Source organism: Enterobacter sp. HMSC16D10, from assembly GCF_001807145.1.
GTDB classification, from domain to species: Bacteria; Pseudomonadota; Gammaproteobacteria; order Enterobacterales; family Enterobacteriaceae; genus Enterobacter; species Enterobacter roggenkampii.
In genome coordinates, this window is record NZ_KV787879.1 from 3,955 (window position 1) to 61,625 (window position 57,671).

49 protein-coding genes and 2 tRNA genes (1 of these 51 running past the window's edge) are annotated in these 57,671 nt (G+C 56.6%); 32 read left to right on the top strand and 19 right to left on the bottom strand.

The window, feature by feature from the left end:
* Both HMPREF3143_RS12725 and HMPREF3143_RS12730 read left to right on the top strand, forming a co-directional pair.
* On the top strand, positions 1 to 1,154 hold a 1,154-nt coding region (locus HMPREF3143_RS12725; protein WP_254668433.1), incomplete at its 5' end, for a VENN motif pre-toxin domain-containing protein.
* Positions 1,154 to 1,606 (top strand): hypothetical protein, encoded by a 453-nt coding sequence (locus HMPREF3143_RS12730; RefSeq protein WP_045353466.1) that lies wholly within the window; start codon positions 1,154 to 1,156, stop codon positions 1,604 to 1,606. The genes HMPREF3143_RS12725 and HMPREF3143_RS12730, both read left to right, overlap by 1 nt.
* Positions 1,607 to 1,816: 210 nt before the next feature.
* Here the strand turns inward: HMPREF3143_RS12730 and HMPREF3143_RS12735 are convergent, their stop codons facing one another.
* The 5 genes from HMPREF3143_RS12735 to HMPREF3143_RS12755 form a co-directional block, all read right to left on the bottom strand.
* On the bottom strand, positions 1,817 to 2,887 hold the full coding sequence (locus HMPREF3143_RS12735) for an ABC transporter ATP-binding protein (protein WP_008499694.1): 1,071 nt from the start codon (positions 2,885 to 2,887) through the stop codon (positions 1,817 to 1,819).
* Entirely contained in the window at positions 2,880 to 4,649 is a 1,770-nt protein-coding gene (locus HMPREF3143_RS12740; RefSeq protein ID WP_023294491.1) for an ABC transporter permease, read from the bottom strand. Before HMPREF3143_RS12740 ends, HMPREF3143_RS12735 begins: the two co-directional genes overlap by 8 nt.
* An 80-nt stretch (positions 4,650 to 4,729) precedes the next feature.
* Positions 4,730 to 5,818 (bottom strand): ABC transporter substrate-binding protein, encoded by a 1,089-nt coding sequence (locus HMPREF3143_RS12745; protein WP_045415634.1) that lies wholly within the window; start codon positions 5,816 to 5,818, stop codon positions 4,730 to 4,732.
* A 168-nt stretch (positions 5,819 to 5,986) separates the two neighbouring features.
* Complete coding sequence (locus HMPREF3143_RS12750) at positions 5,987 to 6,682, bottom strand: response regulator (RefSeq protein WP_025912425.1); 696 nt, start codon at positions 6,680 to 6,682, stop codon at positions 5,987 to 5,989.
* Positions 6,666 to 8,306 (bottom strand): ATP-binding protein, encoded by a 1,641-nt coding sequence (locus tag HMPREF3143_RS12755; protein ID WP_070533273.1) that lies wholly within the window; start codon positions 8,304 to 8,306, stop codon positions 6,666 to 6,668. The genes HMPREF3143_RS12750 and HMPREF3143_RS12755 overlap by 17 nt, the downstream gene beginning before the upstream one ends.
* Positions 8,307 to 8,674: 368 nt before the next feature.
* Here HMPREF3143_RS12755 and yjdI point away from each other — a divergent pair, with 368 nt between their 5' ends.
* Positions 8,675 to 8,905 (top strand): 4Fe-4S mono-cluster protein YjdI, encoded by a 231-nt coding sequence (gene yjdI / locus HMPREF3143_RS12760; RefSeq protein ID WP_008499689.1) that lies wholly within the window; start codon positions 8,675 to 8,677, stop codon positions 8,903 to 8,905.
* 10 nt (positions 8,906 to 8,915) lie between these two features.
* Entirely contained in the window at positions 8,916 to 9,188 is a 273-nt protein-coding gene (locus tag HMPREF3143_RS12765; protein ID WP_008499687.1) for a GNAT family N-acetyltransferase, read from the top strand.
* Between the two features lie 169 nt (positions 9,189 to 9,357).
* Here HMPREF3143_RS12765 and HMPREF3143_RS12770 read toward each other — a convergent pair whose 3' ends face one another.
* Entirely contained in the window at positions 9,358 to 9,969 is a 612-nt protein-coding gene (locus HMPREF3143_RS12770) for a LysE family translocator (RefSeq protein WP_070533275.1), read from the bottom strand.
* A 116-nt stretch (positions 9,970 to 10,085) separates the two neighbouring features.
* Here HMPREF3143_RS12770 and HMPREF3143_RS12775 point away from each other — a divergent pair, with 116 nt between their 5' ends.
* Positions 10,086 to 10,538: an Lrp/AsnC family transcriptional regulator gene (locus tag HMPREF3143_RS12775; protein WP_021242030.1), complete on the top strand. Its 453-nt coding sequence runs from the start codon at positions 10,086 to 10,088 to the stop codon at positions 10,536 to 10,538.
* 55 nt (positions 10,539 to 10,593) lie between these two features.
* Here HMPREF3143_RS12775 and HMPREF3143_RS12780 read toward each other — a convergent pair whose 3' ends face one another.
* Both HMPREF3143_RS12780 and HMPREF3143_RS12785 read right to left on the bottom strand, forming a co-directional pair.
* Positions 10,594 to 11,823 (bottom strand): amino acid permease, encoded by a 1,230-nt coding sequence (locus tag HMPREF3143_RS12780; RefSeq protein ID WP_023294484.1) that lies wholly within the window; start codon positions 11,821 to 11,823, stop codon positions 10,594 to 10,596.
* Positions 11,824 to 11,942: 119 nt separating this feature from the next.
* Positions 11,943 to 12,404, bottom strand: a complete 462-nt coding sequence (locus HMPREF3143_RS12785) for a multidrug/biocide efflux PACE transporter (RefSeq protein ID WP_008499683.1) — start codon at positions 12,402 to 12,404, stop codon at positions 11,943 to 11,945.
* A gap of 105 nt (positions 12,405 to 12,509) precedes the next feature.
* On the opposite strand from HMPREF3143_RS12785, the gene HMPREF3143_RS12790 reads away from it, so the two are divergent.
* The 7 genes from HMPREF3143_RS12790 to HMPREF3143_RS12820 all read left to right on the top strand — a co-directional run bounded on the left by HMPREF3143_RS12790 (position 12,510) and on the right by HMPREF3143_RS12820 (position 20,393).
* Positions 12,510 to 13,376, top strand: a complete 867-nt coding sequence (locus HMPREF3143_RS12790; RefSeq protein WP_021242027.1) for a LysR family transcriptional regulator — start codon at positions 12,510 to 12,512, stop codon at positions 13,374 to 13,376.
* A 93-nt stretch (positions 13,377 to 13,469) separates the two neighbouring features.
* Entirely contained in the window at positions 13,470 to 14,648 is a 1,179-nt protein-coding gene (locus tag HMPREF3143_RS12795) for an acetyl-CoA C-acetyltransferase (protein WP_023344842.1), read from the top strand.
* Positions 14,649 to 14,888: 240 nt separating this feature from the next.
* Positions 14,889 to 15,725, top strand: coding sequence for a 5-dehydro-4-deoxy-D-glucuronate isomerase (gene kduI, locus HMPREF3143_RS12800; RefSeq protein ID WP_008499680.1), 837 nt, complete (start codon positions 14,889 to 14,891; stop codon positions 15,723 to 15,725).
* Positions 15,726 to 15,788: 63 nt separating this feature from the next.
* Positions 15,789 to 16,550, top strand: a complete 762-nt coding sequence (gene kduD / locus HMPREF3143_RS12805) for a 2-dehydro-3-deoxy-D-gluconate 5-dehydrogenase KduD (protein ID WP_008499679.1) — start codon at positions 15,789 to 15,791, stop codon at positions 16,548 to 16,550.
* Positions 16,551 to 16,843: 293 nt separating this feature from the next.
* Complete coding sequence (locus tag HMPREF3143_RS12810; protein ID WP_227879843.1) at positions 16,844 to 18,277, top strand: arabinose-proton symporter AraE; 1,434 nt, start codon at positions 16,844 to 16,846, stop codon at positions 18,275 to 18,277.
* 208 nt (positions 18,278 to 18,485) lie between these two features.
* A complete protein-coding gene (gene wzz(fepE), locus HMPREF3143_RS12815) occupies positions 18,486 to 19,610 on the top strand; it encodes an LPS O-antigen length regulator Wzz(fepE) (protein WP_063616418.1) in 1,125 nt (374 codons plus the stop codon).
* Between the two features lie 90 nt (positions 19,611 to 19,700).
* Positions 19,701 to 20,393 carry an aspartate/glutamate racemase gene (locus tag HMPREF3143_RS12820; protein ID WP_023344840.1) on the top strand — a complete coding sequence of 231 codons (693 nt, stop codon included), beginning with the start codon at positions 19,701 to 19,703 and terminating at the stop codon, positions 20,391 to 20,393.
* Here the strand turns inward: HMPREF3143_RS12820 and HMPREF3143_RS12825 are convergent.
* Positions 20,388 to 21,314 carry a LysR family transcriptional regulator gene (locus HMPREF3143_RS12825; protein ID WP_070533279.1) on the bottom strand — a complete coding sequence of 309 codons (927 nt, stop codon included), beginning with the start codon at positions 21,312 to 21,314 and terminating at the stop codon, positions 20,388 to 20,390. The genes HMPREF3143_RS12820 and HMPREF3143_RS12825 overlap by 6 nt on opposite strands.
* A 121-nt stretch (positions 21,315 to 21,435) precedes the next feature.
* Between HMPREF3143_RS12825 and lysA the strand changes: the two genes are divergently transcribed.
* On the top strand, positions 21,436 to 22,698 hold the full coding sequence (gene lysA / locus HMPREF3143_RS12830) for a diaminopimelate decarboxylase (protein WP_070533281.1): 1,263 nt from the start codon (positions 21,436 to 21,438) through the stop codon (positions 22,696 to 22,698).
* Here the strand turns inward: lysA and HMPREF3143_RS12835 are convergent.
* A complete protein-coding gene (locus HMPREF3143_RS12835) occupies positions 22,668 to 23,705 on the bottom strand; it encodes a LacI family DNA-binding transcriptional regulator (RefSeq protein WP_070533283.1) in 1,038 nt (345 codons plus the stop codon). The genes lysA and HMPREF3143_RS12835 overlap by 31 nt on opposite strands.
* A 220-nt stretch (positions 23,706 to 23,925) precedes the next feature.
* Between HMPREF3143_RS12835 and HMPREF3143_RS12840 the strand changes: the two genes are divergently transcribed.
* Positions 23,926 to 24,411, top strand: coding sequence for a GNAT family N-acetyltransferase (locus HMPREF3143_RS12840; RefSeq protein WP_070533285.1), 486 nt, complete (start codon positions 23,926 to 23,928; stop codon positions 24,409 to 24,411).
* Here HMPREF3143_RS12840 and galR read toward each other — a convergent pair.
* Positions 24,372 to 25,388 (bottom strand): HTH-type transcriptional regulator GalR, encoded by a 1,017-nt coding sequence (gene galR / locus HMPREF3143_RS12845; protein ID WP_021242019.1) that lies wholly within the window; start codon positions 25,386 to 25,388, stop codon positions 24,372 to 24,374. The two genes, HMPREF3143_RS12840 and galR, sit on opposite strands and share 40 nt — an antisense overlap.
* 425 nt (positions 25,389 to 25,813) lie before the next feature.
* Between galR and aas the strand changes: the two genes are divergently transcribed.
* Positions 25,814 to 27,973, top strand: a complete 2,160-nt coding sequence (aas, locus tag HMPREF3143_RS12850) for a bifunctional acyl-ACP--phospholipid O-acyltransferase/long-chain-fatty-acid--ACP ligase (protein WP_008499671.1) — start codon at positions 25,814 to 25,816, stop codon at positions 27,971 to 27,973.
* Entirely contained in the window at positions 27,966 to 29,159 is a 1,194-nt protein-coding gene (gene lplT / locus HMPREF3143_RS12855; RefSeq protein WP_070533287.1) for a lysophospholipid transporter LplT, read from the top strand. The genes aas and lplT overlap by 8 nt, the downstream gene beginning before the upstream one ends.
* Positions 29,160 to 29,251: 92 nt before the next feature.
* On the opposite strand, the gene HMPREF3143_RS12860 is transcribed toward lplT, so the two are convergent.
* From HMPREF3143_RS12860 to mutH, 3 genes are all read right to left on the bottom strand, one after another.
* The gene (locus HMPREF3143_RS12860; protein WP_070533288.1) at positions 29,252 to 30,292 is read right to left on the bottom strand and encodes an NADP(H)-dependent aldo-keto reductase; all 1,041 of its coding nucleotides are present in this window, start codon (positions 30,290 to 30,292) and stop codon (positions 29,252 to 29,254) included.
* Positions 30,293 to 30,423: 131 nt separating this feature from the next.
* The gene (locus HMPREF3143_RS12865; RefSeq protein WP_008499668.1) at positions 30,424 to 30,642 is read right to left on the bottom strand and encodes a YgdI/YgdR family lipoprotein; all 219 of its coding nucleotides are present in this window, start codon (positions 30,640 to 30,642) and stop codon (positions 30,424 to 30,426) included.
* Between the two features lie 128 nt (positions 30,643 to 30,770).
* The gene (gene mutH / locus HMPREF3143_RS12870; protein ID WP_070533291.1) at positions 30,771 to 31,463 is read right to left on the bottom strand and encodes a DNA mismatch repair endonuclease MutH; all 693 of its coding nucleotides are present in this window, start codon (positions 31,461 to 31,463) and stop codon (positions 30,771 to 30,773) included.
* A 683-nt stretch (positions 31,464 to 32,146) separates the two neighbouring features.
* On the opposite strand from mutH, the gene rppH reads away from it, so the two are divergent.
* From rppH to recD, 12 genes are all read left to right on the top strand, one after another.
* Positions 32,147 to 32,677 carry an RNA pyrophosphohydrolase gene (gene rppH / locus HMPREF3143_RS12875; protein ID WP_013098553.1) on the top strand — a complete coding sequence of 177 codons (531 nt, stop codon included), beginning with the start codon at positions 32,147 to 32,149 and terminating at the stop codon, positions 32,675 to 32,677.
* A gap of 12 nt (positions 32,678 to 32,689) precedes the next feature.
* On the top strand, positions 32,690 to 34,936 hold the full coding sequence (gene ptsP, locus HMPREF3143_RS12880) for a phosphoenolpyruvate--protein phosphotransferase (protein WP_008499665.1): 2,247 nt from the start codon (positions 32,690 to 32,692) through the stop codon (positions 34,934 to 34,936).
* Positions 34,937 to 35,128: 192 nt separating this feature from the next.
* Positions 35,129 to 36,004, top strand: a complete 876-nt coding sequence (lgt, locus tag HMPREF3143_RS12885) for a prolipoprotein diacylglyceryl transferase (protein WP_070533293.1) — start codon at positions 35,129 to 35,131, stop codon at positions 36,002 to 36,004.
* Positions 36,005 to 36,010: 6 nt separating this feature from the next.
* Positions 36,011 to 36,805 (top strand): thymidylate synthase, encoded by a 795-nt coding sequence (gene thyA / locus HMPREF3143_RS12890; RefSeq protein ID WP_070533295.1) that lies wholly within the window; start codon positions 36,011 to 36,013, stop codon positions 36,803 to 36,805.
* 184 nt (positions 36,806 to 36,989) lie between these two features.
* Positions 36,990 to 37,454 carry a prepilin peptidase-dependent protein gene (locus tag HMPREF3143_RS12895; RefSeq protein WP_025912413.1) on the top strand — a complete coding sequence of 155 codons (465 nt, stop codon included), beginning with the start codon at positions 36,990 to 36,992 and terminating at the stop codon, positions 37,452 to 37,454.
* On the top strand, positions 37,445 to 38,005 hold the full coding sequence (locus HMPREF3143_RS12900) for a prepilin peptidase-dependent protein (protein WP_070533296.1): 561 nt from the start codon (positions 37,445 to 37,447) through the stop codon (positions 38,003 to 38,005). Before HMPREF3143_RS12895 ends, HMPREF3143_RS12900 begins: the two co-directional genes overlap by 10 nt.
* Positions 38,002 to 38,403, top strand: coding sequence for a DUF2509 family protein (locus HMPREF3143_RS12905; RefSeq protein WP_070533298.1), 402 nt, complete (start codon positions 38,002 to 38,004; stop codon positions 38,401 to 38,403). The genes HMPREF3143_RS12900 and HMPREF3143_RS12905 overlap by 4 nt, the downstream gene beginning before the upstream one ends.
* Positions 38,388 to 38,711, top strand: coding sequence for a prepilin-type N-terminal cleavage/methylation domain-containing protein (locus tag HMPREF3143_RS12910; RefSeq protein WP_070533300.1), 324 nt, complete (start codon positions 38,388 to 38,390; stop codon positions 38,709 to 38,711). Before HMPREF3143_RS12905 ends, HMPREF3143_RS12910 begins: the two co-directional genes overlap by 16 nt.
* A 12-nt stretch (positions 38,712 to 38,723) precedes the next feature.
* The gene (gene recC / locus HMPREF3143_RS12915) at positions 38,724 to 42,098 is read left to right on the top strand and encodes an exodeoxyribonuclease V subunit gamma (RefSeq protein ID WP_070533303.1); all 3,375 of its coding nucleotides are present in this window, start codon (positions 38,724 to 38,726) and stop codon (positions 42,096 to 42,098) included.
* 139 nt (positions 42,099 to 42,237) lie between these two features.
* Positions 42,238 to 45,120, top strand: a complete 2,883-nt coding sequence (gene ptrA / locus HMPREF3143_RS12920) for a pitrilysin (RefSeq protein ID WP_070533305.1) — start codon at positions 42,238 to 42,240, stop codon at positions 45,118 to 45,120.
* The gene (gene recB / locus HMPREF3143_RS12925) at positions 45,117 to 48,659 is read left to right on the top strand and encodes an exodeoxyribonuclease V subunit beta (protein WP_070533308.1); all 3,543 of its coding nucleotides are present in this window, start codon (positions 45,117 to 45,119) and stop codon (positions 48,657 to 48,659) included. Before ptrA ends, recB begins: the two co-directional genes overlap by 4 nt.
* On the top strand, positions 48,656 to 50,476 hold the full coding sequence (gene recD, locus HMPREF3143_RS12930; protein ID WP_023325996.1) for an exodeoxyribonuclease V subunit alpha: 1,821 nt from the start codon (positions 48,656 to 48,658) through the stop codon (positions 50,474 to 50,476). The genes recB and recD overlap by 4 nt, the downstream gene beginning before the upstream one ends.
* A gap of 34 nt (positions 50,477 to 50,510) precedes the next feature.
* Here recD and argA read toward each other — a convergent pair whose 3' ends face one another.
* Positions 50,511 to 51,842, bottom strand: a complete 1,332-nt coding sequence (gene argA, locus HMPREF3143_RS12935; protein ID WP_008499655.1) for an amino-acid N-acetyltransferase — start codon at positions 51,840 to 51,842, stop codon at positions 50,511 to 50,513.
* A 227-nt stretch (positions 51,843 to 52,069) separates the two neighbouring features.
* On the opposite strand from argA, the gene amiC reads away from it, so the two are divergent.
* Positions 52,070 to 53,323 (top strand): N-acetylmuramoyl-L-alanine amidase AmiC, encoded by a 1,254-nt coding sequence (gene amiC / locus HMPREF3143_RS12940; RefSeq protein ID WP_021242006.1) that lies wholly within the window; start codon positions 52,070 to 52,072, stop codon positions 53,321 to 53,323.
* A gap of 87 nt (positions 53,324 to 53,410) precedes the next feature.
* Here the strand turns inward: amiC and HMPREF3143_RS12945 are convergent.
* Positions 53,411 to 53,487 (bottom strand) — tRNA-Met (locus HMPREF3143_RS12945).
* Positions 53,488 to 53,531: 44 nt separating this feature from the next.
* Positions 53,532 to 53,608 (bottom strand) — tRNA-Met (locus HMPREF3143_RS12950).
* 208 nt (positions 53,609 to 53,816) lie between these two features.
* Between HMPREF3143_RS12950 and mltA the strand changes: the two genes are divergently transcribed.
* Both mltA and tcdA read left to right on the top strand, forming a co-directional pair.
* Positions 53,817 to 54,914 carry a murein transglycosylase A gene (gene mltA, locus HMPREF3143_RS12955; protein WP_021241890.1) on the top strand — a complete coding sequence of 366 codons (1,098 nt, stop codon included), beginning with the start codon at positions 53,817 to 53,819 and terminating at the stop codon, positions 54,912 to 54,914.
* Between the two features lie 75 nt (positions 54,915 to 54,989).
* Positions 54,990 to 55,796, top strand: coding sequence for a tRNA cyclic N6-threonylcarbamoyladenosine(37) synthase TcdA (tcdA, locus tag HMPREF3143_RS12960; RefSeq protein WP_070533310.1), 807 nt, complete (start codon positions 54,990 to 54,992; stop codon positions 55,794 to 55,796).
* Here the strand turns inward: tcdA and csdE are convergent.
* Positions 55,787 to 56,233, bottom strand: coding sequence for a cysteine desulfurase sulfur acceptor subunit CsdE (gene csdE, locus HMPREF3143_RS12965; protein ID WP_008499650.1), 447 nt, complete (start codon positions 56,231 to 56,233; stop codon positions 55,787 to 55,789). The two genes, tcdA and csdE, sit on opposite strands and share 10 nt — an antisense overlap.
* On the bottom strand, positions 56,233 to 57,438 hold the full coding sequence (csdA, locus tag HMPREF3143_RS12970) for a cysteine desulfurase CsdA (protein WP_070533312.1): 1,206 nt from the start codon (positions 57,436 to 57,438) through the stop codon (positions 56,233 to 56,235). The genes csdE and csdA overlap by 1 nt, the downstream gene beginning before the upstream one ends.
* 192 nt (positions 57,439 to 57,630) lie before the next feature.
* Here csdA and HMPREF3143_RS12975 point away from each other — a divergent pair, with 192 nt between their 5' ends.
* A protein-coding gene (locus HMPREF3143_RS12975; RefSeq protein ID WP_008499648.1) for a YgdI/YgdR family lipoprotein crosses the window boundary here: on the top strand, positions 57,631 to 57,671 show its 5' end (the start). 187 nt of this gene lie beyond the right edge of the window; the window shows 41 of its 228 coding nt (coding positions 1–41); the start codon lies at positions 57,631 to 57,633; the stop codon falls past the right edge of the window.

Here is a 57,671-nt window from a genome sequence, read left to right on the forward strand (position 1 = left end):
CGGCGCTGACGCAGCTGAGTGGCGGGAGCAGTGCGGATGGCCTGAAGGCTGGTGCCATAGGAGCCATTACGGCCTCGGCGATGACCGACCATCTGGTCAGTGCGCTGTATGGAGATAAAAAATCCAGTGACCTGACAGCAGAGGAGAAACGGCTGGTCAGTAGCCTGGTGAGTATCGCGGGGGGTCTGGCAGGCGCTGCGGTGAAGGATGGCAGTGTCTCCATGGCGGCGATGGCGTCGGAAACGGCGAAGGTGGAGGTTGAGAATAACTCGCTGGGTGTCGTTATTCAGGGCGGTAAACTGGCTGCACAGGGATGTCTGAAAATGTCTGCTTGTCGTGATCGCCTGGTTGGCAGTGGTCTGGGTGCTTTACTGGGCATTGGTGCATCCACATCAGCAATGGATACATTGTCACAAGATGAGCAGTTGCATCTGATCTATGTGGCCTCGCTCAATGATCCTTCCCAGCTCAGTCAGTTAAATAATGCTCAGAAAGCGGCCTATGAGTCCCTGACAGGTAAGACGATCACCAGTACTGGTGGTACGCAGGTCATCAACCCGGGACCATCAAACACTGGTGGCGACCAGACTGTAACTGGAAATGTGCCCTCCAACACAGGGAAGAATAGTGTAGCAACCGGAGGGAAAAATCATACTGGTAATACCAACGGTGATGGAGCGTCAAACAATAATGGCTGGACGACAACTACGCCGGTTCCGGATTCTCCTTCACTGGATGATCTTTTCTATCAGAACGAGAAGATCCCCGGTCTTGAAAATGTACGCCCTGAAAATCCCGGTTATCCAGCCAATCAGAGTGTTATTGAAAAAATGAACGAACCTAAGTTTATTGCCTGGATAGGCAATACAGATTGTACGGATTACTCAGATATCGCACCTAAACTTCTCGATGCAGCTGGCGGGCACGGGAAAATTATTGAAGCAAGGCCGACGACTCCGTACAACTTAAATGTGTATGAAAATGGAAAAATTGTACATGAACAAGCATTCCATCAGGTTTATACCGATGGTCAGTATGTTTACGATCCAAAAGTGTCCTTAAAACCAATTCCTAAAGGAGATTGGGAAAAACATATCAAATCTATAAATCAGGGAAGTGTTACGATCTCTGATAAATTACAGGGGTTAAAATAATGTTTCCGATAGGTAAGAAAGAAACAATCTTGTTGGACTTCATTGGTTCTCTTGGAAAACTGGAGTGGTTACATTATCAGAGCCGTATTGAAGATGAATGGATAAATGACCATTTTGAAAAAATTGATCGCTCTAAGTATCCTCCTTATACCAGTTTTCGTTTTGAAAAAGAGGTTCCAGAAGTTATCGCCTTACTGGAAGATGCGATTCAATCATATAAAGGTAAAGTTGAGTGGTGTATGACCCATCATCCGAAAGAGTATGGTACTGGTGTTAATCATCGTATTTTGCCTACATTTGTTAAGAATCTCAGAGTCAGTGAAGGTATGGAAGATGTTAACGAGTATATTGAAAACCATTATCCTGATTTTGGCCCAATCGCCTATGAAGATCTTGTTGGACTGACGGAGCATGTTCAATTAATTTTCAAAAATGCTGGATATGATGCATAAATTTTCTTTATATGCTCTGTAATAACATTTTGATATGGAGTCTTAACCCGTTATGCGTAGGGATGGAAAGAAGGGTCAGGTAAATATTTAAGTCGGAATGCATTAACAATAATAACTAGCGCCACCAATCCTGGCATCTGCGCATTTCTTTATTTTGTAGACCCGGTAAGCGAATCGCTACCGGGCCATGGCAGATTAATTATTGACTCATCACCCTTTCGGAAACACCCACACATGCTTCTCCGGCAGCGAAAGATGGCAGTGCTGCGGATCCCGCACCTCATGCCCATACGCACGAATGACAAAATCATCCCCCACCGTGCGGAACAGGTACTCCCAGCGGTCGCCGAGGTACATGCTGGTGAGCAGCGGTAGCTCAAGCTGATTTTCCCCTGGCCCCTCAACCACCGCGACGCGCTCGACGCGGATCACCGCCGTGGCGTCATTACCGCTCTGTACCCCTTCGCCCGCCTGGCCCCACAGCACCCAGCCTTTTCCTTCGATGCGCGCTCTGCCGTCGCGCACGTCGGTGACCTTGCCGTGCAGGCGGTTGTTGCTGCCCATAAACTCGGCGGTAAACAGCGTCTTCGGCGAGCCGTACATCTCCTGCGGCGTACCCTGTTGCTCAATTTTGCCGTTGTTCAGCAGCAGGATGCGGTCGGAAATGGACATCGCTTCGTTCTGGTCGTGCGTCACCATCAGCGCCGATAGCCCGAGCTTGATAATCAGCTCGCGCAGGAACACGCGGGCCTCTTCGCGCAGCTTGGCGTCGAGGTTGGAAAGCGGCTCGTCCAGCAAAATCACCGGCGGGTTGTAGACCAGCGCGCGGCCAATCGCCACGCGCTGCTGCTGCCCACCGGAGAGCTGGTGCGGGTGACGTTTGCCAAGATGGCCCAGACCCAGCTGGTCCAGCACGTCCTGCACGCGCTGCTGGATCTCTTTGGCCGGGACTTTGCGCAGCTTGAGCGGATAGGCCACGTTCTCAAACACGGTTTTGTGCGGCCACAGGGCGTATGACTGGAATACCAGCCCCAGGTTACGCTCTTCCGCCGGGACCTCGCTGCGCGGCGTACCGTCGTAAACTTTATTGTTGCCAATCACAATCGACCCCTGGGTCGGTTTTTCCAGACCCGCGACGGCGCGGAGCAGGGTGGTTTTGCCGCTGCCGGAGGGGCCTAACAGGGAGACCACTTCGCCGCGCTTCAGGTTCATGGAGACACCTTTTAAAACAGGATTGTCGCCGTAGGTTAAGTGCAGATCGTCAACCGCTAATTCAATCATGTATTTTCACTCCGAAACGAAGGGCAATGCCCAGACCTACCACGACCAGCAGGATGTTAATGAAAGAGAGCGCCGCCACGATATCGATGGCACCCGCGGCCCAGAGGGAAACCAGCATCGAGCCGATGGTCTCCGTGCCGGGTGAAAGCAGGTACACACCCGTTGAATATTCGCGTTCAAAGATCAGGAACATCAGCAGCCACGAACCGATAAGGCCGTAGCGGGAGAGCGGGATGGTAACGTGGCGGGTGATCTGCCCGCGCGTCGCTCCGGTGCTGCGCGCGGCCTCTTCAAGCTCCGGCCCTACCTGCAGCAGCGTGGAAGAGATGAGCCTCAGCCCGTAAGCCATCCACACCACGGTATAGGCCAGCCAGACGCTGAAAATGGTGCTGCGCAGCGAACGCAGCCAGACGATGACGTTTTCGCGCATCCAGTCGGTCCAGGCGAATCCGGAAAGCCAGCCGGATTTCAGCGAGTTATCCAGCCACATCGGCAGGAACAGGAACACCCACAGGAAGGCCAGACCCGCCAGCAGGCCAGGCACGGCGCGCGGCACCAGCACGCTGTAGTCCAGGAAACGCGTGGTGTTGTCCGGCTTGCGGTGCATGGCAATGCCGACAAACAGGTAGCACACCACGGCCAGCGCGCCGCCAATGACGCCAATCGCCATGGAGTTGACGATGGCGCGCAGCAGGTTGGGCTGCGCCCAGATGGTGCGGAAGGTGTTCAGGGAAAGCTCGTCCCACAGCGAAACGCCCACGCCCCAGTTGGAGATAAACGCGCGCAGCACCACGCCGAGCAGCGGAACGCCAATGGTGACGGTGAGCCAGAAGGCAATCACCGCGCCAGCCACCCAGCGCCATTTACCCAGCGGTAGCGCGCGGGCCTGCGAGGCCTTGCCCTTCATGGTGACGAAGCGGTTGGCGGTGCGCATCAGGCGACGCTGGAGCATCACCAGCGGGATGGTGATGCAGATCAGCACCACGGCAACCGCCGCCATCAGGTTATAGGACGGGGTACCCATCTTGTTCGTCAGTTTATAAAGATAGGTCGCCAGCACCATATTGCCTTCCGGGTCGCCGAGGACCAGCATCAGGCCGAACACTTCCAGCCCGAGGAAGAACAGCAGCACGGTGGCGTACAGTATAGACGGGCGCACCATCGGCAGGCTGACGGAGGTCATCACCTGCCAGGGCGACGCGCCCGCGGTGCGTGCGGCTTCTTCCACGTCGGAGCCCACGCTGCGCAGCGCTGACGAGATATACAGATAGGCGTGCGGGACGTGCGTCAGGCCGGCAATGACCACAATGCTCGACATGTCGTAGATGTTCCACGGCACAAAGCCAATCAGCGCCTCAGCCCACTGGGAGAGAAAGCCCACCGGACCGGCGGCCACCACGTAGCCGAAGCCCAGCACCATCGGTGAAACGAAAATCGGGACCAGGATCAGCGGCTCAATCAGTCGGCGACCGGGCAGGTCGGTACGCACCATCAGAAACGCCAGCACGCCGCCCAGCGGGATAGAGATAAAGACCAGCCCGAAAGCCAGAATAAAGCCGCTTTTCAGGGCCTTATAAAAATCGGGGTCGGTGAAAATAAAATCAAATGATTCAAAGCTCCACTCTTTTGACGGCGAAAAGAACGGCGCGGACAGGAAGCTCTGGATCACGATAAACGACAGCGGCGTGTAGATAACCAGGGCGGTTATCAGCACGACGATGCCTCGCGGCAGGCTTTGCCACTTTCTGCGTAATGTATTCATGGGGTATCCCTGGTGTTGCAGCCCAGAAAAACGAACTCAGTCGATAAGGGAGCGCGGCGGCCAGCGCCGCGCTCAGACGCTTATTTACCGGCGGCGGTACGCCACTCTTTGATGTACTCCAGGCGTTTTTTCGGCTGCAGGTATTCCAGCAGCGTTTCATCAACCGGGATCGGCTTAAGCGCGTTGCCGAGGATTTTGGTCAGGCCGTCGATATCATTTTTCCCTTCGATATCGTTACGAATGGAGGGAATGTCCGCCTGGTTGGCCAGAATGCTTTGCCCTTGTTCAGAGAGCACGTAGTCCAGCCACAGCTTCGCGGCATTGCTGTTTTGCGATTGCTGGCTGATGAACGACACGCGCGACAGCACCAGGGTGTAATCCTTCGGATAGGCAATGCCGAGTGACGGATCGTTCTTCGCACGCGCTTCCGCGTAGGAACCGAGGATGTTGAAGCCGATCAGGTTTTCACCGGAGGAGACGCGCTCCATCATGGTGCCGGTAGACGACTGCACCGACAGGCCCCCTTTGGCGACGTCGGCCAGGGTCTTAAAGTAGTTCGGATCGGCGTTGTGATCCTGCACCGAGAGCATAAAGCCCAGACCCGATTTTTCGATATCGTAGGTGGTGACTTTGTTCTTGAATTTGTCCGTCTGGCTGGCAATCAGCTTCGCCAGCGCGGCGTGAGAATCCGGCACGTCACCGGCCGGAATCAGGCGCTTGTTGTAGATAAAGACCACCGGCTCATAGGTGGTGCCGTAGGCCTTATCTTTCCAGACCGCCCATTTCGGCAGCTGGCTTTGCTCCGGAGATTTGTACTCCATGGCGTAGTCGGTGGCGAGCTTCAGGCCCGTGTCCATCGAAGAGCTCCAGACCACGTCGCCGCTCACGCCGCCGGAAGCCTGTTCGCTGATGAAACGGTTGTACAGCTCGGTGCTGTTCATGTCGTTGTATTCGACTTTAATGCCCGGGTAGGTTTTTTCGAAGCCCTGGATCAGCGGGCCGGCAGCTTTGATGTCGGTGGTGGAATAGATGACAACCTTGCCCTCTTTCGTGGCGGCATCAACCACTTTTTGATACTCAGCAGGATAACCCTGCGGCAGGGCAGACAGTGCAGAAGCAGAGAACAGTACGGTAGCGGTAAGCAGAGAAATTCGGAACGTGTTCGACATTATAGTTAACCTTTTAGTTACATTTGAGGAACTAATTGTCAACATAGCGTAAAGCGCGCCTCCGACAATAGGGAGGCGAGGGCAATGATTCCGAAGTGTGATTGTCGCCGTCGTTTCAGCAATTAACACCATAAAATCCGCGAACGTTAGCCAACGAACGGTTTTGGATTACCGTTTATCGGGGGCTTTACGGTATAACCGGCGAGGATGACCAATATTGCCGTACAGCATTTCAATGCTGATCAACCCACTCTCCACGCAGTATTCGAGGTAGCGACGCCCCGTGGTTTTGCTGATCCCTACGTTTTCCACCACCTCTTCAACCGACATCGCGCTGTCGGGATGCTCGGCGAACAGGCGTTTTATCCGCTCCAGCGTTTGGGGTTCAATGCCCTTTGTGGACGGCGTTACGGAGGCTTCCGCGGCAGGCAGATGAAACAGGCGATCCAGCGCATGCTGGTCGACCACCTTCACCTGCTGCACGGTGTGGATGAAGCGCATAAAACGCTCCAGCGAGGCGTGCAGGCGCTGGAAAAAGACGGGCTTGATGAGGTAGTCAAACGCGCCGCTGCGCATGGCGTGGCTGCAGGTTTGCATATCGCTGGCGGCGGTGATGAAGATCACCGAACACTCATAGCTTTTCAGCAGCGGGTTATCGATGAGCTCCACGCCTTTACCGTCCGGGAGATAGTTGTCCAGCAGGATAAGCCGCGGCTGATGCTGACGAATCAGGCTGCATGCCTGCTCAATCGACGCGGCGATGCCCACCACGCGCAAATGAAAATTCTGCTCGATATACTCGCGATGCAGCTCCGCCAGGTGCGGCTCATCTTCAACGATCACAACATCAAGTGCTCGGGTCATGCTTTTGCCCATTCGGAATAAACACAGAAAAAATGGTCCCCTGTGGCGTGTTGTCGGCAATCTCAATGCTGCCGCCAGCCTTGTCGATATATCCTGCCACCAGATACAGGCCAATACCGTGCTCGGTGCCCACAATGTCGTTTTCACGTTCCGGCTTGCTGCTGAATCCCTGGCGGAAAATATGCGGCTTCATCGCATCCTCCACCCCGCAGCCCCGGTCGGCCACCTCGATCAGCAGCTCCTGGTTTCGGTCAGAAATGTAGAGTTCCACCGGCGCGGGGACCGGAGCCTTAAGGGTCGCGTCTACCGCGTTATCCAGCAGGTTACCAATAATGGACATCAGCTCCGTTTCGTTGAGCGTGGCGGGCATGCGGGTGAGCTGGCAGGCGGGATCAAACAGCAGTTCGATCCCTTTTTCGCGGGCGCTGACGTATTTTCCGAGCAGCAGCCCGCACAGCGCGGGAGAAGAAAAACGGGCGGAGACAAAGTCCAGCACGCGCTGCGCGCCTTCGGACTGCACCTGAATGTAGCGAATCGCCTCGTCATAGTGTTTCATCTGCAGCAAGCCCACCAGCGTGGCGGTCCAGTTCAGCTGCTCGTGGCGCATAATGCGCAGGTTATCCGCATAGCGCTTGATCTGACTGAGCTGGCTGCTGAGCGTGTTAATGTCATTTTTGTCGCGAAAGCTGTACACCCAGCCGCTTTCAACGCCCGGTTCGACCTCAATCGCGACGCGGTTGACGATTACCTCCCGCTGGTTCAGCACGGCAATCTGGTCGTGGCTGCCACTGCTCACCGAGGCGTAGCGCTGGGATAAAAAGCCCGGCGACGTCTGCAGAACGTCTTCCAGCGGTTTACCGATAAGTTCTTTCTCACTTTGCCGGATATCCAGCATTTCTCGTGCGGCGCGGTTAATTAAAATCAGCTGCTTCTCATCATTGACGGCAAATACCCCTTCATACATGGCTTCTAATAGCGCGCGCTGCTGCAAAACCAGCTGAGCGATATCTTTCGGCTCCAGTCGGAACATCTGTTTTTTGAGATTGCGGGTAAACAGCCAGGAGAACATAAACAGCAGCAGCAGAAGCCCCGCGCCGTACAGCCCGGACTGCCAGAGAATGCGGGCGTTAATATTGGCAATATAGGAGGTTAGATAGCCGACCGAGACAATACCAATCACCTGGTGCTGCGCGTTAAAGATCGGCGCTTTGCTGCGCAGTGAAACCCCAATCCCGCCCTGACGCACGGAAATAATGGTTTTGCCCTGTAATACCTCCGCATTATCCCCGCCGATCATCGGTAAATTTATGCGCTCCGGGGATTCCGAATGATAGAGGTGCTGTTCCTCGGTATCGCCAATCACAATGTAGCTGGCATCGCTTTGGGCGCGCAGCGGCTGAATTAACCGGGCTATCCCCGGAATATCTCTGGCCGCGACCAGGGCCGCCAGACCCGGCATCAGCGCGATCTGGCTGGCCTGCACCCGGGCGCGCTGGCCAAGATCGTGATGGAGCTGCCGGTCAATAAAATGAAACAGGATCGTTCCCAGCAGAACTAACAGCAGGCAGGAGAAGCACACCAGCGCTAAAAACAGCTTTACCTGAAAAGAGAGTCTGCGTTTCATTCAACCTGCGGATGTTATGTAAAAGTGACATTTGCCGAGCCTGACATGGGCAAATAGCGGACGCAATCTGGCACTAAAAGAGTTGTGACCTGGCTTTTCGTTTTCGGCGTTATACCCTAAATAACTCGAGTTGCAGGACAAAACGGCTTGCCGTTTTGAACAGCGCTTGCGCTGGCCCCGAAGGGGCGAGGCCACAGGCCGAGTAACGCGGCAAGGGAACGAATCCCCGGGAGCGTACATAAGTACGTGACTGGGGTGAGTGAGTGCAGCCAACGCACCTGCAGCTTGAAGTATGACGGGTATATAGCCATCAGGATCCCGTCAGGCTATTCTTCATTCAGCACGATAATAATTACAGAGGCAATGTCATGGATAAAGAGCTACTGGATGCGGGTTACCGGGCCTATACCGGCGAGAAAATTGACGTCTACTTCAACACCGGGATCTGCAAACACTCCGGTAACTGCGTGCGTGGGAGCGCAAAGCTGTTTAATCTGAAACGTAAACCGTGGATTATTCCCGATGAAGTGGACGTTGAAACGGTTGTCCGCGTGATTGATACCTGCCCGAGCGGTGCGCTGAAGTATCGCCAAAAATAAGCGAGGAACCATGGATATTCTGGAAGGCCATAACAAGTTTTACGTGAATGATGCGAACGGCAACCAGGTCGCGGAGATTGTCTTCGTGCCGACCGGCGAGCACCTGAGCATTATCGAGCACACCGATGTGGATGAGAGCCTGAAAGGGCAGGGCGTCGGTAAACAGCTGGTGGCGAAAGTGGTGGAGAAGATGCGCGGTGAGAACCGCAAAATTATCCCGCTGTGCCCGTTTGCGAAACATGAATTTGATAAAACGCGGGAATATGACGATATTCGGGCGTAACTCACACCGGCGATGGCCGGTGTTTTTTCAGACTGCTGACAACGTGCGATTTGTGAGTTTCGCCCGGCGGCGCTACGCTTGCACGGGCCTACAATGGAATGTGCAATTAATTGATATCGTTGTGAAATGTAGGCCGGGTAAGCGCAGCGCCACCCGGCAAAAAAAACAGTTATCTCACCTGCTCAAGCAGCAATACCATCGCGATCAGCACCATCAACCCTCCCGATGCCCTGCTCACCAGACGGGCCGCCTGTGGCCGGGTCGCCAGCACCGCTTTCGAACCATACCCCACCAGCAGATAGACCAGCGTACAGGTGATAAGGTGCATCATCCCAAGCGCAGACATCTGCATCGCTATCGACCAGCTTCCGGTTGGGTCTGTGAATTGCGGAAGCAGGGCCAGGAACAGCAAAAAAACCTTCGGGTTAAGGCCGCTAATGCAGAGTCCTTTCACCGCCCACTGCGTCCAGTTACCCGCATGCTGGGTGGCCTTCTCCGGTGCGGCCGGGTGACGCAATAACGTTATGCCAAGCCACAGGAGATACAGGGCTCCCGCCACGGTCAGCCCGGCTAACGCCAGCGGATGTTGAGCAATCAATACCCCCACGCCTGCCACCACAATCAATGTGGCTAGCAGATGCCCGGACATCAGCCCCATCACCGCCGGGACCACGCGGCGGCCGTTGATTCCGGCGCTAATAGCGTAGGCCCAGTCGGCCCCCGGGGTCATGATGAGCAGAAACGAAACCATCCAAAAGCCGGCCACAATACTCATTTCCATCGTCCTGAAATACTCCCGCAGTGCGTTATACGTTGCGAAAAAGAATATCGCTAACACTGCGAAATAGGCTTTCAATGTTATGCTCATAACACGGTGAAAATGAGAAAATCTTCCACATGGATAGCATCGATAGAAAAATTCTTGCTGAGCTGCAGTCTGACGGCCGCCTGTCGCTTACCGAGCTGGCTGAGCGGGTGAATCTGAGCCTTTCTCCGTGCCATCGTCGCGTGCGGGCGCTGGAGCAAAGCGGGGCCATAACGGGATACCGTGCCAGCCTCGACCCCGCCAAAATGGGGTTTAACTTCCTGGCAATCGTCTTTGCGACGCTGAAAGAGGGGGACCGCAAGGCGGTCAGCGCGTTTGAAGAGGCGGTGGAAGAGATCCCGCAGATCGTGCTGGCCCAGCGCCTGTTTGGCGATCCCGATTATCTGATGCACGTCGTGACCCGCGACCTTTCCGCTTTCCAGAAGCTTTACGACGAGAAGCTCTCCGCCATGCCCGGCGTGCAGCATCTTCGCTCAACGCTTGTCATGAAAACGGTGGTGCAGGACAGGCCTTTTCCGCTGTAAGCAGGAGGCCGGGAGTAAATGGCCTGCCCGGCAGCGCGCCGGGCAGGAAAGGGAATTAGCCGACAAACATCACCGACACGCACAGCACCCCGACGATCAGCGTCAGCAGGTTGCCAATGGAACGGTACTGTTTCAGGGAGGGGATCAAATACGTCGACAGCGTCGGCATGATAAACAGGATCATGGCGATAAGCGGGCCGCTGATGGCGTAAATCATCGAAATGGCGTTCGGGTTAATGCAGCAGACGGCAAAGGTGATTAACGACACCCCCATAATAGAAATCGCGCGGTTAAAGGCGCGGCTCTTTTTCACGCCCACCTGGTTCAGCGACGACTTCACGATCTCCGTCGCCCCTTCAATCACCCCAAAATAGGTGCCGAGAAACGATTTCGACATCGCAATAATCGCCACGACAATCCCGGAAATGCCGAGCCACGCCGGTGAAGAGGGCATCATCGACAGCGCAGACAGGATTGTCACCCCTTCCTCTTTGGCGGCCACAATATACGACGGCGGAATAGAGAGCAGGCAGCTGAAGACGAAGAACAGCACGCTCAGGCAGATAATCAGGTATGCCACCTTCATGATTTTCTTGCATTTAGCCATGGCCTCGTCCCCGAACTTCTCGCGGCGGTCAACGGCAAACGTCGAGATAATCGGCGTGTGGCTGAACGCAAACACCATCACCGGAATCGAAATCCAGACCTGGTGCAGCGTATGGCGATCGACGGCCATCTGGCTGGTCAGCAGCGAGGGTTGCCAGCTGCCGATCAGGTAGAGCGAGACAAACAGGAAATAGGCGATCAGCGGAAACACCAGGAAGCCCATCACTTTTATCGTGATATGCCGTCCCATCAGGAAGATCAGATTCAGGACCAGCACCACGCCCAGGCTAACCAGCACGCGAACGGTGGTGTCTACCGTCAGGTGTTTTGCCAGCTGCTCGGTTAACGAGTTGGTGATGGCCACCGCATAAATCTGCACCACCACAAAGAAGGCGATGAAATAGAGCGTGGTGATCAGGTTGCCGATCTTCCTGCCGTAATAGTGCGAAACGGCGCCGGTGATCCCTTCGTTGCCTTTCGTTTTCGACGACAGGATAAATTGCGCCAGCGCTTTGTGCGGCCAGTAGGTTAAGGGGTAGGCCACGAGGGCGGTAATAAACAGGACGATTGCGCCTGCGGAGCCCAGCTGAATGGGCAGGAAGAGCGTTCCTGCGCCCACGGCCGTGCCGTAGAGAGCGAAACTCCAGAGAGTCTCATCTTTTGACCAAATTTTCGACATTAGAGCAACGTATCAACTATCAAACCATCAGAATGGCGTGCAATTTACCATAGTTATGCCTTAAGAGCGCAGTTGCTTCGAAGACGTCGGGCCGGAACGGGCGTCCGGCCAGAGGCGGTTCAGCCTGCCAGGGCGCGTCGTTGCTGGCGGCGCTTAAGAAATTTCTCACGCAGATTATCGTACGCCCAGTTATAGAACATGGTGTACGGCAGGAAGAACAGGAAGAAACCTATTTCCAGTGTGAATGCCTGCAGCAGGGTGACGCCCAGCACGGCGGCGACAATCGACACGCCAATCACAATAAAGCCGCATTCGAACCCCAGCGCATGCAGCGCACGCACTTTTGCCGTACGTTTGACGCGCTGAACAGGCCAGAAACGGTCGAAGCCGACGTTATAAATAATGTTCCACAGCATGGCGGTGGTGGCCAGAATAATGGTCAACCCACCCATTTCCACCACGGAACGCTGCATCAACCACGCCGCGGTAGGGGCGAGGATCGCCGTCGCAATCCCTTCAAAACAGACAGCATGAAAGATCCGCTCCGGCAGTTTACGTTGGAGTGCATCCTGATGTTGCATAGCGATAGACCTCGTTAATTCGCCAGTATGGGCGTTGATGTGGCCTATTTTTATCGCTAAAGCTGATATATTAAAGATAGTATCCATCGTAAAAGTAGATAGGTTATGCGCTATTCACCCGAAGCCCTGACCGCGTTTGTCGAGACCGTTGCAGCAGGTTCTTTCTCTGCGGCCGCACGCCGGCTGCGTAAAAGCCAGTCGACGGTCAGCACGTCCATTGCCAACCTTGAAGCCGATCTGGGATTTGAGCTGTTTGACCGCTCGGCGCGCCAGCCGGTGTTAACGGCCCAGGGGGAACAGGTGCTGGGCTACGTGCAGGCTATTCTCGCCGCCAGCACGCGGCTGGATGAGCTGGCGGTGTCGCTCACGGCGCAAACGGAGGCGCGTCTGACGTTTGTCCTTTCCGATACCCTCAATCCGGACGTGCTGGAAGAGATGATGAAGCAGTTTGATGCGCGCTTTCCCCATACGGAATTCGAATGTCTGATTGGCGAGGAGGAGGACGTGATCGATCTGCTGCAAAAGGAGCGCGCGCAGATTGGCCTCACCGAAGCGCGAGACGGTTATCCTACGGATATCGGCGCCATCCGGCTGCCGATGCAGACCCGCATGGCGATCTATGTCGCGACCACGCATCCGCTTGCCGGGCAGGATGACGTTCAGCGTGACGAGCTGCACGGCTGGCGAGAGCTGCGGCTGAGCACCTATCTTGAGCGTGAGGCGGAGATCGCGCGCGGGCCCGTCTGGTCAGCCCCGAATTACCTGTTACTCTTGAGTATGGCGGTACAGGGATTTGGCTGGTGCGTCTTGCCGTGCGCGCTGGTGGAGGAATTTGCCGCCGCGAAATCCCTGGTACAGCTCAATGTTCCCGGCTGGCCGCGGGCGATCGGCATCGATCTGCTGTGGAATAAACGATCCCCTCCCGGCGTTGCCGGAAGCTGGCTGCGGCAGTATCTGCAGGATGCACGCTGATCCTTGTGATTAAACTCACTATTTTTAAACAATTAAGATAATTGCCAGTAACAATCCTCTACTATCGTCATGTCATTTAACACAGAGGTCGTGATGAAAGATGTCGTAATAGTGGGTGCGTTGCGTACAGCTATCGGCTGTTTTCAGGGAGCGCTCGCGCGTCACTCGGCGGTTGACCTGGGCAGCGTGGTGGTGAAAGCGCTGGTGGAACGTAGCGGGATCGCAGCACAGGAAGTTGATGAGGTGATTCTGGGACAGGTCCTCACGGCCGGTGCCGGGCAAAACCCTGCGCGACAGGCGGCGCTGAAGGGCGGACTGCCCAATACCGTGTCCGCTATCACTATCAACGACGTCTGTGGTTCAGGATTAAAAGCGCTGCATCTCGCGACGCAGGCCATTCAGTGTGGTGAGGCGGACGTGATCATTGCGGGCGGGCAGGAGAATATGAGCCGCGCGCCGCACGTCCTGACCGACAGCCGTACCGGCGCACAGCTGGGCAACAGCCAGCTGCTCGACAGCCTGGTGCATGACGGACTGTGGGATGCCTTCAACGATTATCATATGGGCGTAACGGCGGAAAACCTGGCGCGCGAGTACGGCATCAGCCGTGAGGTCCAGGATGCCTATGCGTTAAGCTCGCAGCAAAAAGCGCGTGCGGCGATTGATTCCGGCCGTTTTCGGGACGAAATTGTCCCGGTCAGCACGCAGCGTCAGGGGGGCGAGGTTATCGTTGTGGATACCGATGAACAGCCGCGCACCGACGCCAGCGCTGAAGGGCTGGCGAGGCTGAATCCTGCGTTTGAAATGCAGGGCTCGGTCACGGCGGGAAATGCCTCTTCCATTAACGACGGCGCCGCGGCCGTGATGATGATGAGCGAAAGCAAAGCCCTTGAACTCGATCTCCCCGTGCTGGCCCGCATTAAGGCATTCGCCAGCGTGGGGGTTGATCCTGCGTTAATGGGGATCGCGCCGGTCTATGCGACCCGTCGCTGTCTGGAGCGTGCGGGGTGGCAGCTTTCTGATGTGGATCTGATCGAAGTGAACGAAGCCTATGCCGCGCAGGCGATCTCCGTCGGAAAAATGCTGGAGTGGGATCCGCTGCGGGTCAACGTAAACGGTGGGGCGATCGCGCTGGGGCACCCGATCGGGGCGTCCGGCTGCCGGATCCTGGTTTCGCTGGTCCACGAAATGAAGAAGCGCAACGCCCGCAAAGGGATTGCCACGCTCTGTATAGGCGGCGGACAAGGGGTGGCGCTGGCCATTGAACGCTAATGTTTCCTCATTAAAAAAAGACCTCCTCCGGGAGGTTTTTTTTATCGTGATCTTTATCTCCCGACGGTTTTAGCGTGATCCGGGCATCAATTCCGCGATAAACAAAAATAAAAATGAAACGTTGTTTTAAATATAATTGAAAAGCCCACTTTATGCCGATAGTATGTGCTCATTATATAAAACGGAACGCTGTTTCGTTTTACTTCCCGCCTTCGGGCATGACCACATCTGGAGGTTACCGTGGACGTCAGAGAAAGCATCCACAGCGCGCACGCCAAAACGCTGGATACGCAGGGGCTGCGTAAGGCATTTTTAGTCGAGCAGATATTCGAGGCTGACAGGTACACCATGGTTTACAGCCATATCGACCGCATCGTTGTGGGCGGAATAATGCCCGTCACGAAAAGCGTCTCCGTGGGCGGCGAGGTCGGTAAACAGCTGGGCGTGAATTATTTCCTCGAGCGTCGCGAGCTGGGGGTGATTAACATCGGCGGGCCGGGCACCATCACCGTAGACGGACGGTGCTATGAAATTGGCCATCGCGAGGCGCTGTACGTGGGTAAAGGGGCGAAAGACGTGGTCTTTGCCAGCATCGACGCCAGCAGGCCTGCGAAATTCTACTATAACTGCGCGCCGGCTCACGCCACCTGTCCAACCAAAAAGGTGACCCCGGCAGACGTCGCGCCCGTGACGCTGGGCGACAACCTCACCAGCAACCGCCGCACCATCAATAAATACTTCGTGCCGGACGTGCTGGAGACCTGCCAGCTCAGCATGGGGTTGACCGAACTTGCGCCGGGCAACCTGTGGAATACCATGCCGTGCCATACCCACGAGCGCCGCATGGAAGTCTACTTCTACTTCAACATGGATGAGGACGCGTGCGTGTTCCACATGATGGGACAGCCGCAGGAAACGCGCCATATCGTGATGCATAACGAGCAGGCGGTGATTTCGCCGAGCTGGTCTATTCATTCCGGCGTAGGGACAAAAGCCTACACCTTTATCTGGGGAATGGTGGGTGAAAACCAGGTCTTTGATGATATGGACCATGTTGCGGTCAGCGATCTGCGCTAGTCGCGGGCAGTGACGCATAAACCTGCCTGTGAGTGACAGGCTCTGAAAGAGTAAGGAATAAACATGATTCTGGATGCATTCTCTCTGCAGGGGAAAGTGGCGGTGGTTTCCGGGTGTGACACCGGGCTGGGTCAGGGGATGGCGTTAGGCCTGGCGGAAGCGGGCTGCGATATCGTCGGAATTAATATCGTTGAACCGACGGAAACCCTCGAGCGCGTGACGGCCCTGGGCCGCCGCTTCCTGAGCCTGACCGCCGACCTGCGTAAAATCGATGCCATTCCTGAACTGCTGGATCGCGCGGTGGCGGAATTCGGTCACATCGACATTCTGGTCAACAACGCCGGGCTGATTCGCCGTGAAGATGCGATCAACTTCAGCGAGCGCGACTGGGACGACGTGATGGATCTGAACATCAAGAGCGTATTTTTCATGTCCCAGGCGGCGGCAAAGCACTTTATTGCGCAGGGGAACGGCGGCAAGATCGTGAATATTGCCTCAATGCTCTCGTTCCAGGGCGGTATCCGCGTGCCGTCTTACACCGCCTCCAAAAGCGCCGTGATGGGCGTGACCCGCCTGCTGGCAAACGAGTGGGCGAAACACAACATCAATGTGAATGCGATTGCGCCGGGTTACATGGCGACCAACAACACGCAGCAGCTGCGTGCGGACGAGCAGCGTAGCGCGGAAATCCTCGACCGCATTCCGGCGGGGCGCTGGGGGCTTCCGGGCGATCTGATGGGGCCGGTGGTCTTTCTGGCCTCGTCCGCATCGGACTATATCAACGGCTACACCGTGGCGGTCGATGGCGGCTGGCTGGCGCGATAGCCCGCATCGGGTCTGGACCTCTGCTTTTGGGCAGAGGTTTTTTTTGCTTAAAAATTGTCAAAATCCATATGGATAAACACGGAAAATCCATACTAAAAAGTCATGAACGACAGCCATCACACTTTTAATCTTTAAAAATTAGATGATTAGTAAAAGCATGTGATTATTCAGCGTTAGTTGAAATTGTAATGTCCATCACAGAACGCTATGTCGCAGCGAAATAATCCATATCTTCACCTTTTCCCGCCTGACACTTTTTCTCGCTATCTCGTAATTTCACTTAACGAATTTCACTGTTCAGGCAGGAAAATATGACATCTATAAATGACTCTACCCTAATGCCCGCTGCGCTGCGTGATACTCGCCGCATGAACCAGTTTGTCTCTATTGCCGCCGCCGTGGCGGGCCTGTTATTTGGACTGGATATTGGCGTCATTGCCGGTGCATTGCCCTTTATTACCGATCACTTTACCCTGAGCAGCCGCCTGCAGGAGTGGGTGGTCAGCAGCATGATGCTCGGCGCGGCCATTGGCGCGCTGTTCAACGGTTGGCTCTCGTTTCGCCTGGGGCGCAAATACAGCCTGATGGCCGGGGCGATTCTTTTTGTCGCCGGCTCCATTGGCTCCGCCTTTGCCGCAAACGTTGAGGTTCTGCTGCTTTCCCGCGTGCTGCTGGGCGTGGCGGTGGGGATTGCCTCCTACACGGCGCCGCTTTATCTCTCCGAAATGGCGAGCGAGAACGTGCGCGGAAAGATGATCAGCATGTATCAGCTGATGGTCACGCTGGGTATCGTGCTGGCGTTTCTGTCTGACACCTACTTCAGCTACAGCGGCAACTGGCGCGCAATGCTCGGCGTGCTGGCGCTGCCAGCGGTGGTGCTGATTGTCTTAGTGATTTTCCTGCCGAACAGCCCGCGCTGGCTGGCGCAAAAAGGGCGCCACGTGGAGGCGGAAGAGGTGCTGCGCATGCTGCGCGATACCTCTGAAAAAGCCCGCGAGGAGCTGAACGAGATCCGCGAAAGCCTGAAGCTCAAGCAGGGGGGCTGGGCGCTGTTTAAAATCAACCGCAACGTGCGCCGGGCGGTCTTCCTCGGCATGCTGCTGCAGGCGATGCAGCAGTTCACCGGCATGAACATCATCATGTACTACGCGCCGCGCATTTTCAAAATGGCCGGGTTCACCACCACCGAACAGCAGATGATCGCCACCCTGGTGGTCGGGCTGACCTTCATGTTTGCCACCTTTATTGCCGTATTCACCGTGGACAAGGCGGGCCGCAAACCGGCGCTGAAAATTGGCTTCAGCGTGATGGCGCTCGGCACGCTGATCCTCGGCTACTGCCTGATGCAGTTTGATAACGGCACGGCTTCCAGCGGACTCTCCTGGCTTTCTGTCGGGATGACCATGATGTGTATCGCAGGTTACGCGATGAGCGCCGCGCCGGTGGTGTGGATCCTGTGCTCCGAAATTCAGCCGCTCAAATGCCGCGACTTTGGCATCACCTGTTCCACGACCACCAACTGGGTATCGAACATGATCATCGGCGCGACCTTCCTGACGCTGCTGGACGCGATTGGTGCAGCGGGAACGTTCTGGCTCTATACAGTGCTGAACGTGGCATTTATTGGCGTCACGTTCTGGCTGATTCCAGAAACCAAAGGCGTGACGCTGGAACACATCGAGCGCAAGCTGATGGGCGGGGAGAAACTGCGGAATATTGGCGTGTGATCGGATTGCCTGTTTACATGTTTAACCTATGCCGGAGGTGGAAAGGGAGATTAATCACAATCATAACGTGATGAAACTCACTACTAACTCTGGCAGGGGTAGTCAGATAATGGTGTTTAGAATTAGGATTTTTCTTAATCTATTGTATTATTGAGCCACAGCGATCAATGAACAAAGATGCGTAGCATCAAGAGAAAGAAGAATTCCTATGTCAGAAATGGATTTCAAAAAAAGCACAGATATTGATTTCCCCCATTATTCCACCCGTAACGAACACGCTAAAGAAATAGATCTTTTAGGTTTATTAGCGGTTTTAGCGGTGGCTAAAAAGCGCATCGTTGCCATTACCCTTGCTTTTGCTCTCGTGGGGCTGGCCATTTCATTTTTGCTGCCGCAAAAATGGACCAGTAAAGCGGTGATTACCCCGGCAGAACAGTCGCAGTGGAACCCGCTGCGCCAGATGATGGTGGCGTTACAGGTGCTGGATGTGGACGTGAAGATTACCCGTCCGGAAGTCTTTGATCTTTTTATTAAAAAGTTTCAGTCGCAGTCATTGCTTGAAGAGTATCTGAAATCCTCTTCTTACGTGATGTCGCAGCTTAAAGACGCTGAGGTGGATCCGCTTGAGCTGCATCGGGCGATAGTCAATATCTCAGACAGAATGAAAGCGGTGAATAACGATCAGGGAAAAGACGCGGATAAAACCCCCTATATCTCCTGGACATTAAACTTCACTGCGCCGACAGCAGGCGATGCGCAATCCGTTCTGGAGGGATACATCAATTATATCGCGGCTATTGTTGAGAAAGAGACAGTGCAGAATATCCGCAACCAGATCGCGCTGAAAACGAAAGTCGTTGAGCAGCAGCTAGAGCTGGATCGCGTCCGTTTGACCAATATTCACAATACCAACCTGCAGCGGCTGAATTATTCCCTGGAAGTCGCGAATGCCGCCGGCATCAAGAAGCCGGTCTACAGCAACGGGCAGGCGGTAAAAGATGATCCGGATTACTCTGTTGCGCTCGGTGCTGACGGTATCGCGCAAAAGCTGCAGATTGAAAAAAATCTCAAGGACGTGACCGAGCTGAATGCGGATTTCCAGAACCGGGAATATTATCTGGCGCAGTTGAAAAAGCTCTCCTTTGCGGATGTTAAACTTGAGCCATTCCGGTACCAGCTCTCTCCCTCCATGCCGGTGAAAAAGGATGGTCCAGGCAAGGCCCTGATTGTCGTTCTGGCGGCGCTCCTGGGGGCACTGTTTGCCTGCAGTAGCGTTTTACTGCGCGAGGCGATGCTCACCCGTAATCCACTCCCCGAGCCGGTGACGGAATAAACCCTGCAGATTAAAAAGGCGCTCAAGAGAGCGCCTTTTTTTATTGGCACCGGTTGTGTTAAAAGAAGAAATCAACGAAAAGGAGGGATGATGAAAACGATCGGCCTGTTAGGTGGAATGAGCTGGGAATCGACAATCCCTTATTATCGCCTGATTAACGAAGGGGTAAAACAGCGTCTGGGTGGTCTGCACTCCGCAAGCCTGCTCCTGCACAGCGTTGATTTTCATGAAATCGAAGCCTGCCAGTCGAGCGGCGAGTGGGATAAAGCCGGGGCGATCCTGGCCCAGGCGGCGCTGGGGCTAGAGCGGGCTGGGGCCGAGGGGATATTGCTTTGTACCAATACCATGCACAAGGTGGCATCGCATATTGAGAACCGCTGCTCGCTGCCGTTCCTGCATATCGCTGACGCGACCGGGCGTGCAATTGCGGCATCAAGGATGCGCCGCGTAGCGCTGCTGGGCACGCGCTACACCATGGAGCAGGATTTCTATCGCGGGCGTTTGCGCAGCGCGTTTGGGATCGAAAGCCTGATCCCTGAAGAAGAAGACCGGGTGCGCATCAATCAGATTATCTTTGACGAGCTCTGTCTCGGCACCTTCAGCGAAACCTCCCGCGCCTTCTACGTCAGCGTCATCGAAAAACTCGCGCAGCAGGGGGCTGAAGGGGTGATCTTCGGCTGCACGGAGATCGGTTTGCTGGTACCCGTTGAGCGAAGCCCTCTTCCGGTCTTTGATACCACCGCCATTCATGCTGCGGATGCCGTGGCGTTTATGCTGTCATAGTGGGTCCTGCAGGTCAGGTAAGCGAAGCGCCACCTGACGCGCGTGCTCCATGACGTGTTCGGTGAAAGCGTCCACCAGCGCGGAAGCCGGACGGTGTAGCGGACGGATAAGGCTCACGGTGAACGGGACGGACACGCCAAAGCGGCGGATGACGATCCCGCTTCCCGCATAATCCAGCGCCGTGAGTGGATTGACCACCGCGACGCCGACGCCGGCACGCACCATCGCGCAAATCGAGGCCGCGCTGTGCGTTTCCACCGCCATTCGCCGTTTGACCTGATGCTCTGCAAACAGGGTATCCAGCAGCTGTCTGTAACTGTCGGTCTGCGACAGGCTGATGTAGTTTTCCCCGTGGAAATCCTCCGGCGTGAGCACCGCCTTACCGGCAAGCCGATGCCCGGCGGGCAGAACGCACACTTCATCTAACGAGAGCAGCTCCGTGCGCGCCGTGCCCGCTGGGGTGGTGAGGGTTTCGGTTAGCCCTAAATCATGGCGCTGTGCCGAAAGCCACTCTTCAAGCAGAGGTGATTCCTGCGGCACGATGGTGAGGCTGACCTCAGGATAGCGGGCCAGAAAGGGCTGGAGCAGCATCGGCAAAAAGGATTGCGAAAAGACGGGCAGGCAGACAATCGACAGCTCGCCCTGGCGAAACTCGCGCAGGCTTTCCGCGGCACTTACTATTCTGTCCAGCCCGTACCAGGAGCGCTGAACTTCCTCGAACAGGCGTAACCCCTGTACCGTCGGGTGAAGCCGGCCCCGGGTGCGTTCGAACAGCTTCAGCCCCAGCACTTTCTCGAAGCGCGCCAGCTCGCGGCTCACCGTCGGCTGCGAGGTGTGCAGCATCTGTGCGGCTTCGGTGAGATTGCCGGTGGTCATCACGGCGTGAAAAATCTCGATATGGCGTAAATTGACGGCGGGCATAGGGCACCTGAAAGCAGAGAAGTGACCATATCATTTTTGCATAGACTCGCGATAAAACGATATTTTTTATTCCCCTTGCGCTGTGGCGTAATCATCAAAACGCATTTATCCGGAGAAGACCATGCCACGCCCGCTGAACCAGACTGATACCGATTTGAACGCCGACAACCTGCTGCCCCTGCCTGCCGAGTTTGGCTGTCCGGTGTGGGTCTACGACGCGCAGATCGTCCGCGAGAAGATCGCCGCCCTGCATCAGTTCGACGTGGTGCGTTTTGCCCAGAAGGCCTGCTCCAATATTCATATTCTGCGCCTGATGCGCGAGCAGGGCGTGAAGGTTGACTCCGTTTCACTCGGCGAAATCGAGCGCGCGCTGGTAGCCGGATACGATCCGAAAGCCGACAGCGACGCGATCGTCTTTACTGCCGATGTGATCGACGATGCGACGCTGGCGCGTGTTCACGAACTGCAGATCCCGGTAAATGCCGGTTCTGTGGATATGCTCGAGCAGCTCGGTCAGGTTTCTCCCGGCCACCGCGTCTGGCTGCGCGTAAACCCGGGCTTTGGCCATGGCCACAGCCAAAAAACCAATACCGGCGGCGAAAACAGCAAGCACGGGATCTGGTATGCCGACATGCCTGCCGCGCTGGAGGTGTTACAGCGCTACAACCTGAAGCTGGTGGGCATTCATATGCACATTGGCTCTGGGGTGGATTACGGCCACCTGGAACAGGTGTGCGGCGCGATGGTGCGTCAGGTTGTCGACTTCGGTCAGGATCTGGAGGCGATCTCTGCGGGCGGTGGTCTCTCCATTCCTTATCGCGAAGGGGAAGAGGCGATCGATACCGATCACTATTACGGTCTGTGGAGCGCCGCGCGCGATCAAATTGCCGCGCATCTGGGCCACGCGGTGAAGCTGGAAATTGAGCCGGGTCGTTTCCTGGTGGCGGAAGCCGGCGTGCTGGTTTCTCAGGTCCGCAGCGTGAAAGAGATGGGGTCTCGCCACTTCGTCTTGATTGATGCAGGCTTTAACGACCTGATGCGTCCGTCCATGTACGGCAGCTATCACCACATTACCGCCCTGGCTGCCGACGGCCGCGATTTAACGCAGGCGCCGCGCGTTGAGACGGTCGTTGCGGGGCCGCTGTGCGAATCGGGTGACGTGTTTACCCAGCAGGAGGGCGGCAAAGTGGAGACCCGCGCGCTGCCAGAGGTCAAACCGGGTGATTATCTTGTGCTGCACGACACCGGTGCCTACGGGGCGTCTATGTCCTCTAACTACAATAGCCGCCCGCTGCTGCCGGAAGTGCTGTTTGATAATGGCAAGGCGCGGCTGATACGCCGTCGCCAGACCATTCAGGAACTGCTGGCTTTAGAACTCATCTGATGAAAGTACGGCCCCGTTGTGACCGAATCGCGTAACACCAGCGTGCCGGTAAACGGCGGGATGGCATCGACCGGCTGGTTTCTTGCCAGCCGGATCGCCTGATCGATGGCGGTGACAATCATATTGTCGATGGGCAGATAAACCGACGAGAGCGCAGGCTCCAGCCATTTCGCGCTTGGGGCATCGTCAAAGCCGAACAGGGAGATATCCTGCGGGATTTTCAGCCCCGCCTGGTGCAACGCTTTGGACGCCCCCAGCGCCATATCGTCGTTACAGGCAAACAGGGCGCTAAACGATACTCCGTCGGCAATCAATTCCTTGCAAAGCTCGTATCCCCGCGTCATTCCTGCATCGCCGTACTTTATCCGACGCTCGTCCAGACGGATACCATGCTTTTCCAGCGCCTTGCGATAGCCCATCAGCCGCGCTTTACCCGTGGGAGTGTGGATCGGGACGGTGATACAGGCGATCTCCCGATGACCCTGGCCGATCAGGTAATCCACGGCCTTAAACGCGGCATCCTGCTGTTCGAAGAACACGCAGCGATCCGGCGCCTGGCTCACTTCACGGTTAATGACCACCAGCGGCGTTTTCACGGTGTTCATCAGTTTGACGATCGCTTTTTCGCTCATGTAGCGCGTGTAAAGCACGATGGCGTCGCACTGGCGATCGGCCAGCATCTGCACCGCCTGCTCTTCCTGTTCCGGCGCGTCGTGACCGTCGGTGACGATCAGCTGTTTCCCGTGAGTTTCGGTCTGCCGCGACGCCTGCTGGAGAAGGCGGCCAAAATAAAAGCCGTCAAAGGTCGAGACGACCAGACCAATGCTGTTGCTGGTCTGGTTAGCCAGCGAGCGCGCGAGAAAGTTCGGGCGATAGCCCAGCTCTTCCATCGCAGCAAACACCTGCTGACGCGTACTCTCTTTTACCTGACCTGTGCCGTTCAGCACGCGCGATACCGTGGCCTTCGACACGCCCGCGCGCAGTGATACATCCAGCATTGTTGCCATTCTATATTCCTGCTTCCACGTAACGATCTGCAGTTTACCACAGAGCTTATGCCGTATAAGCGATGCGGGAAGCGCAAAAACTCTGCCACGATCACGCTTTTTGGTAACGATTCGTCCGGCCAGCCTGAAGTCAAACTCAATAGCCTGACTCTGGTAAGATAATCACCGAACCGGGCTGGAGCATCAGGCCAGTAAATACATGAGAAAATGCAGGTGAAACATGAATAAGGCTGTCATCCTCCCGCTTTACAAGGCACCACACTTCGCAGAGCAGGTTACCGACTGGATCTGGCAGGCCTTTGGCGAAGGGCTTCCTCGGGAATTTTTCCACAGCATTGTTGAGCACAGCCAGACGCCTGGGGCATTACCGTTGACGTTTATTGCCGTTGACGGCGAACAGCTTCTTGGCACGGTGGGACTCTGGCGCTGCGATTTGATCACCCGTCAGGATCTCTGTCCGTGGCTGGCGGCGCTCTACGTTGACGACGCGGCGCGAGGCAAGGGGCTTGCGGGAGAACTTCAGCGGCATGTTATCACTTACGCCGCGCAGTCCGGGTATGAGGAGCTCCATCTCTGGTCTGCCTGCCGCGACTTTTACGAACGTTACGGCTGGCAGTATATCGGTGATGGGCTGGAATACCCCAACACGCGAGTGCATCTCTACCGTTATTCGCTCTGTGCTTCTGCAGGCGACGCAACGGAGTGACGACGGACCAGCGTCGGGCTAAACAGATGGGTAATTTCCGGCGGCTGGCGCTGTTCAGCCAGCGCTAGCGCCAGCTCGGCGGCCTGCGTTGCCATGGTGATGATCGGGTAGCGCACGGTGGTCAGACGCGGGCGAACGTAGCGGGAGACCAGCACGTCGTCGAAGCCAATCAGCGAAATTTCTGCCGGTACCTCAATTCCGTTGTCATTCAACACCCCCATTGCCCCTGCGGCCATAGAGTCGTTATAGCTGGCAACCGCCGTGAAATTCCGTCCGCGGCCCAGCAGTTCGGTCATGGCCTGTTCACCGCCGCTCTCGTCCGGTTCACCGTAGGCCACCAGACGGTCATTACACGGCAGCCCGTTTTCACGCAGGGCATCGTAGTAGCCCTGCAGACGGTCTTCCGCATCAGAAATGGGGTGATTGGAACAGAGATAGCCAATCCGGGTATGGCCCTGCTGAATCAGGTGCCGCGTGGCAAGCCAGGCGCCGTAGCGGTCGTCGAGGGCCACACAGCGTTTCTCAAAGCCGGGAATGATACGGTTGATAATCACCATTCCGGGCATCTGCTTCATCAGGTGAATCAGTTCGGCATCCGGGATCATTTTGGCGTGAACCACCAGCGCCGCGCAGCGGTGGCGGATCAGCTGTTCAATGGCCTGGCGTTCCTTTTGTTCGTTATGATAGCCATTGCCGATCAGCAAAAAATTGCCTGTCTGATAGGAAACCTGTTCAACCGCTTTCACCATGGCGCCGAAAAAGGGATCAGAAACATCGCCCACCACCAGACCAATCGTTTCTGTGGACTGTTGGGCGAGCGCGCGAGCGTTGGCATTGGGATGATAATTCAGGGATTCCATGGCGCTTTGTACCGCCTGACGTGATGCGTCACTGGCCTTTGGTGAATCATTAATCACGCGCGAGACGGTTGCCACCGACACGCCAGCCAGACGGGCCACATCCTTTATTGTCGCCATTCATTACCTTCTTATTGGGGGTAAGCGTTTACACACCAAATAGTGTTGCGGAAAAGCGGCGTGCATTCAAGGGGAGCGGATTTCCGCTCTCCACAAACGTGACGCAGCACACCCCTGGCGGTGTAATCGTTACACGCCCAGTCATGTCTGAAAAATGTGAATCTGAACCTTTAGTTACACTTTGCCTCAGGCTGTTGCGATTGTCCGATAGCAAGTGCGTTAAAGAGGTTGATACAGTTGAGATCCCAGAGGTATTGATTGGTGAGAATTCCTAGTACGGTTTCGTACTCATCTCTTGCACCAACCTGCGCGGATGCGCAGGTTTTTTTTCGCCTCCACTTTTGCTGTCGCTCCCTTATCACTTCTCGTGTAATCTGCCACCATTTACTAATAACCCTCCACACTGGCTGGCAAAGGGAGTTGAGATGCTATTTGGGTTCTTCCGTACGCTTTTCCGTATTCTTTTTCGCATCCGCATCACTGGCGACACCCGGGCGCTTAGCGGCGAACGCGTTTTGATCACACCAAACCATGTTTCCTTTATAGACGGCATCCTGCTGGCGCTGTTTTTGCCCGTGCGTCCGGTGTTTGCGGTGTATACCTCCATCAGCCAGCAATGGTACATGCGCTGGCTCTCGCCGCTGATTGATTTTGTGCCGCTCGACCCGACAAAGCCGATGATGATTAAGCATCTGGTACGTCTGGTCGAGCAGGGGCGTCCGGTGGTCATTTTCCCTGAAGGACGGATCTCCGTGACCGGTTCGCTGATGAAAATCTACGACGGCGCGGGGTTTGTTGCGGCGAAGTCAAAAGCGACCGTTGTGCCGCTGCGTATTGAAGGCGCGGAACTGACCCATTTCAGCCGTCTCAAGGGGCTGGTGAAGCAGCGTCTGTTCCCCAAAATCACGCTGCATATTCTGCCGCCAACGTCGTTACCGATGCCCGACGCGCCGCGTGCCCGCGATCGCCGTAAAATCGCCGGGGAAATGCTGCATCAGATCATGATGGAAGCGCGTATGGCCGTGCGCCCGCGCGAAACGCTCTACGAATCCCTGCTTTCCGCGCAGTACCGCTATGGCGCGAAGAAAAACTGCATCGAAGACATTAACTTTACCCCGGATACCTATCGCAAGCTGCTGACCAAAACCCTGTTTGTGGGCCGTATTCTGGAGAAGTACAGCAAAAAGGGCGAAAAGATAGGCCTGATGCTGCCTAACGCGGGCATCAGCGCGGCGGTGATTTTCGGTGCGGTTTCCCGGGGCCGTATTCCGGCGATGATGAACTACACGGCGGGCGTGAAGGGGCTGACCAGCGCGATAACCGCTGCGCAAATCAATACCGTATTCACCTCCCGCCAGTTCCTGGACAAAGGCAAGCTCTGGCATCTTCCCGAGCAGCTCACTCAGGTGCGCTGGGTCTTCCTGGAAGATCTGAAAGCGGACGTGACCACCGGCGACAAGCTGTGGATTTTTGCGCATCTGCTGATGCCGCGTCTGGCCCAGGTCAAACAGCAGCCGGAAGATGACGCGATTATCCTCTTCACGTCGGGATCGGAGGGCAACCCGAAAGGCGTCGTCCACAGCCACAAGAGCATTCTGGCGAACGTCGAGCAGATTAAAAGCATCGCCGACTTTACCGCGAACGACCGCTTTATGTCGGCGCTGCCGCTGTTCCACTCCTTTGGCCTGACGGTGGGGCTGTTCACGCCGCTCCTGACCGGTGCAGAAGTGTTCCTTTACCCAAGCCCGCTGCATTACCGCATCGTGCCGGAGCTGGTGTATGACCGTAACTGCACCGTGCTGTTCGGGACCTCTACCTTCCTGGGGAACTATGCGCGTTTCGCCAATCCGTATGACTTCTATCGCGTGCGGTATGTGGTGGCTGGCGCGGAAAAACTGCAGGAGAGCACGCGGCAGATCTGGCAGGACAAGTTTGGCCTGCGCATCCTCGAAGGCTATGGCGTGACCGAGTGTGCGCCCGTGGTCTCGATTAACGTGCCGATGGCGGCGAAACCGGGAACGGTTGGCCGCATTCTGCCGGGGATGGACGCGCGTCTGCTGGCGGTGCCGGGCATAGAGGACGGCGGCCGTCTGCAGCTCAAAGGGCCAAACGTGATGAACGGGTATCTGCGCGTGGAAAATCCGGGCGTGCTGGAAGCGCCGACGGCGGAGAACGTCAACGGCGAGGTTGAAACCGGCTGGTACGACACCGGTGATATTGTCCGCTTTGATGAACAAGGCTTTGTACAGATCCAGGGACGCGCAAAACGCTTCGCCAAAATTGCCGGCGAAATGGTCTCTCTGGAAATGGTAGAGCAACTGGCGACGGCCGTGTCCGCCGAGAAGATGCACGCTACCGTCGTGAAGAGCGATGCCAGCAAAGGTGAGGCGCTGGTACTGTTTACGACCGACAGTGAGCTTAAGCGCGACAGATTACTGAGCTATGCACGCGAACACGGTATTCCTGAACTGGCCGTGCCGCGCGATATTCGCTACCTGAAACAGCTCCCGGTGCTGGGCAGCGGGAAGCCCGATTTCGTGACCCTGAAAGGCATGGTTGAAGAGGCGGAACAGCAAAATGCGTGAGTCAGTACACACTAACACATCCCTCAGGTCGAAAGGCATGATGGCCGTCATCGCCGCGCAGTTTCTCTCTGCGTTCGGTGATAACGCGCTGCTGTTTGCCACGCTGGCGCTGCTGAAAGCCGAGTTTTACCCCGACTGGAGTCAGCCGATCCTGCAGATGGTGTTTGTCGGCGCTTACATTATTTTTGCTCCATTTGTGGGGCAGGTGGCGGACAGCTTCCCGAAAGGCCGGGTAATGATGTTTGCCAACGGCCTCAAGCTGCTGGGGGCGGCCAGCATTTGCTTTGGCTTCAATCCGTTTATTGGCTATACGCTGGTGGGCATTGGGGCCGCCGCCTACTCGCCGGCGAAGTACGGCATCCTCGGCGAGCTGACCACGGGGGATAAGCTGGTGAAAGCCAACGGCCTGATGGAATCGTCAACCATTGCCGCTATTCTGCTCGGATCCGTCGCGGGCGGCGTGCTGGCCGACTGGCATGTGCTGGCTGCACTGGGCGCGTGTGCGGTGGTGTATGGCGGGGCGGTCGTGGCGAACCTGTTTATTCCGAAGCTGCCGGTGGCTCGCCCGGGCCAGTCCTGGCGCGTTAAACCAATGACCGGCAGCTTCTTTAATGCCTGCCGCGTGCTGTGGCGTAACGGTGAAACGCGTTTCTCCCTGCTGGGGACCAGTATGTTCTGGGGCGCGGGCGTTACGCTGCGCTTCCTGCTGGTCCTGTGGGTGCCGGTGGCGCTGGGCATTACGGACAACGCGACGCCGACCTATCTTAATGCGATGGTGGCCATCGGCATTGTTGTGGGGGCAGGCGCGGCGGCGAAGCTGGTGACGCTCGAGACGGTAGCACGCTGCATGCCAGCAGGGATCCTGATTGGCGTGGTGGTGCTGATTTTCTCGCTGCAGCATGCGTTATTGCCTGCTTATGCCCTCCTGATCCTGATTGGTATTCTGGGGGGCTTCTTCGTGGTGCCGCTGAACGCGTTACTGCAGGAACGGGGCAAGCAAACCGTCGGGGCGGGGAATGCCATCGCGGTACAAAATCTGGGTGAAAACCTGGCGATGCTGTTAATGCTGGGACTCTACTCGCTGGCGGTAAAAGTGGGTGTGCCGGTGGTGGGGATTGGCGTCGGGTTTGGCGGGCTGTTTGCGATTGCGATTGCTGCATTATGGCTCTGGCAACGTCGCCGTTGATATATAGCCGGGTGGCGGCTTCGCCTTACCCGGCCTGGGTTTGCGCACCTGCAGGCCCGGTAAGCGTAGCGCCACCGGGCAAAAGTATCAGGCTACGGTGCTGGATAAGTATAAACCTGATGCACCGCTTCAATCTCCGCTAGCACCTCTTCACTCAGGTTCAGATGGAAACTCTCAATATTGGTTTTCAGCTGTTCCATCGTGGTTGCGCCCAGCAGGGTACTGGCAACAAACGGCTGACGACGCACGAAGGCCAGCGCCATCTGCGCAGGGTCAAGACCGTGACGCTTCGCGATATCCACATAGGCGGCAACGGCTTTCTGCGTCTGCTCGCCGCTGTAGCGGGTAAAGCGGCTAAAGAGGGTATTACGCGCACCGGCCGGTTTCGCACCGTTCAGGTATTTCCCCGTCAGCGTGCCGAAGCCGAGACAGGAGTAGGCGAGCAGCTCCACCTCTTCATACTGCGTCACTTCGGCCAGACCCACTTCATAGCTGCGGTTAAGCAGGCTGTACGGGTTCTGAATAGTCACGATACGCGGCAGATCGTGCTTATCCGCCAGGTGCAGATAGCGCATGACCCCAAAAGCCGTTTCGTTAGAGACACCAATGTAGCGGATTTTTCCCGCACGCTGGCATTCGGTCAGCGCTTCCAGCGTTTCCAGCAGCGTCACGGTGGGGGCGCTCTCATTCCAGCTGTAGCCGAGCTTACCAAAGCAGTTGGTTGACCGCTGCGGCCAGTGCACCTGGTAGAGGTCGAGATAGTCGGTTTGCAGACGCTTGAGGCTGGCGTCCAGCGCGGCGCGGATATTTTTGCGATCGAGGATCTGGTTCGGGCGGATCCCGGTATCGTTGTTGCGCGCGGGGCCACTGACTTTGGAGGCAATTACCAGCTTTTCACGGTTGCCGCGTTTTGCCAGCCAGTTACCGACGTAGGTTTCGGTAAGTCCCTGCGTCTCAGGACGTGGCGGAACAGGGTACATCTCTGCGACATCAATCAGGTTAACGCCCTGGCTGACGGCGTAATCGAGTTGTGCATGGGCATCGGCTTCGCTGTTTTGTTCACCAAATGTCATCGTGCCCAACCCCAGTTGGCTAATTTCCAGAGCGCTGTGGGGGATACGGTGATAATGCATAGCCGGCTTCCTCAGTAGACTTATAGACCGCGTCAGGCCGTGCCCGACAAAGGAATATAAACATGGCAGAGGGGAAGCAAAAGGGGAAGAAAAAAATCAAAAAGGCCAGCAAGCGACTGACCTCTCTCTGTTTATCGCTCGATAATTTGCGAGACTTCGTCGCGATTGATCTGCATTTTATTGCCTTCCTGGTCGCGGTAGCTGACCAGACCGGTATCATCGTCGACTTCGGGTTTGCCGTCGGTCAGGATCATTCGACCATCTTTTGTCGCCATGACGTAATCGCTGCTACAGCCCGATACAGCAAACGCTAAACCGACTGCTGACACTAACACTGCCCATTTTTTCATCGTTATCGTCCTCATCTGGCTTGTATCAAATCATAATCTAGTATTAACCCGATATGGCGACTTGAGGAAGCGGTAAAATCTTAAAAAGCAGTCGATTATGTTCGAGAGCTCTCAAAATAAGTAAAAAACTATGTTTTCAACAGGAAATGACGTGCGAGTAGTGCACCGGTGAAATTCTTTTTGAGATAAAAACCGCGCGGCAACGTCAGGATAGGCTCGCCCTGCGCGCCGATTGCCTCGGTAAGTGCTTTACTGTTGGCCGCTTTCGGACGCAGCTGTAATACTTCTCCGTGTCGGGCGGTGATACGCTCTACCTGCCCAAGCACAATCATGTCCATCAGCTCCTCCCAGTCCAGACGCAGCTGATGCTCCTCATCCTCGTCAGGGCTCCAGAGCAGCGGCGCGCCAACGCGTCGGTCGGCCAGGGGGATCTGACGCTCACCCTCAACCGGTACCCACAATACGCGCTTCAGCTTATGGCGAACGTGGCTGGTTACCCAGGTTACGCCGGTATTGCCGGTTAATGGCGCAACGCAGACGAAGGTGGTCTCAAGCGGCTTGCCCTGGCGGTCTACAGGGATGGTTTTTAACTCCACGCCAAGGGCTGCAAAATCCTGCTCGGGTTTGCTCCCTGCGCTGGCACCCAGCCACAGCTCCAGCAGCATACCGATCCAGCCTTTATCCCGCTTCAGATCCTTTGGGATCGGAAGCCCGGCCATTGCCGCCAGCTCGCCAAGCGAAAAGCCAGCCAGACGCTGTGCCTGCAGTAGCAACTGGCTCTCGCTGGACGGCGGTGAGAGCAAGGGTGTAAGCGGGTGCATGACGGTAACCTTTTGATTAAAAAATAAACGAAGAAATTGTCCCCTGTGGATAGAGTTTAACTATTTCTGTACCAATATGACATCTCTATGATTTATAGGATTTTTTATTGGTCTGAAATCGTTCCGCCTGGGTGAGAAAACCGGTTGTTCAAATCTGGTCACTGACAATGAACAGGATCTTACACCATGTTATCCACAGAAAAATGGGATAACTGGGCATAACCCTGACTACTGTTTCCATTTACAGCCTTGACGTGCGATGAAAATCGAATTTTCAAACAAATTGTGACTAACTTATTGGCACAATCTGTGGATAAAACCGACGCTGTTCGATCTTTCATCAGTGCGACGATCCCTGATGTGACGATCGTCACGCTAATCAGTTTTTTGTTTATCTCAATGCGTATAACCATATGAAAATAATCATATTAATGGAGTGGGGTATAAAAAGACGTTTTGTGGTGCTTGAGGTTGTTCATCGGTAATCAGACACTTCTTCACAACTATATCCACAGAAAAGGTGAATAAAATTCCCTTTGCTGTCTCATATCTGTTTATAACTCCGCACATATTTGTGAGTTATTCAATTGTTATTAGGTTGCAGGCCTGTAAGAGAGTGGTTTACCGCCTCCCTGTAGTGTGAAACAATCATTCATATATAAGGTTTAGTTTGGGGTAGTCCGGTGATTGATGACGATGGCTACCGCCCAAACGTAGGAATAGTAATTTGTAATCGTCAGGGCCAGGTGATGTGGGCCCGTCGATATGGTCAGCACTCCTGGCAGTTCCCGCAAGGCGGGATCAATCCTGGAGAGTCCCCAGAACAAGCGATGTACCGGGAGCTTTTTGAAGAGGTCGGTTTGAGCCGAAAAGATGTTCGCATCCTGGCTTCGACCCGCAACTGGTTGCGTTACAAGTTACCGAAACGTTTGGTGCGTTGGGACACAAAGCCGGTTTGTATCGGCCAGAAACAGAAGTGGTTTCTGTTGCAGTTGGTGGGCAACGATTCAGACATCAATATGCAAACCAGCAGTACGCCGGAGTTCGATGGCTGGCGCTGGGTGAGCTATTGGTATCCTGTTCGTCAGGTCGTGTCATTTAAGCGCGATGTTTACCGTAGGGTGATGAAAGAGTTTGCAAGTGTGGTGATGCAGCTTCAGGAGATCCCGCCTAAGCCGCAGAGCGCACCTGCCTGGCGACGTAAAAGAGGTTAAGCTACGCAAATCATGCTCACCCGCTTGCGAGAAATAGTCGAGAAGGTGGCCAGCGCGCCGCGTCTGAACGAGGCGCTGAATATTCTGGTCACCGACATCTGTCTTGCGATGGAGACCGAGGTCTGTTCGGTGTATCTGGCCGACCACGATCGGCGCTGCTATTACCTGATGGCGACCCGTGGTTTGAAAAAACCGCGTGGACGCACCGTTACGCTCGCATTCGATGAAGGTATCGTGGGTCTGGTTGGGCGACTGGCTGAACCCATAAACCTTGCTGACGCGCAAAAACACCCCAGCTTTAAATACATTCCTTCCGTAAAAGAAGAGCGCTTCCGCGCTTTCCTTGGCGTGCCGATTATCCAGCGTCGCCAGCTTCTCGGCGTGCTGGTTGTCCAGCAGCGTGAGCTACGTCAGTACGACGAAAGCGAGGAGTCATTCCTCGTCACGCTGGCTACGCAGATGGCGGCGATCCTCTCCCAGTCTCAGCTTGCCGCGCTCTTTGGCCAGTATCGCCATACGCGCATTCGTGCCCTTCCGGCCTCGCCAGGCGTAGCGATTGCTGAAGGCTGGATGGATGCCACGCTGCCGCTCATGGAGCAGGTTTACGAAGCCTCAACGCTTGATGAAGCGCTGGAGCGCGAGCGTCTTACCGCCGCGCTGGAAGAGGCCGCGAATGAATTTCGTCGCTACAGCAAACGCTTTGCCGCAGGCGCGCAAAAAGAGACGGCGGCCATCTTTGACCTCTATTCGCACCTGCTTTCCGATGCGCGCCTGCGCCGTGAGCTTTTTGCGGAAGTGGATAAAGGCTCGGTCGCGGAGTGGGCGGTTAAGAAGGTCATCGAAAAATTTGCCGATCAATTTGCGGCACTGACCGACGGTTACCTGAAAGAGCGCGCAGGCGACCTGCGCGCCCTGGGGCAGCGCCTGCTGTTCCATCTTGATGACACCATTCAGGGGCCGAACGCCTGGCCAAAACGGTTTGTTCTGGTCGCCGATGAACTCTCAGCAACGACGCTGGCTGAACTGCCGCAGGACAGGCTGGCTGGTGTGGTGGTGCGCGATGGTGCCGCCAACTCGCACGCCGCCATTATGGTGCGCGCGCTGGGTATCCCTACCGTTATGGGGGCGGACATTCAGCCGTCGGTGCTTCATCGCCGTACGCTGGTGGTCGACGGCTATCGCGGTGAGCTACTGGTCGATCCTGAGCCGGTTCTGCTCCAGGAATACCAGCGTCTTATCAGCGAAGAGAATGAATTAAGCAAGCTGGCGGAAGATGACGTTAACCTGCCCGCCCAGCTTAAGAGCGGTGAGCGGATCAAAGTCATGCTCAACGCCGGTTTAAGCCCTGAGCATGAAGAGAAGCTGGGCAGCCGCATCGACGGCATTGGCCTGTACCGCACTGAAATCCCGTTCATGCTGCAAAGCGGTTTCCCCTCTGAAGAGGAGCAGGTGGCGCAGTATCAGGGCATGCTGCAAATGTTTAACGACAAACCTGTCACCCTGCGAACCCTGGACGTCGGGGCGGATAAACAGCTGCCCTATATGCCGATCAGCGAAGAGAACCCCTGCCTTGGCTGGCGTGGGATCCGCATTACGCTCGACCAGCCTGAGATCTTCCTGATCCAGGTGCGCGCGATGCTCCGCGCCAACGCGGCGACGGGCAATCTCAGCATCCTGCTGCCGATGGTCACCAGCATCGACGAGATCGACGAAGCGCGTCGGTTGATCGAACGTGCAGGCCGTGAAGTGGAAGAGATGATCGGTTATGCGATTCCGAAACCGCGGATCGGCGTCATGCTTGAAGTGCCGTCTATGGTCTTTATGCTGCCGCAGCTGGCGAACCGGGTTGATTTTATCTCTGTCGGCACGAACGACCTGACGCAATATATTCTGGCCGTCGACCGTAACAACACCCGCGTCGCCAGTATCTACGATAGCCTGCATCCGGCGATCATTCGCGCCTTAGCGATGATTGCCCGTGAAGCGGAGCAGTACGGCATTGATTTACGCCTGTGCGGTGAAATGGCCGGGGACTCCATGTGCGTTGCGATCCTGATTGGTCTGGGGTACCGCCATCTGTCGATGAACGGTCGCGCTGTTGCCCGCGTGAAGTATCTGTTGCGGCATATTGACATCAATGATGCCCGAGAACTGGCAGAGCGTAGCCTTGAGGCGCAGCTGGCAGCGGAGGTCCGTCATCAGGTCGCGGCGTTTATGGAACGACGCGGTATGGGCGGTCTGATCCGCGGCGGCCGCTAAAGCCTTTCTCCCTCTCCCTGTGGGAGAGGGCACCAGCGCGCATAAAACCCTATACACATCTTTTACATCTCGGGCGCATCCTCCGCGCCCGCCTTGTGCTATGATTCGCAACTTTGGAGCCTCTGCTTACGGCAGAATCGCATTTCTACCGCTGTCCACTTTCAGCGGAATAACAACATCTTGTGGTGACAGATGAACAGTGGTTATCTGCATTTTCCGGAATTTGATCCGGTCATTTTCTCAGTAGGACCTGTTTCGCTTCACTGGTACGGTCTGATGTACCTGGTGGGCTTCATTTTTGCCATGTGGCTCGCTGGCCGTCGCGCCAGCCGTCCTGGCAGCGGCTGGACTAAAAACGAAGTTGAAAACCTGCTCTATGCGGGCTTCCTCGGCGTATTCCTCGGTGGCCGTATTGGGTATGTGCTGTTCTATAACTTCCCGGTATTCCTGAATGACCCTCTCTATCTGTTCCGCGTCTGGGACGGCGGCATGTCCTTCCACGGCGGCCTGATTGGGGTGATTCTGGTGATGGTGATTTTTGCCAAACGCACCAAACGCAACTTCTTCCAGGTTTCCGATTTTATCGCACCGCTGATCCCGTTTGGTCTCGGGGCAGGCCGTCTGGGCAACTTCATCAACGGTGAGCTGTGGGGGCGTGTCGACCCGAGCGTTTCCTTTACCATGCTGTTCCCGGGGTCGCGCGCGGAAGACATGGCGCTGTTGCCGTTGCACCCTGAGTGGCAGTCCATTTTCGATACCTACGGCGTGCTGCCGCGCCATATGTCCCAGCTGTACGAGCTGGCGCTGGAAGGCGTGGTGCTGTTTATCATCCTCAACCTGTTTATCCGCAAGCCACGTCCGATGGGGGCTGTTTCCGGGCTGTTCCTGATTGGCTATGGCGCGTTCCGCATCATCGTCGAATTCTTCCGCCAGCCTGACGCCCAGTTTACCGGCGAGTGGGTACAGTACATCAGCATGGGGCAGATCCTCTCCATTCCGATGATCGTCGCGGGTGCCATTATGATGATTTGGGCGTATCGTCGTCGTCCACAGCAACAACTTTCCTGAGGAACCATGAAACAGTATCTTGAATTGATGAAAAAAGTGCTCGATGAGGGCACGCCGAAAAATGACCGCACCGGTACCGGTACGCTCTCCATTTTTGGCCACCAGATGCGCTTCAACCTGCAAGAAGGCTTCCCGCTGGTGACGACAAAGCGCTGCCACCTGCGCTCGATCATTCATGAACTGCTCTGGTTCCTGCAAGGCGATACTAACGTTGCGTATCTGCACGAAAATAACGTCTCCATCTGGGACGAATGGGCAGACGAGAACGGCAACCTGGGCCCCGTTTACGGCAAGCAGTGGCGCGCATGGCCCACGCCTGATGGCCGCCATATTGACCAGATCACCACCGTGATGAACCAGCTGAAAAACGATCCAGACTCGCGCCGCATCATCGTTTCCGCCTGGAACGTCGGCGAGCTGGATAAAATGGCGCTGGCGCCGTGCCACGCGTTCTTCCAGTTCTATGTCGCTGACGGCAAGCTCTCCTGCCAGCTCTACCAGCGCTCCTGTGACGTGTTCCTCGGCCTGCCGTTTAACATTGCCAGCTATGCGCTGTTAGTTCACATGATGGCGCAGCAGTGCTACCTGGAAGTGGGTGATTTCGTCTGGACCGGTGGGGATACCCATCTCTACAGCAACCATATGGAACAGACGCATCTCCAGCTAACCCGCGAACCGCGTGCGCTGCCGAAGCTGATTATCAAACGCAAACCGGCATCCATCTTCGATTACCGCTTTGAAGATTTCGAGATTGAGGGCTACGACCCCCATCCGGGCATCAAAGCGCCTGTCGCTATCTGATGCGGTAAAGCCTGACACAACCGGTGCTGTTTAGCGCCGGTTTTTTTTCGCCTTTCTCCCGTTTCCCGAAGCGCTATCCAGAAAGCGTGCAACGCGCTGCAACCCTCCCAATTCTGCGGATGACGCCTCGTAAAACGATAATCCGATGCTCGTCATGTTCACGGCGCTTCGCCACACTCCCGGTATGAAAAAAGAGAACGGTTTTACGCTTATCGAAACGCTGGTCGCTGTTTCGCTTGTCGTTATCCTCAGCGCTTCAGGTCTGTACGGCTGGGACAGCTGGCAACGGCATCAGCGGCTGTGGCAAACCGCCAGTCAGGTGCGAGATTACCTGCTGTTTCTGCGCAACCATGCCAACCGCCACAACCGCGACCATCAAATCACCCGTCAGCGGGTTGGCGACAGGGACTGTCTGGTGAGCTCTGCCGTGCAGGGCTGTGAGAAGGACAGTCCCTTTGTGCTGCTCCCCCTCTGGCCTGAGGTCGCGATCGGCGAGGTCACGCCGTCGCTGGGGTTCTATGGATTACGGGATACGGCATGGGCAGGGCGGATACGCGTTCAAAGTCGTGCCGGAGACTGGCTGATTATCGTTTCAGACGGAGGGCGCATCAGGATGTGTAAGGTCTCCGAGGGAGGACAATGTCGATGAGACAGGGCGGCTTTTCGCTTACCGAAGTGCTGATTGCTACGGCCATCAGCAGCCTGTTATTGATAAGCGCATCGCGCTTTTTGCCCGGATTGCAGCGGGCGGTATCACTGCAATCTGCCCAGCGAGAGCTGGAAGAAGAGGTCTGGCAACGCCTGTTCGCCCTCGGCAAACAGCTTCAGCGTGCAGGGTACTGCGCGGGAAATTGCCAGGGACAGGCGCTGACGATCGGCAGGCAGGGGCGCTGCATCATTGCGCGGTGGGATGCCAACAGTAACGGCGACTGGGATAGCAGCGCGTCAGAAAATGACAGCACCGGTTTTCGTCTGGAATCGGGGGCGCTGGAAACCCTGCGTGGCGCGACGTCGTGTGAAGGAAAAGGGTGGGAAAAGCTCACGGACCCGGACAGGCTTGCGATAGCACACTTTGTGGTGAGGAGAGTCGAACATGCCGGTTTTGCGCCAGAGCTGAATATCGAACTGGCCGCGAGGCGTAAAGATGAAAAAGGGGAACCCTGGCAGGCGTTGTATACGGTCACGGGGTATAACCTGTGAGCCGTCAACGCGGGATGTCTTCGCTGGCGCTGGTCCTGCTTTTACTGGTGCTCGGTACCCTGATCCTGACGGGCCTCAATCAGCAGCTCACAACGTTCACTATGCTCGTCGGCGGGGAGAGCCGCTCGCTTCAGCAACAGGCGACGGTGCAGTCCGCGCTTGAATGGGGACGCGTTCAGCGCTGGGCGTCAGCGCCACCAGTCCAGTGCAAAACGACATCGGCATGGCGGGTGTGTTTGCGGCAGCTGAGCGAGGCGCGGGTACTGCTGATAGCCGGTGACAGCGACCTGCTGCTCTGGCGCACGGGAGAGATCGTCGGCGGGAAAATTCGCTTTTCGCCTCACGGCTGGAGCGATTTTTGTCCCCTTAAGGAGCGCGCGTTATGTCAGCTGCCGTGAGCAGAGAAAAAGGGTTTAGCATGGTTGAGGTCCTGCTGGCGATGGTGCTGCTGGTGGTGGTCGTGACGGCACTGTCCGGGTACCACCGGGCGCTGGCGGCGCGGTTTATCGTGTTTAATCAGTATCGCCAGCTCTGGCACCATGCCTGGAACCAGTCTCAGCTCTCAACAAATGTTCTCCCGGCAGGCTGGCAGGCCAGTCGGGGGCAGACAACGCTCGCAGGATGTGTCAGCATCACGGTTACACTTATTTCTCCTCTGGGTCGGCGCGGTGAGTTAACGCGTCTGCATTGCCCGGTTAGCCAGTAGTCGGGAGCGTCTATGTTAAGGGTCTACCACTCAAATCGTCTGGATGTGCTGGAAGCACTGATGGAGTTTATCGTTGAGCGCGAGCGGCTTGACGATCCTTTTGAGCCTGAAATGGTGCTGGTGCAGAGCACCGGTATGGCGCAGTGGCTGCAAATGTCGCTTTCTCGCAAATTTGGTATTGCCGCGAATATTGATTTCCCGCTGCCTGCGAGCTTCATCTGGGAGATGTTTGTCCGCGTTTTGCCGGATATCCCGGAGCAGAGCGCCTTCAACAAGCAGGCCATGAGCTGGAAGCTGATGGCGCTGCTGCCGGAAATGCTGCAGCACGATGAATTTGCCATGCTGCGCCACTACCTCAATGACGATACCGACAAGCGCAAGCTGTTCCAGCTGGCGTCGCGCACTGCCGATCTCTACGACCAATACCTTGTTTACCGTTCTGACTGGTTAATTCGTTGGGAAGCGGGCGAGTTGGTTGAAGGCCTGCCGGAGGCGCAAATATGGCAGGCCCCGCTGTGGAAAGCGCTGGTGGAGCATACCGAGAGGCTGGGCCAGCCTAAGTGGCACCGTGCCAATCTCTACGATCGGTTTATCTCGATACTTGAAAATGGGTCGGAACGCCCGGCCCGACTGCCGTCACGCGTTTTTATCTGCGGGATATCTGCATTACCCCCTGTCTATCTGAAGGCGCTGAATGCGCTGGGTAAACATATCGATATTCATATTTTGTTTACCAACCCCTGCCGACAGTATTGGGGGGATATTCTCGACGAACGCTGGCTTGCACGGCTGGTAACTCGCCAAAGAAAGCGCCTTTTTGAAGAACGATCCATCCCGCTGTTTAAAGACGGCTCGACGGCCGGGCAGCTTTTCGATGAAGACGGTATCCAGAACCTGCCCAATCCGCTGCTTGCCTCGTGGGGGAAGCTGGGGCGTGACTACATTCACATGCTTTCAGACATCACTTCCTCAGGTGAAGGTGATGTGGATGCCTTTGTTGAGATCGCCCCGGACTGCCTGCTGCATAATATTCAGTTAGATATTCTGGATCTGGAAAACCGCGCCGTCATGGGCGTGACGGCGAACGAGTTCGAACGCAGCGACAATAAGCGAAAACTGGATCCTGACGATCGCAGCGTCACGATCCACGTTTGCCACAGCCCGCAGCGTGAGGTCGAAGTGCTTCACGACCAGCTGCTGGCGATGCTGCAGGAGGATCCCGATCTGACGCCACGCGATATCGTGGTGATGGTGGCGGATATTGACACCTACAGTCCCTTTATTCAGGCCGTCTTTGGCAGCGCGACGGGGGAACGGTACCTGCCTTACGCGATATCTGACCGTCGTGCCCGCCAGTCGCATCCGGTATTGCAGGCGTTTATCACTCTGCTTTCACTGCCGGATAGCCGATTTATCTCCGAAGATGTCCTGGCGTTGCTGGATGTTCCCGTGCTGGCCGCACGCTTCAACATTAATGAAGAGGGTCTGCGCTACCTTCGTCAGTGGGTTAACGAGTCTGGCGTGCGCTGGGGGATCGATGACGATAACGTTCAGGAGTTCGAGCTTCCCGCAACCGGACAGCACACCTGGCGATTTGGCCTGACGCGTATGCTGTTGGGCTACGCCATGGAAAGCAGCCAGGGCGAGTGGAATGAGGTGCTGCCTTACGATGAGTCCAGCGGGTTAATTGCTGAACTGGTGGGGCATTTAGCATCGCTATTAATGCAGCTTAATCGCTGGCGATATGCGCTGTTGCAGCCGCGTCCACTTGAAGAATGGCTCCCGGTCTGCAGGGCGTTACTCAATGATTTCTTCCTGCCGGACAATGACACCGAAGCGGCGATGGCGCTCATTGAAACCCAGTGGCAGGCCATCATCGACGAAGGCGTGAATTCCCACTACCACGAGGCCATCCCGCTGTCGCTGTTGCGTGATGAGCTGACGCAGCGGCTTGACCAGGAGCGAATCAGCCAGCGTTTCCTGGCGGGGCCTGTCAATATCTGCACCCTGATGCCCATGCGTTCTATCCCGTTCAGGGTGGTCTGCCTGCTTGGCATGAACGACGGTGTGTATCCGCGCGCGCTGCCGCCGCTGGGGTTCGACTTGATGAGCGCAAACCCAAAACGGGGCGATCGTAGCCGCCGGGATGATGACCGCTACCTTTTCCTGGAAGCGCTCATTTCCGCGCAGAGCAAGCTCTATATCAGCTATATCGGCCGTTCCATTCAGGACAACAGCGAGCGTTTCCCCTCCGTACTGGTGCAGGAGCTGGTGGACTATATCGGCCAGAGCCACTACCTGCCGGGAGATGAAGAGCGCAACTGTGATGAAAGCGAGCAGAGGGTGAAAGCCCATATCACCTGTTTCCACAGCCGCATGCCGTTTGACCCGGTGAACTATATTGCCGGCGAGCGCCAGAGCTATGCCCATGAGTGGTTACCGGCGGCGAAAAAAGAGGGGAATGCGCATACTGATTTCATTCAGGAACTTGACCCGCGCCCCATCGACACCCTGACCTTCGAGCAGCTTCAGCGGTTTTGGGCACATCCGGTGCGCGCCTTCTTCCAGCAGCGACTGCAGGTCAACTTCCGCTCTGAAGAGAGTGAAATTCCTGATGCAGAACCGTTTACGCTGGAAGGTCTGGAGCGCTACCAGTTAAACCTGCAGCTGCTGAATGCGCTGGTTGAAGAGGAAGATGCGGACAAACTTTACCGTCGCTACCGTGCTGCGGGTCAGCTGCCCTACGGAGCGTTCGGGGAGATCGTCTGGGAGGCGCAGTGCCAGGAGATGACCGCTCTGGCAGAGCGCGTAAGAGCGTGCCGACAGCCCGGGAAAAGTATTGAAATTGATCTCAACTGTAACGGGGTACAGCTCACGGGCTGGTTAACCCAGGTACAGCCGGATGGGCTGCTGCGCTGGCGGCCCTCAATGCTAAGCGTTTCGCAAGGATTGCAACTCTGGCTGGAACATCTTGTCTACAGTGCGGGTGGGCATAAAGGCGAAAGCCGCATTTTCGTGCGCAAAGAGGGCGAATGGCGCTTCCCGCCGATGGAAGCCGAGCAGGCGTTAGGTTATCTGTCTTTGTACATTGAAGGCTACCGTCAGGGAATGAACAAACCGCTCCTGTTACTACCGGAAAGTGGCGGCGCCTGGATAAAAGCCTGTTATGACGCGCAGAATGATGCGATGTTAACGGATGAGGCTTCGCTCCCGAAAGCGCGCAGTAAGTTTATGCAGGCCTATGAAGGAAACATGATGGTGCGGGGTGAAGGTGAGGATGTCTGGTATCAGCGTTTGTGGCGAGCGCTTGAGCCAGAGTACTTTGAGGCTATCACGGAAGAGGCGCAGCGCTACCTGTTGCCGTTGTTTAGATTTAATCAGTCCTGAGCGCTGTATAAAAATTGCGCAGATAAAGGTGTTCATTTATGATGCACTTCTTATCACGGACTGATGTACCCAAAGAAAGAGATGTTGGCGTGTCCAGCACGCAGTTTGTTAATGATGTAGCCGTGATAAAGAGGTCGTAATGCCAGGCAGCACCTTGTTTAAAGCGTTTGTTTTGTTTATTGCCCTTTGGGCGCCCGTCACTCACGCAGACTCCGGTTGGCAACCCGTTCAGGAAACTATCCGTAAGAGCGAAAAAGATACCCGTCAATATCAGGCTATTCGCCTTGATAACGGGATGACCGTGCTGCTGGTTTCCGACCCGCAGGCGGTGAAATCCCTGTCGGCATTAGTGGTGCCGGTTGGGTCGCTGGAAGATCCTGACGCTCATCCTGGGCTTGCACACTATCTGGAACATATGACGCTGATGGGGTCAAAAAAATACCCGCAGCCAGATAGCCTGTCCGAATTTCTGAAGATGCATGGCGGCAGCCACAATGCCAGTACGGCACCGTACCGCACGGCCTTTTATCTCGAAGTCGAAAATGATGCGCTGGAAGGGGCTGTCGATCGCCTTGCCGATTCCATCGCCGCGCCGTTGCTGGATAAAAAATACGCCGATCGTGAACGCAATGCGGTGAATGCCGAGCTGACCATGGCCCGCACGCGAGACGGTATGCGCATGGCGCAGGTCAGCGCCGAAACCATCAACCCTGCGCACCCGGGTTCGCGCTTCTCCGGCGGTAATCTGGAAACCTTGAGCGACAAACCGAACAGCCCGGTGCTGGATGCCCTGCACGCGTTTCGCGATAAATACTACTCCGCCAACCTGATGAAAGCGGTCATCTACAGCAATAAACCGTTGCCGGAGCTGGCAGCCGTGGCGGCCAAAACCTTTGGCCGGGTGCCGAATAAAAATATCGACCTGCCGCAAATAACCGTTCCGGTGGTCACGGACGCGCAAAAAGGCATCGTGATCCACTACGTTCCTGCCATGCCGCGCAAAGTGCTGCGCGTGGAATTCCGCATTGATAACAACACGGCACAGTTTCGCAGTAAAACCGATGAGCTGGTCACCTATCTGATTGGTAATCGTAGCCCGGGTACGCTGTCTGACTGGCTGCAAAAGCAGGGGCTGGCGGAAGGCATTCGCGCCGACTCCGATCCGGTTGTGAACGGCAATAGCGGCGTGCTGGCGATCTCCGCCACCCTGACTGACAAAGGACAGGCCAACCGTGATGAAGTCGTAGCGGCTATCTTTAGCTACCTCTCCTTACTGCGTGAGAAAGGCGTCGATAAGCGCTATTTTGATGAACTCGCGCACGTGCTGGATCTCGATTTCCGCTACCCGTCCATCACCCGCGACATGGATTATGTGGAGTGGCTGGCGGACACCATGATCCGCGTGCCGGTGGAACATACCCTCGACGCGGTGAATATTGCCGACCGGTATGATGCCGGGGCGTTAAAAGACCGCCTGGCGATGATGACGCCGGAGAATGCCCGCATCTGGTACATCAGCCCGAACGAACCGCATAACAAGACGGCGTACTTTGTCGATGCCCCTTATCAGGTGGATAAAATCAGCGCCCAGACCTTCGCCGACTGGCAGAAGAAGGCCGGTGAGATTGCGTTGAAGCTGCCGGAGCTGAACCCCTATATTCCGGATGACTTCTCGCTGATCAAAACGACGAAAGATTACCCGCATCCGGAACTCATCATTGATGAGCCCACGCTGCGCGTCGTGTACACCCCAAGCCGCTATTTCGCCAGCGAGCCAAAGGCCGATGTCAGCGTGGTGCTGCGTAACCCGAAAGCCATGAACAGCGCCAAAAATCAGGTGATGTTCGCGCTCAATGACTATCTCGCCGGTATCGCGCTCGATCAGCTCAGCAACCAGGCCGCCGTGGGCGGGATCAGCTTCTCCACCAACGCCAATAACGGTTTGATGCTTAATGCAAACGGCTATACCCAGCGCTTGCCTCAGCTGTTCCAGGCCCTGCTGGAGGGCTACTTCAGCTACACGCCGACGGAAGAGCAGCTTGAGCAGGCTAAATCCTGGTATGCCCAGATGATGGATTCTGCCGAGAAGGGCAAGGCTTACGATCTGGCGCTTATGCCGGCGCAAATGCTGTCGCAGGTTCCTTATTTCCAGCGTGAGGATCGCCGCGCGCTGCTGCCTTCCATCTCCTTAAAAGACGTGCTCGCGTACCGCGACGCGCTGAAAACCAACACGCGTCCGGAGTTCCTGATCGTTGGCAACATGAGTGAGGAGCAGGCCAAAACCCTGGCGCAGAATGTTCGCACTCAGCTCGGCTCTAAAGGCGACGAGTGGTGCCGCAACCAGGACGTGCTGGTTGAGAAAAAACAGAATGTGATTTTTGAAAAGGCGGGCAACAGCACGGATTCCGCGCTGGCCGCGGTCTTTGTGCCAACGGGCTACGATGAATTCGCCAGTTCAGCGCAGAGCGCCGTGCTGGGACAGATTATTCAGCCGTGGTTCTATAACCAGTTACGCACAGAGGAGCAGCTTGGCTACGCGGTGTTTGCCTTCTCCATGAACGTCGGTCGTCAGTGGGGGCTGGGTTTCCTGCTGCAAAGCAGCGATAAACAACCGGCGTATCTCTGGCAGCGTTACCAGGCCTTCTTCCCGCAGGTGGAAGCAAAACTGCGTGCCATGAAGCCGGAAGAGTTTGCCCAGATCCAGCAGGCCGTCATCGCGCAGGTGATGCAGCCGCCGCAGACGCTGGGTGAAGAAGCCTCGCAGCTGAGCAAAGATTTCGATCGCGGTAATCTGAAATTTGATTCGCGTGATAAAGTAGTGGCCGAGATAAAACAGCTGACGCCGCAGAAGGTTGCCGACTTCTTCCATCAGGCGGTCATTAAGCCGCAGGGAATCACCATCCTGTCTCAGGTTTCCGGTAGCCAGAACGGGAAAACGGAGTACGTGAACCCGAAAGGCTGGAAAGTCTGGAAGAGCGTCAGCGCGCTGCAGCAATCTATGCCCTGGAGTAAGAAAGAATGACCGATACCGCTGAGTCCCTTGATCCCTTACGTTTACCTCTGCAGGGTGAACGATTGATTGAAGCCTCAGCGGGAACGGGAAAAACCTTCACCATTGCCGCCCTCTATCTCCGCCTGCTGTTAGGCCTTGGCGGCAACGCCGCTTTTCCACGTCCTTTGAGCGTGGAAGAGCTGCTGGTGGTCACCTTCACCGAGGCCGCTACCGCAGAGCTGCGGGGCCGTATTCGTACCAATATCCACGAGCTGCGCATCGCCTGTCTGCGTCAGAGCACGGATAACCCCCTCTACGCCAGCCTTCTGGAAGAGATTGCCGATAAGCAGCAGGCAGCCCAGTGGCTGCTGCTCGCTGAACGGCAGATGGACGAAGCGTCCGTCTTTACCATTCACGGTTTTTGCCAGCGCATGCTGAGCCTGAACGCGTTCGAGTCCGGTATGCTGTTCGAACAGCAGCTCATTGAAGATGAGTCCGTGCTTCGCTATCAGGCCTGCGCGGATTTCTGGCGTCGCCACTGCTACCCCTTACAGCGCGATATTGCCGAAGCGGTACACGCGCTCTGGAAAGGCCCGGAGGCGCTGCTGCGCGCGATCGATCGTTATCTACAGGGGGAAGCGCCGGTCATCAAATCCCCGCCGCCGGCAGATGAAACCCTGGCCTCGCGGCATGAAAAAATCATCGCGAAAATTGCAGACATCAAGCAAAAGTGGATGGAGTCAGTCGGCGAGATTGACGCCATTATCGAAAATTCCGGGATTGACCGTCGCAAGTTCAACCGTGGCAATCAGGGAAAATGGATCGACAAGGTCAGCGCCTGGGCGCAGGAAGAGACGCGGGGCTACCAGCTCCCGGACGCGCTGGAGAAATTCTCCCAACGTTTTCTGGCTGAGCGGACAAAAGCCGACGGCATTGTGCCTGAGCATCCCCTGTTTGTGGCGATTGAAACCCTGCTGGCGGAGCCCCTTACGCTCAACGATCTGATGATCGCTCGCGCCATGACGGAAATTCGTGAAGCCGTGGCGCGCGAAAAGCGCCGCCGTGGCGAGCTGGGGTTCGACGATATGCTGAGCCGCCTGGATGCGGCGCTGTGCAGTGAAAATGGCGAAGCGCTTGCCGCCGCGATTCGCACCCGCTTCCCGGTGGCGATGATAGACGAATTCCAGGACACCGACCCTCAGCAGTACCGCATTTTCCGCCGTATCTGGCGCCAGCAGCCCGACACCGCGCTGCTGTTAATCGGCGATCCGAAACAGGCCATCTACGCCTTCCGCGGTGCGGATATTTTCACCTATATGAAGGCCCGCAGCGAGGTTGCCGCGCACTACACGCTCGATACCAACTGGCGCTCCTCCCCCGGCATGGTGGAAAGCGTCAACGCGCTGTTTAGCCGCATGGATACGGCGTTTATGTTCCGTGAGATCCCGTTTCAGCCGGTAAAATTTGCCCCGAAAAATGCCTCGTTGCGCTTCGAGTTTAACGGCGTGACGCAGCCTGCCATGAACTTCTGGCTGCTGGATGGGGAAGGCTGCGGCGTTGCCGACTATCAAAATGCCATGGCCCAGCACTGTGCTGCGCAAATCCGTGACTGGCTCAGTGCGGGAGCGCGAGGCGAGGCGCTGCTGTGGAAGGGGGATAACCCCACCCCGGTAAAGGCATCGGATATTACGGTGCTGGTGCGCAGCCGTCAGGAGGCCGCATTCATCCGCGACGCCCTGACGTTACTGAATATCCCCTCCGTCTACCTCTCGAACCGTGACAGCGTCTTTGAAACGCTGGAGGCGCAGGAGATGTTATGGCTGCTGCAGGCCGTGCTGGCCCCGGAGCGGGAAAGTACATTGCGCAGCGCATTAGCCAGCGCGATGCTCGGACTGAACGCGCGCGATATTGATGCGCTCAACAATGACGAAGCCGCGTGGGATGCGGTGGTGGAAGAGTTTGTCCACTACCGGGAAAGATGGCAGAAGCGCGGGGTGATGGCGATGGTGCGCGAGCTCATGGCTCAGCGCCACATTGCCGAGAATATGCTGGCTACCGCAGGTGGCGAGCGGCGTTTGACCGATATTTTACACATCAGCGAACTCTTGCAGGAAGCGGGTACGCAGCTGGAGAGCGAGCACGCCCTGGTGCGCTGGCTGGCGCAGCAGATTGCCGATCCGAACACCAATTCATCCAGCCAGCAGATGCGCCTCGAGAGTGATAAACATCTGGTGCAGATCGTCACCATCCACAAGTCGAAAGGCCTGGAATATCCGCTGGTCTGGCTGCCGTTTATCGCCAATTACCGCGTGCAGGATCAGGCTTTTTACCACGATCGCGAGTCTTTTGAGGCGGTGCTCGATCTCAGCAACGCGGAGTCCAGCGTTGAGCTGGCAGAGGCCGAACGTCTGGCGGAAGATTTGCGCCTGCTCTACGTGGCGCTGACCCGCTCGGTATGGCACTGCAGCCTGGGCGTTGCGCCGCTGTTGCGTCGCCGTGGCGAAAAGAGCGGAGAGAGCGATTTTCATCTGAGCGCGCTGGGGCGGCTTATTCAGCAGGGTGAACCCAAAGACGCGGCGGGCCTGCGCCAGTGCATCGAATCCCTTTGCTCTGAGCATGTTGCCCTGCATATTCCATCGCTGCCCGACAACAGCCGCTGGCACATGCCGGAGCCGCACGAGTCAGATCTCCATGCCCGTCGGGTGATACGCACTATTGCGGACGACTGGCGCGTGACCAGCTACTCCGGCTTACAGCAGCACGGGCAGAGTATTGCGCAGGATCTGATGCCAAAACTGGACGTGGATGCCGCAGGCGCCGGTAGCGTACCCGCTGAGCCGGTGCTGACGCCGCACCAGTTCCCGCGCGGCGCCTCGCCGGGCACGTTTTTACACAGCCTGTTTGAAGAGCTGGATTTTACCCAGCCGGTTTCCGAAGCGTGGGTGCTGAAGATGCTACAGAGCGGTGGTTACGACGCGCAATGGCAGCCGGTTCTTACTGAATGGATCCGCGCGGTTCTGCACGCCCCGCTCACCGCACAGGGGATCTCGCTTAGCCAGTTGACCACCAAAGATAAGCAGGTGGAGATGGAGTTTTACCTCCCCATCGCCAGCCCGCTCAGGGCCGAGGCGCTTGATGCGCTGATCCGCGAGTACGATCCGCTGTCCGCCGGGTGCCCGCCGCTGAACTTCCGCCAGGTGCAGGGAATGCTAAAAGGCTTTATCGACCTTGTTTTCCGCCACGACGGGCGCTACTACCTACTGGATTACAAATCGAACTGGCTGGGCGAAGACAGCACAGCCTATACCCAACAGGCGATGGCGTCGGCTATGCAACTGCATCGCTACGATCTGCAGTACCAGCTTTATACCCTGGCGCTGCACCGTTACCTGCGCCATCGTATTGCCGATTACCGTTACGACGCGCATTTTGGCGGCGTGATTTACCTGTTCCTGCGCGGCGTGGATGCCAACGACCCGCACTCCGGCGTCTTTAGCACGCGTCCGGCTGTGGAACTGATTGAAAAAATGGATAACCTGTTTGCCGCAGGCACGGAGGAGATGGCATGACGATGCAGGCGCTACTGCTGGACGCGGTTGAACAACGATTACTGCGCCACCTGGACGTGCAGTTTGCCATGATGGTGGCAGGCGAGGAGCCAGCCGTCATGCTTGCCGCCGCGATTCTGAGCAAAGATGCGGGGGAAGGGCACGTATGCCTGCCGCTGTCGCGTCTGGCGGTGGATGAGAAAATGCCGCCGGCTTTACAGGCGTGTTTCGCGCTGCTGGGTGACGCACTGGACTGGCAGGCGATACTACGCGGTTCGCCTGCCGTGAGCGGAGCCGATACCGGGACGCCAATGATTCTGGTCGGCGAGCGTTTGTATCTTAACCGGCTGTGGCGTAACGAACTGACGGTGGCGCGCTTCTTCAGCGAGACCAACGCCCCGCTTCCCTGCGATGAAACGCAGCTCCGGCAAACGCTGGATGCGCTGTTTTCCTCTGACGAGGCGACAGACTGGCAGAAAGTGGCGGCAGCCGTGGCCTTAACGCGTCGGATCTCGGTGATTTCAGGCGGACCGGGCACCGGGAAAACGACCACCGTGGCAAAACTGCTTGCCGCGCTGATTCAGCTCTCGGGTGAGCAAAAGTGCCGTATTCGCCTGGCGGCCCCCACCGGTAAAGCGGCGGCGCGTCTGACGGAATCGTTAGGCGGCGCGCTGCAAAAGCTGCCGCTTACCGGGGAGCAGCTGGCGCTTTTCCCCAACGAAGCCAGCACGCTACACCGTTTGCTTGGCGCTCAGCCCGGCAGCCAGCGTTTGCGCTACCATGCCGGTAATCCCCTGCACCTGGATGTGCTGGTGGTGGATGAGGCGTCGATGATTGACCTGACGATGATGTCGCGTTTGATTGATGCCCTACCGCCGCACGCGCGCGTTATTTTCCTGGGCGATCGCGACCAGCTTGCCTCCGTGGAGGCAGGGGCCGTACTGGGCGATATCTGCACCTATGCCAGCCTGGGATATACCGCAGAACGCGCTCAGGAGCTAGCCCGTCTCACCGGATGCTCGCTCACCTCTGAAAACCATTCGCTTGCAGGAGCGCTGCGCGACAGCCTGTGTCTGCTGCAGAAAAGCTACCGCTTCGGCAGCGATTCCGGTATCGGCCAGCTTGCGGCGGCCGTGAACCGGGGCGACCGGCGCACAACCACTGCGGTGTTTGACGGCACCTTTACGGATATTGAGAAAAAATCGCTGCAGACCGGGGAAGAGTATCAGGCGATGCTGGATGATGCCCTGCAGGGGTATCAGCACTTTCTGACGGGCGTACAACAGCAGCGTTCGCCGGAGCAGGTCATTGCCGCATTTGGTGAATATCAGCTGCTTTGTGCGCTGAGGGAAGGCCCCTTTGGTGTCCGGGGCCTGAACGACAGGCTGGAACAGCTGCTGGTGCAAAAGCGTAAAATTAACCGTACCCCGCACTCGCGCTGGTATGAAGGGCGGCCGGTGATGATTTCCCGCAACGACAGCGCGCTGGGGTTGTTTAACGGGGATATCGGGATTGCGCTCGACTGCGGCCAGGGGCTGCGCGTCTGGTTCCAGATGCCGGACGGGAGCGTGAAGTCTTTCCAGCCCAGCCGTTTGCCCGAGCATGAAACCGCCTGGGCGATGACGGTGCATAAGTCCCAGGGCTCCGAGTTTAACCACGCGGCGCTGATCCTGCCCACGCAGCTTTCCCCCGTCATTACCCGCGAGCTGATCTATACCGCCATTACGCGCGCGCGTCAGCGCCTGTCGCTGTATACCGATGAACGCGTGCTGGTGCAGGCGATTGCCACCCGCACGGAACGCCGGAGCGGGCTGGGCGCGATATTTGAGTCCCTCTGAACGAACGCCCTCGCCGCACGGTGAGGGCGTCGTATCATCCCAGGTCCGCCATCAGCACTTTTGAACGGCGCTGATAGTTGTACATCTCTTTCTTCGTTTCCGGCAGAGAATCGATATCCACCGGCGTGAACCCGCGCTCCTGGAACCAGTGAATGCTGCGCGTCGTCAGGACGAACAGCTTGCTCAGCCCCATCTGGCGCGCCTGTGCCGCCACGCGCTCAAGCAGCATTTCACCGCGTGAAGAGCTGCGGTAATCAGGATGCACCGCCACGCAGGCCATTTCACCGATCTTCTCTTCCGGGAACGGATAGAGCGCGGCGCAGGCAATCGTCAGGTTATCGCGCTGAATAATGGTGAATTTGTCGATCTCCATCTCCAGCTGCTCGCGTGAACGACGCACCAGAATGCCCTGCTGTTCCAGCGGGCGGATCAGCTCCAGAATGCCGCCGATGTCGTTAATGGTGGCGCGGCGGATCTGCTCCGCACTCTCCATGACAATCTGCGTACCAATACCGTCGCGGGAGAACAGCTCCTGCAGCAGGGCGCCGTCTTCCTGATAGCTGATCAGGTGGCTACGGCGCACGCCGCTGCGGCAGGCCTTCACGGCGCCACGCAGGAAGCGGACCGTGCCGGAGTGGTAATCGCCTTCGGCTTCCAGCGCCTCCACGCGGGCCTGGGCTTCATTCGGGAAGAGTTCCGGCACGATCGTTCCTTCATCATTCACGACGCCCTGGGAGGAGCAGAACCCAATCATTTTTTCCGCCTTCAGCTTGATCGCCAGCTGCGTGGCGATCTCTTCTGAGGTCAGGTTAAAGCTTTCGCCGGTCACGGAAACGGCGACCGGGCCCATCAGCACGATGGCGCCGCTGTCCAGCTGGCGGTGAATGGCTTCTTCATCAATACGACGAATGCGGCCGCTGTGGCAGTAATCCACGCCATCGTCCACGCCGAGCGGCTGGGCAATGATGAAGTTGCCGCTCACGACGTTGATATGCGCGCCCTGCAGCGGCGTGTTGTTCAGGCTCATGGACAGGCGAGCGGTGATATCCAGCTGCAGCAGACCTGCCGCCTGCTTCACCAGCTCAAGGGTTTTGGCATCCGTGACGCGGGTATGCTTGTGGTAAATCGGCTCGTGGTGGTGAGCGGCCAGGTTAGCGTCGATCTGCGGGCGCGCGCCATAGACCACCACCAGGCGGATCCCCAGGCTGTGCAGCAGGCCAATGTCATTGACGATGCTGGAAAAATTTTCATGCTCAATGGCTTCGCCGCCAAGCATGATGACAAACGTTTTTCCCCGATGGGCGTTGATATAGGGAACAGAATGGCGGAATCCCTGGACCAGTTCGGTTCTACGTTCCTTCACCATGGCACAACCCTTAATGAATGTTTATTCGTAATTTCTGTATTTTTATTCGATTGTGGCCGCATGTGCAAGCGCAAATTTTCCGCGACCCACAGAAAATGATAAGTAATCCGTGCGTTAGCGTATGATTGTTTACCCTTTTATAGATGACAGTTTATGCGTCATTCGTTAAAGTTTTCGGTCAATCTGGACATTTTGTATATCAGTCAGTGTTCTTGCTCGGGAGAAGCATGTCGGGATCCAATTCAGCAATAAGCCGCCGCCGTTTGTTAAAAGGGGCCGGGGCAATGTGGTTGCTTAGCGTCAGTCAGGTCGGTCTTGCCGCCACCAGTCAGGTCGTGGCGGTGCGCGTCTGGCCATCGTCGACCTATACGCGCGTGACGGTCGAATCCAATCGCGTGCTGAAATATAAGCAATTTGCCCTCAGCAACCCGGAACGTGTGGTGGTGGATCTCGAAGGCGTTAACCTCAACTCCGTGCTGAAAGGGATGGCGGCGCAGATCCGCGGCGACGATCCGTTTATTAAATCGGCGCGCGTCGGGCAGTTCGATCCGCAAACCGTGCGCATGGTGTTTGAACTGAAGCAGAACGTGAAGCCGCAGCTGTTTGCCCTGGCGCCTGTCGCCACGTTCAAAGAGCGCCTGGTCATGGATCTCTATCCGGCCAATGCGACGGATATTCAGGATCCGCTTCTTGCCCTGCTGGAAGATTACAACAAAGGCGATCTGCAACGTCAGGTTCCGCCGGCGCAAAGCGGTCCGCAGCCGGGGAAAGCAGGGCGCGATCGTCCGATTGTGATCATGCTTGATCCAGGCCACGGCGGCGAAGACTCCGGTGCGGTGGGGAAATACCGCACGCGTGAAAAAGACGTGGTTCTGCAAATTGCCCGTCGTCTGAAGGCGCTGATTGATAAAGAAGGCAACATGCGCGCCTATATGACGCGTAATGAAGACGTCTTTATTCCGCTGAAGGTCAGGGTGGCGAAAGCACAGAAGCAGCGCGCAGATTTGTTCGTCTCGATCCATGCGGATGCGTTTACCAGCCGTCAGCCAAGCGGCTCGTCGGTGTTTGCGCTCTCAACCAAAGGCGCGACCAGTACCGCAGCAAGATACCTGGCGGACACCCAGAACGCCTCGGACCTGATCGGTGGCGTGAGCAAAAGCGGCGACCGCTACGTTGACCACACCATGTTCGATATGGTGCAGTCGCTGACCATTAACGACAGCCTGAAGTTTGGTAAAGCGGTGCTGGGCAAGCTGGGCAACATCAATAAGCTGCACAAGAACAGCGTTGAACAGGCCGGATTTGCGGTACTCAAGGCGCCGGATATCCCGTCCATCCTGGTTGAAACCGCGTTTATCAGTAACGTGGAAGAGGAGCGTAAGCTCAAGACGGCAAAATTCCAGCAGGAAGTGGCGGAGTCGATACTGGCAGGGATACGGGCGTATTTCTCTGACGGGGCGACGCTGGCGCGGCGCGGGTAGATCTATTGGCCGGGTTTATGCCCGGCAAATTCACAAACGACAGATACAAAAAAACACCCTTAAGGGTGTTTATTGTTTTAGAAGTGTTGGTTGCGGGGGCCGGATTTGAACCGACGACCTTCGGGTTATGAGCCCGACGAGCTACCAGGCTGCTCCACCCCGCGTCCGTCTTTCTACTCTCGCAGAAACTTACTTCTTCAAATTTGATTGGTTGCGGGGGCCGGATTTGAACCGACGACCTTCGGGTTATGAGCCCGACGAGCTACCAGGCTGCTCCACCCCGCGTCCGTGGATGCGCACTATACTCGGATAGACTTGTGATGCAACCCCTTTTTCACATTTATCATGATTTTGTATGCAAATTGAACGACATGGCGCGGTTTGGACTATTTTTTGCGCAAAATTTGCCAAAGGGCATGCGATCGCATTTCATTAGCCCTGGCGGTTTGTTATCTTCATCACGCGGAAATGGGCAACTAAAAGACGAGACAGAATGAAAGGACGTTGGGCGAAGTATCTGATGGCGGGCGCAATGGTAGCGATTCTTGCGGCCTGTTCTTCCAAACCGACCGATCGCGGTCAACAGTATAAAGACGGGAAGTTATCCCAGCCTTTCTCTTTAGTTAATCAGCCTGATGCGGTCGGCGCACCGATCAATGCCGGTGATTTCTCCGAGCAGGTCTACCAGATCCGCAACGCGTCACCGCGTCTGTACAGCGCACAGAACAACGTTTATAGCGCGGTGCAGGACTGGCTGCGCGCGGGCGGCGATACGCGCAACATGCGCCAGTTTGGTATCGACGCCTGGCAGATGGAAGGGGCCGATAACTACGGCAACGTCCAGTTCACCGGCTATTACACCCCGGTTATTCAGGCACGACACACGCGTCAGGGCGAGTTCCAGTACCCTATCTACCGCATGCCGCCAAAACGCGGCCGTCTGCCGTCGCGCGCTGAGATCTACGCCGGTGCGCTGAGCGAAAACTACGTTCTTGCTTACAGCAACTCCCTGATGGACAACTTCATCATGGACGTTCAGGGCAGCGGCTATATTGATTTTGGCGACGGCTCGCCGCTTAACTTCTTCAGCTATTCCGGTAAAAACGGCCACGCCTATCGCAGTATTGGCAAGGTGCTGATCGACCGCGGCGAAGTGAAGAAAGAAGACATGTCGATGCAGGCGATCCGCGAGTGGGGCGAAAAGCACAGCGAAGCCGAGGTGCGTGAGCTGCTGGAGCAGAACCCGTCGTTCGTCTTCTTTAAACCGCAAAACTTCGCGCCGGTGAAAGGGGCGAGCGCGGTACCGCTGATTGGCCGTGCGTCGGTGGCATCGGATCGTTCGATTATTCCTGCGGGCACCACGCTGCTGGCTGAGGTCCCGTTGCTGGACAACAACGGCAAGTTCAACGGCCAGTATGAGCTGCGTCTGATGGTGGCGCTGGACGTTGGCGGCGCGATCAAAGGGCAGCACTTCGATATCTATCAGGGCATTGGCCCGGATGCAGGCCACCGCGCAGGCTGGTATAACCACTACGGACGCGTGTGGGTGCTTAAGGCGGCACCGGGTGCCGGAAACGTATTCAGCGGCTGATTGTGGTATTCTGAGCGCAATACGGATTACTGTTCAGGGTGAGGAGAACCTCACCCTTTTTACATCTGAGGTGTTATGTCTGTGGTAATCAGCGATGCCTGGCGCCAGCGTTTTGGCGGCACGGCACGTCTCTATGGTGAAAAAGCCCTGCAGCTGTTTGCGGATGCGCACGTCTGCGTCGTGGGCATTGGTGGTGTGGGGTCGTGGGCCGCAGAAGCGCTGGCGAGAACCGGTATTGGCGCAATCACGCTGATTGATATGGATGACGTGTGCGTCACCAACACCAACCGTCAAATTCACGCCCTGCGTGATAGCGTCGGCCTGGCAAAATCGGAGGTCATGGCGGAACGTATCCGCCTGATTAACCCGGAATGTCGGGTCACGGTGATTGATGATTTTGTGACGGCAGATAACGTCGGCGAATACATGAGCAAAGGCTACAGCTATGTGATTGACGCCATCGACAGCGTGCGTCCAAAAGCGGCGCTGATCGCCTACTGTCGTCGTTACAAGGTTCCCCTGGTGACGACCGGCGGCGCGGGCGGGCAAATCGACCCTACGCAGATTCAGGTGGCCGATCTGGCGAAAACCATTCAGGATCCACTGGCCGCCAAGCTGCGTGAACGCCTGAAGAGCGACTTCAACGTGGTGAAGAACAGCAAGGGCAAGCTGGGCGTAGACTGCGTGTTCTCGACCGAAGCGCTGGTCTACCCGCAGGCCGATGGTTCCGTGTGTGCGATGAAAAGCACGGCGGAAGGGCCAAAAAGAATGGATTGCGCCTCAGGCTTTGGCGCGGCCACCATGGTGACCGCTTCCTTCGGCTTTGTGGCGGTGTCTCACGCCCTGAAGAAGATGATGGCGAAGGCGGAACGTCAGGCCTGAGCCTGACGAGCGGCGTCCAGTACCGCCTCGTTGAGCGCGATCAACCCCTGACCGCGCGAGGCGCTAAGCTGCGCGCGCAGCCCCAGCTCATCAAATAACGCCAGCGGCGAATGCGCCAGCAGTTCCGCCGCGCTTTTCCCTTCCACTGCCGTCAACAATACGGCCAACAGGCCCCGGACGATGCGGCCTTCGCTGTCGCCGAAGAAGTGCAGCTTCTCACCGGAAACGCTCACGCCCAGCCAGACGCGATTTTCACAGCCTGCAATCTCTTTCGCCTGCGCCTTGAGATCGTCAGAGAGGGTCGGTAACTGCTTACCGAGAAGAATCAGCTGGCGATATTTATCTTCCCACTGTGAAAGCGGGGCAAAGGTCTGTTTTAACGTCTCTTCAGTGATGACGGTGCCAAACGGATGTCCGGCTAAAGCAGCGTGAGTCATTAATCCACCAGTATTTCAAGCGCGCGGTCGACGGCGGCAACCAGCGCGTCAACATCGCTTTGTGTGTTATAAGGCGCGAACGAGGCGCGCAGCGTGCCGCTCACGCCGAGCGCCGACAGTAGCGGCTGCGCGCAGTGCTGCCCGGCGCGCAGGGCGATGCCATACCCCGCCAGCAGCGTCACCATGTCGCTGTGATGCACGCCCACAAAATCAAAGGCGAGCAGGCTTGAATCCTGAACGCGGAACGAGCGGAAACCCGGGCGCTTTTTCAGTTCTTCCTCTGTCAGCGTCGCCAGCCCCCGGCTCCAGCTTTCAGCCTGAACACTGTCTGTTTCTGCCAGCCACTCCAGCGCCGCGCTTAGGCCAATCACGCCGGCCACGTTCGGCGTACCGGCTTCCAGGCGGTAAGGCACATCCTGCGTTTTGAAACCGTCAAAAGTCACTTCAGCGATCATCTTGCCGCCCCCGAGCCACGGGGTCATTTTTGCCAGCAATTCCGGCTTGCCGTACAACACCCCAATACCGGTTGGCCCGTAGAGCTTATGTCCTGAGAAGGCATAGAAGTCGATATCCAGCGCCTGCACGTCGGCGGGGAAATGCACCACGCCCTGCGCACCGTCGACCATCACCACCATCCCGTTGGCATGCGCGATGCGAATCGCCTGAGCCAGGTCCGGGCAACCACCGGTGACGTTAGACATCTGTCCGAGCGCCAGAATGCGGCTACGGGGGGTAATCAACTCGGGGAGACGGGCCACATCGGGCAGAAGGTCTGCGCCCAGCGGAAGCTTCACCACGCGTGCACCCGTTTGTTCGGCCACCATCAGCCACGGCACCAGGTTGGCGTGATGTTCCGCCTCGCTGACGACGATCTCATCGCCCGGCTGAAGCAGCGGGCGCGCGTAGCACTGGGCCACCATATTGATGGCCTCGGTGGTGCCGCGCGTCCAGACGATATTTTTCCCGCTTTCGGCATTGATCAGGTGCGCCACGCGATCGCGTGCGGCTTCGTAGCGCGCGGTTAATCGCTGCGCCTCGGCAAACTGGCTGCGATGCACGTTCCCGGCGCTCAGGCTGTAAAATTGCTGCGTGGCGTCAATGACCGCCTGTGGCTTAAGGGCGGTGGCGGCACTGTCCAGATAAATACCGGCATCGGCCAGCGCCGGAAACTGTGCGCGGAACTGCGCAGGACTGAAAGCGTTCATGGGATTCCTCATTTCAATATCACGATCGTCGCGCAATTTCCGCGGCAGGGCAAGGAGGTTGATATCTATCAGAATTGTCTGCTTATCCTCATGCCCCCAAAAAAGCAGGTTATGCTAAATAGTGTTAGGCGGATGTTTTAGCCTGTTATAAATCGAGGTTTGAATAGCATTAATTGCTAAAGGAGAATAATCATGAATAAGACAGCTGCAATCATCTCTGCCTGTGCGTTTAC

Coding starts and splice junctions, on each gene's coding strand:
- HMPREF3143_RS12730 (WP_045353466.1), top strand. CDS start 1,154: ATGTTTCCGATAGGTAAGAAAGAAACAATCTTGTTGGACTTCATTGGT.
- HMPREF3143_RS12735 (WP_008499694.1), bottom strand. CDS start 2,887: ATGATTGAATTAGCGGTTGACGATCTGCACTTAACCTACGGCGACAAT.
- HMPREF3143_RS12740 (WP_023294491.1), bottom strand. CDS start 4,649: ATGAATACATTACGCAGAAAGTGGCAAAGCCTGCCGCGAGGCATCGTC.
- HMPREF3143_RS12745 (WP_045415634.1), bottom strand. CDS start 5,818: ATGTCGAACACGTTCCGAATTTCTCTGCTTACCGCTACCGTACTGTTC.
- HMPREF3143_RS12750 (WP_025912425.1), bottom strand. CDS start 6,682: ATGACCCGAGCACTTGATGTTGTGATCGTTGAAGATGAGCCGCACCTG.
- HMPREF3143_RS12755 (WP_070533273.1), bottom strand. CDS start 8,306: ATGAAACGCAGACTCTCTTTTCAGGTAAAGCTGTTTTTAGCGCTGGTG.
- yjdI (WP_008499689.1), top strand. CDS start 8,675: ATGGATAAAGAGCTACTGGATGCGGGTTACCGGGCCTATACCGGCGAG.
- HMPREF3143_RS12765 (WP_008499687.1), top strand. CDS start 8,916: ATGGATATTCTGGAAGGCCATAACAAGTTTTACGTGAATGATGCGAAC.
- HMPREF3143_RS12770 (WP_070533275.1), bottom strand. CDS start 9,969: ATGGAAATGAGTATTGTGGCCGGCTTTTGGATGGTTTCGTTTCTGCTC.
- HMPREF3143_RS12775 (WP_021242030.1), top strand. CDS start 10,086: ATGGATAGCATCGATAGAAAAATTCTTGCTGAGCTGCAGTCTGACGGC.
- HMPREF3143_RS12780 (WP_023294484.1), bottom strand. CDS start 11,823: ATGTCGAAAATTTGGTCAAAAGATGAGACTCTCTGGAGTTTCGCTCTC.
- HMPREF3143_RS12785 (WP_008499683.1), bottom strand. CDS start 12,404: ATGCAACATCAGGATGCACTCCAACGTAAACTGCCGGAGCGGATCTTT.
- HMPREF3143_RS12790 (WP_021242027.1), top strand. CDS start 12,510: ATGCGCTATTCACCCGAAGCCCTGACCGCGTTTGTCGAGACCGTTGCA.
- HMPREF3143_RS12795 (WP_023344842.1), top strand. CDS start 13,470: ATGAAAGATGTCGTAATAGTGGGTGCGTTGCGTACAGCTATCGGCTGT.
- kduD (WP_008499679.1), top strand. CDS start 15,789: ATGATTCTGGATGCATTCTCTCTGCAGGGGAAAGTGGCGGTGGTTTCC.
- HMPREF3143_RS12820 (WP_023344840.1), top strand. CDS start 19,701: ATGAAAACGATCGGCCTGTTAGGTGGAATGAGCTGGGAATCGACAATC.
- HMPREF3143_RS12825 (WP_070533279.1), bottom strand. CDS start 21,314: ATGCCCGCCGTCAATTTACGCCATATCGAGATTTTTCACGCCGTGATG.
- lysA (WP_070533281.1), top strand. CDS start 21,436: ATGCCACGCCCGCTGAACCAGACTGATACCGATTTGAACGCCGACAAC.
- HMPREF3143_RS12835 (WP_070533283.1), bottom strand. CDS start 23,705: ATGGCAACAATGCTGGATGTATCACTGCGCGCGGGCGTGTCGAAGGCC.
- HMPREF3143_RS12840 (WP_070533285.1), top strand. CDS start 23,926: ATGAATAAGGCTGTCATCCTCCCGCTTTACAAGGCACCACACTTCGCA.
- galR (WP_021242019.1), bottom strand. CDS start 25,388: ATGGCGACAATAAAGGATGTGGCCCGTCTGGCTGGCGTGTCGGTGGCA.
- aas (WP_008499671.1), top strand. CDS start 25,814: ATGCTATTTGGGTTCTTCCGTACGCTTTTCCGTATTCTTTTTCGCATC.
- lplT (WP_070533287.1), top strand. CDS start 27,966: ATGCGTGAGTCAGTACACACTAACACATCCCTCAGGTCGAAAGGCATG.
- HMPREF3143_RS12860 (WP_070533288.1), bottom strand. CDS start 30,292: ATGCATTATCACCGTATCCCCCACAGCGCTCTGGAAATTAGCCAACTG.
- HMPREF3143_RS12865 (WP_008499668.1), bottom strand. CDS start 30,642: ATGAAAAAATGGGCAGTGTTAGTGTCAGCAGTCGGTTTAGCGTTTGCT.
- mutH (WP_070533291.1), bottom strand. CDS start 31,463: ATGCACCCGCTTACACCCTTGCTCTCACCGCCGTCCAGCGAGAGCCAG.
- ptsP (WP_008499665.1), top strand. CDS start 32,690: ATGCTCACCCGCTTGCGAGAAATAGTCGAGAAGGTGGCCAGCGCGCCG.
- lgt (WP_070533293.1), top strand. CDS start 35,129: ATGAACAGTGGTTATCTGCATTTTCCGGAATTTGATCCGGTCATTTTC.
- thyA (WP_070533295.1), top strand. CDS start 36,011: ATGAAACAGTATCTTGAATTGATGAAAAAAGTGCTCGATGAGGGCACG.
- HMPREF3143_RS12895 (WP_025912413.1), top strand. CDS start 36,990: ATGAAAAAAGAGAACGGTTTTACGCTTATCGAAACGCTGGTCGCTGTT.
- HMPREF3143_RS12900 (WP_070533296.1), top strand. CDS start 37,445: ATGTCGATGAGACAGGGCGGCTTTTCGCTTACCGAAGTGCTGATTGCT.
- HMPREF3143_RS12910 (WP_070533300.1), top strand. CDS start 38,388: ATGTCAGCTGCCGTGAGCAGAGAAAAAGGGTTTAGCATGGTTGAGGTC.
- recC (WP_070533303.1), top strand. CDS start 38,724: ATGTTAAGGGTCTACCACTCAAATCGTCTGGATGTGCTGGAAGCACTG.
- ptrA (WP_070533305.1), top strand. CDS start 42,238: ATGCCAGGCAGCACCTTGTTTAAAGCGTTTGTTTTGTTTATTGCCCTT.
- recB (WP_070533308.1), top strand. CDS start 45,117: ATGACCGATACCGCTGAGTCCCTTGATCCCTTACGTTTACCTCTGCAG.
- recD (WP_023325996.1), top strand. CDS start 48,656: ATGACGATGCAGGCGCTACTGCTGGACGCGGTTGAACAACGATTACTG.
- argA (WP_008499655.1), bottom strand. CDS start 51,842: ATGGTGAAGGAACGTAGAACCGAACTGGTCCAGGGATTCCGCCATTCT.
- amiC (WP_021242006.1), top strand. CDS start 52,070: ATGTCGGGATCCAATTCAGCAATAAGCCGCCGCCGTTTGTTAAAAGGG.
- mltA (WP_021241890.1), top strand. CDS start 53,817: ATGAAAGGACGTTGGGCGAAGTATCTGATGGCGGGCGCAATGGTAGCG.
- tcdA (WP_070533310.1), top strand. CDS start 54,990: ATGTCTGTGGTAATCAGCGATGCCTGGCGCCAGCGTTTTGGCGGCACG.
- csdE (WP_008499650.1), bottom strand. CDS start 56,233: ATGACTCACGCTGCTTTAGCCGGACATCCGTTTGGCACCGTCATCACT.
- csdA (WP_070533312.1), bottom strand. CDS start 57,438: ATGAACGCTTTCAGTCCTGCGCAGTTCCGCGCACAGTTTCCGGCGCTG.